The sequence below is a fragment of the Rothia sp. HMSC068F09 genome (assembly GCF_001812775.1).
Lineage (GTDB): Bacteria > Actinomycetota > Actinomycetes > Actinomycetales > Micrococcaceae > Rothia > Rothia mucilaginosa_A.
The window spans coordinates 166,235-223,905 of the sequence record NZ_KV810409.1 but is presented as its reverse complement, the minus strand read 5'-3'; the positions used below and the strand labels follow the sequence as shown (position 1 = coordinate 223,905).

Genomic DNA, 57,671 nt, shown 5'->3' with positions numbered 1-57,671 from the left:
TGCAAATTCATCGCCTAAAAAGGAGCGGGATTTTGATACAACCCGCTTCGAAGAAATTAAAGAATAAAGAATTAAAAATTAATTATAATAATCGTATACAGAAGCCCCTGGGCTGAGAGATGACCTCTCAGCCCAGGGGCTTTCTGTGCATCAGATGGTGCTCACCCGAGCGCCACCGTTAGCGGGTGATAATCGCGAAGTCGCTGCTGGACAGGTTCGTGAAATTACCAATCTGCGCGTTCAGGCGGCACTTAGACGTCACCGACAGCGCCGTCACCACCCGCTGATCCTCAGACACCAACACATGCCCCGAACAGCCATCCGAAAAACTAATCATCTGAGCATCCGGAGAAATCGCCTGAACCAGCGTCGAAAACTCACCCGTACGCGGCAAAACCATCAACGGGTTCAGCTCATCCGCGCCACTCGGCCACACCGGAACCACCGTCACCGGCAAAACACTCTGATTCACCACACGAGAAGGAACCCGCAACTCAATCGAACGCAAACGCTGAATCGGGTACGCCGTCGAACGAACCTCCCGATCAGAAATAGCCTTAGACGTCTCAGACTCGATACGGTTCAGCCATTCCTCAAAAGCACGCGAATCCTTAAACTCAGCAGACACATTCGCCCGAACCTGCACCACGCCATTAGCTGGGATACTCACCCCAGACAGATTCCACGAACATGGAACATCCACCGCAGTCACACTCGACTGATTCTTCGCTACGCCAGAAGACGCCTGGCCGGCATCCCATGTCACCGAAGCACACGAATCACCCTCAACGCCGGGAAGCACCTGCAAAATATCGCCCCGAAGAGCCGACTTCTGCGAAGAAAACTCAAACGTCAGGCGGGCACTCTTATCCCGCGGGTTATACGTACCCTCAATACGGGTGCCCAAACCACTCGGCAAAGACGCCGAACTACGGCTCGACGCAGACCACGACTCGGCCGTCTTAGGTGAACCCTTACCGCCGTTCAAACCCACGAAGACGAGCACACCCACAAGGATCAGAGAACCCAGGATAGCGCCCCACACCAGCGGGCGGCGCAAGGGCGAACGGGCAGGCTCCTCTTCCTCAACGACCTCATCAGGCACATATGCCGGTTGCTCCACCACAAAAGGAGCCCGGATAACCGTTTCATTCTGCGCCTGACCCAGCGACGGCATGCCCGCACCATACAGCTCCGTAACATTCTGCCCCGGCACCGCAGAAACAGTAGGCTCAGCACCATGAACCACCGTAGGCGTGTACCCCACAGCGCCCGAAGACACCTCAACCCACCGAGGAAGCACCACATCAGTAGCGAAACCTTCAGCCAAAAGACGCAACTTAGCGGCAGCCTCAGCCGCACCAGGACGCTGAGCCGGGTTCTCCGCCAACATCCCGTGAAGCACCTCAGCAACCTCAGCCGGAATCTGCGGCGACAACTGCACCGCACCACCACGCACCGGAAGAGGACGCGCCGCCACCAGCAGCTCATGAAGGGTCACCGCGCACGCATAAACATCAACCGCCGGAGTGGCCACACCGTGCGCAGAACGCTCCGGAGCCATATACCCCGGAGTGCCAGAAAACGAACGAGAAGCCCCCGAACCCGCAGAGCCGGTAAAAGAAGCAATACCGAAATCAGCCACACGAACCTGCTGATCCAGAGACTCCCCCAAAACACCGCTCAGCAGAACATTCTCCGGCTTAATATCCAGGTGCATCACGCCCTGACGGTGAGCAAACTCCACCGCATTCAGAACCTGCACCATCAGGCTCAACGCCAAGCGGACCGGTAGCGGGCCCTTAGAGTCCAGCTTCTGACGTAGCGAACCGCCATGCTGAAACTCCGTCACCAGAGCCAGCACGCCGCCCTCAACCACCATGTCCGTCAACGGCACAATATGAGGATGCGACAGCGCCAACAACACCGAACGCTCACGCACAAAAGACTCAAGAACCACAGGGTTCTTCGCAAGCTCCGGGCGCAGAATCTTCGCCGCGTACAGAGCCCACGAGCCGCTCATCGTAGCAGCCCACACCTCACCGACCGCACCAGAACCCACCCGGCGAAGCAAACGATACGAAGAGCCAAGGGGAGTGCCCGCAACCAAGCCCCCAGCAGGCTGACCAGCAGCCTGCGGGGCAGGATGAGCATCACGACGCTCCGAGCCGGAGTACTGCGGCGAACCAGCAGGTACAGTCACGGGCTAACTCCTTAACATCAACTTCACAACAAGCAGGAAGACTCCCCAGACGGGGTGGCTCCTACATCAAAACGGTCGGTAAAGTTACACGATACCTCACCACGCGCCAGACAAGCCCTACAGCCCGCCACGGTGCTGAGAATCCTCGGGGCTCATCAGCTGCACCAGAACTGGCGATCCAGCCAAGAACGCATAGCCACGACCAACGCTCAGCTGAACCGGGGCACGCCTCGGAATAGTGCCGAACATGTCCATATCCATATCAACATTCGGCTGAACCACGGCACCCGTACGGAACTTACGAATAGCCTTCGTCCAATGGCTATACAAAGGACGCAAATCAGTCGGCTTACCCGTCGCAATAATGTGGACATCCGGGAAGTCACCCTTCACGATGGCATCAAAAACGTTCATCGGGTCATCCACACGGTCACCGTCATCAATCAGCAACAGCACCGGGCCCGCGGCATCCTGCAAAGCCGCCTGCACCTGAGCAGAAGCATTCTTGCTCTCAAACACCCGGTCAAAAACACCCTCCGGCACATTCACCAGACCGGAACGCTGATCGAAGACAGCCCAAACCTCCGGAACCTCAGCGGCATCCAAGCGCGCGTTCTCCGCCGCGGTAGCGTCACCAGACGCCAACGCGGCAGACACCGCCCGCTCCGCCGCAGCCCTCGCCCGAGAAACCAGGCGAGCAAACGCAACCAGCAGAGAAGACTTACCCGAACGCGGATTACCCGCAACCATGGCGTGCTCACCCTCGTACAGCTCGAAAGCACACGCCTCCAACGTAGCCTCAGCAATACCCACAGGGATACGCCACAGGCTCGGAGAAAACTCAGCGGCAGGCATGCTCTCCCACGAAACCCACGTCGGCAACTGGCCAATCACGTCACGCTTAGCGGGAGCCTGCGGGAAACGCTCATGAACCATAGAGACGGCCTCCTCCACACCAACAGCGGGAGTAGCCACCTGCATCTGACGCAGATGCTTCGGATCAACACAACGGCCGGGAATGGCGGCCGGCACATTAGTGCCGCGAATACCGTACGAAGAATAATCGTGAATATCGCTCAGCTGGAAGAACCACGTCTGCAACGAAGCATCAAGAATCTGTGAGGGGATATTCTTCGCGCGGCTCGTCGACACCACGCAGTGAATACCAACAGCAGGGCCGTCCGCATACACGCGGTAGAAATTCGCCAGCAAATCCATGCTCACAGCGTCAGAGAACTCATCACGCAGCGTCGCAAAACCATCCAAAACAATGAAAAGAGGCTTACGGCGTGACGCGTCAGCACGGCGAGCATCAAGCTCCGACTTCACAAAACGCAAGAAGCGAGCCTGACGCTCCCTAGCGCCCTGGCCGGTACCCACAGCAGACACAACGTGCGGCAGGGAGTGCAGAGGCAACAAACCATCAGCGCCCATATCCACCAGAACAATATCGATGTCCTCCGGCGAATAATGCTGCGCCAAACCCAGCACCACAGACTGAATCGTCGTGGTCGTACCACTACCGGCAACACCCACCAACAGCAGGTTGCTCATCTCAATATTCCAGCCCATAGGCACCTGACGCTGCAGCTCCGGCTCATCACCCAAAGTGCACATCAGGACACCGTCCCGGACACCCCCCACAGTGGGAAGATCCGGGTCGGGGAAGCCGCGCACACCAAAATCAGCCAAATCAACATACGAACCCAACGGTTCAGGCCACACCTTACGAGGAGCGACCGCGCCACGAGCCGCATGAGCCGCCACAACAGCATCAATCAGCAGATCTAGGTCATTCGCATCACTCGACGACACCTTCGGACGTGCACGCTCCGAACGAGGAGTGCCGATACTATCGGTCGCACGAACCTCCAGAGAAGTCACCACCTCAGTGCCGCTCTGACCCGTCACCAGGGCAGTCTGCACCGGTGAAATATCATTCTGGCCCAGCTTCACATAGGCGCGACCCATCTGCGAACGCGAAATCTCCGAAGCATCCGGAACACCAATCACGTTCGAAGAATCCTCACGGCTCTGCACACGCAACGCCACACGCAAATTCGTATTCGCCAGAATGTCATCATTCACCACGCCAGCAGGACGCTGAGTCGCCAAAATCATGTGAACACCCAGGGTACGACCCACCGCGCCAATACTCACCAGCGACGACAGGACATCCGGGAAGTCCTTCGCCAGCATCGCGAACTCGTCAATCACCAGCAGCAGGCGAGGCATCGGCTCCGGGGGGTTCGTCGCCAAATAATCCTTAATGTTGTCCACGCCCTCGCCAGCGGCCGCAAACAGGCGCTGACGGCGGTCCATCTCCGCCTCCAACGACTCAATAGCGCGGTGCGCCAACTGCGCATCCAAGTTGCTCAAAGTACCAATCGTATGCGGCAGACGCTCACACGTCTTAAACGCCGCACCACCCTTAAAGTCAACCAGAATAAAGTTCAAACGGCTCGGATCGTGGTGCGCAGCCAAACCCGCCACCAACGAACGCAAAAACTCACTCTTACCCGAACCGGTAGTACCACCCACCAGACCGTGAGGGCCGTCCTTCACCAAGTCCAGCGTGAACGCGCCAGAATCGCCCACACCAATCTCGGTGCTGAAACCATTAGCTTGCGACCAAAACGCCTCAATATCCTCAGCACCCGGAGGGGTCGGCAAACCAACCAGCTCAGGCAGCTTTACCAGCTGAGGCAAACCGCCACCCAACAGCAAACGCTCAGGGTCCTCATGATGCGCCAAAGTACGCGCCACATGAAGAGCATCCTCAGCGCTCACGCCGGCGAGCACACCGTCAGTGACCGTGTAACGGCGGCGAGGCTCCGAATAGGTCATAGAAGCTTCCTCACCGATCTCCACGACAGAAGTACAAGACGCCGGAAGACGGTCAACGGAAGAAGCCAAAACAATACCGGCGACACGGCGAGCGCCCGCAGCAGCAGTCTTATTCGCCATCAGACGCACTTCATCGCCGTACGCCAAAAGGTCGCGTGCCGGCGACTCACGGCCCTCAGTGAGGGTATCCGAATCAACGACCACGCACAGGCCGCGGGTCGGGAGGGACTCAATGTCGTTGTAAAGAGAGCGCAGCATCTGGTCCGAGTGCTCCTTGCCAGAAGCAAACCAACGCATCTGCTGGTTCTGCGCCATGCGGATATGCGGAAGCCACGACGTCCACACCCAGTCCTGCGAACGCGCGGAATCAGCACAGACCGCAATCGTCATATCTGCAGGACCCGTATGGGTCGCCGCCTGCAGTACCAGGCTACGCGCCAGGGCGAGAGACTGCTCACGCGGACCCACAATACCGATAGCGCCACCCTCACGCAGGTCAGCAATCAGCGGAGCATCCCACAGGGTATTGTGGTCAAGAAGATGCTGAACCTCAGGCTCAGGGTTGCTCGGTTTTGTCAGCTCAGGAGTCCAATGAATATGCCCAGTACCTATGTGGAAAGTCAACAGGTCGGGGCTGGTGCTCCGGCGACGCCACAGCGTCATCGCGGGAAGAAGCGCCCGCAGCTGAACGGTATCCGGTGCCGGGGCAAGGTCACGAAGACGCTCAACCTCCTCACGGTTGCTCAGAGCGACACGTTCCTTAAACTTTTCCATTTCCTGCTCAAAACGCACACGCTCCTTCACCTTATCCTTGGCGTGACGACGTTTCTGCTCCACCCACATGCCGATACTCAGGACGGGGCTGAGCATCGCGAAAAGGGCGTAACGAATCTCCTGCATAATGGCGACCATTGCCGCCGCCATAATAAGCGGGCCTATCGCCATTGCAATATTGAACTTCGGCGGGTCAGAGACGTTCTTGCGGGTGGGCGCCTCTACTTTTTCCGGAGCGCTCAGCGCACCCTGACGTGGCGGACGGTTAAACGGCGCGGTGCCCGATGCGCTCACATTCGGGGCGCTACCGGGGCGAGGTGCGGCCTTCTCTTGAGGAGCAGGCCGCAGGGTCAGAACACAATCGCCAACATGGATCGTGGTGCTTTCAGAAACAGTCAGACCTTCCTCAGGAATCTTCTGACCGTCCACAAAACTGCCGTTCGTAGAACCCGGGTCAGTGATACGCACCTTCTGAGTGCTCGTCGACTCATCATGAACCACCTGCAAGTGCAGGTGCTCCCACGACGCGCTCGCCGTGGGCAGCACAATGTCGGCGTACGGGGAACGACCCGCCACCAGAGGACGCGAAGAGGGGATAGGGCGCGGCAGGGTAACCGTCGAACCACCGCTCAAGCACACGCTCCAGCCCTGCACCAGGGAAGGGTAGGAGAGCGGTGCCCTAGAGATGCGCATACCCTCCATCGGCTTGACTTCCGCTAGGGTGGAGGAGGCTGTCACCGGGCGGTTATCGCAATACAGCGGCTCGTCGGCGGGCAGGGAGGGACCACCGGTCGCCTGGACGAGATCAGCGATGGTCGTCTCAGGCTGCCAGGAGTCTAGTTCATAGCTCCCGTTATGCTCTTCAAGATCAAGGAAAAAGCGCATAAGGTGTTCTCCAAAATAGATAAATCGTGAGCCCCGCTGGTGAACGGACTAGAAGTAATACCCGAAAGCCGGGGTGTGATGGACCGGCTCTGCACGGATTAGGCTTTGCTCGGATTAGGTTTTGTGCGGAAAAGCTAGTCGCGAGATTCTGAAGTGAACGTGCGAAGCATCCACACGGGCGGGTTCACCGCATCCGTTGAGGAAGACCCGCCCTGAATCATCGAAGCTTCCGCGGTGGGGTATAGAAGACCCACCTGACCGCCAGCGGCGTAGGAAGACGAAAAATCCAACGGATACGCCACTGTGGAATCTTTAGCGTCCAGCCGGAGAGTTCCTAGAACCCGTCGAACCGCATCGGGAGTGTATTCACGAACCCGGCTCGTTGCATATGCAAAGGCTAAGAGAGCGTTATGGGAGGGAGCATCCGCCCACGCTGCCGAGTTCGAGAACGCCTGTTCGCCCGACAAATCCTTGAGCGAAGAATCGTTCTTCATCCGTTCCACCGTCGACACAAACGCCGAAGAAGCACGACCGTCATCATCAGCACTCAACGCCGCAGCACGTGCCTGCATACGCCCCACAACGCGAATATTGTCGGTCAGGGAACCACCGTTCTCCAGAAGAAGCCGCGTAAAAGGCTCCGTCAAAGCTTCCTCACCTGCAATCACGGGAGAAGTAATGCCCGCCCTCTGGAGAGAACGAAGAACCTTTGCCTGAGTCGAGGCAGAGCCCGCTAAAACAAGAATCGGAGACGAGCCCGAAGACTTATCACCCAGAAGGCGCGTCAGCTCCTTGAGAGTGTCCTTCATGCTGTCTTCATCAGCAGAAACCTGAACGCGATTCGTATAGGGAAGGTCAGGCACAGAACCCTCACCCGCATCCAGCAGGATGGTGTGCACACCATCCTGCTGCTGCGAAGAGCCCGTGCTAGATACACCGGCAAGCGAACGAATGGCAGCCGTATAGGCCTGCTTCTCCTGCTCAGGGTCCAGAGCAAAACTCCACACCCCATCGCCAGTATCTACCCGGTCATACGTTTCAATCACCGCAACATTGCGTTCCTTGGCGGCAGCCGTAGCACCCCGAAGATGTTCCCCTTGAGAAGCAAGCACAATACCCAAAGCGCCCTCAGACGAGAGCTTCTCTACCGCCTCACGGGCACCCTGCTCCGTTCCCTTATCATTCGCATAAAGAACCTTCACAGACGAATTACCCAGAGCCAGGCGGTACTGTGCAACACGAGCGCCCTGAGCGTTCAGACGCCATGCAGACCCCTCAGCATCATCACCGAAAGTAGCGACAACACCAATAACCGGCTCACGACCAGAGGCCGGAAGAGAAATAGCCTGCTGAACCGTCACCGCAGACGCAGGGTTCGTGCCCGTACCGAGCGGCAAAGGCTGAGGAGTCACAGCGCGCACGCCATACCAGATCCCCACCACCACAAGGCTAAACAGCACACACAGACTGACACACCACACCACGGTGCGCTGAGTGAGCCGCCTGCCCTCGCGGCGGTGAGGACCTGAATCAGAACCCAAATGAGGGGAAAACCCCACGGCTAATCACCAATCTGGAAGGTGTACACCGTCTTCACCTCTGCACTGCCGGCATTCGACAGATGGAAGGTAGGCAGAGAACGCAGACGTTGCAGCGAGGCCTTGAACTGCGCCTGACGCTTCTGCAGAGCAGCGATATCCTCGGAGCGGAGGTTCGTGTAACCCTGAGCATTCTGCATCGCCAAAGCAAGCTGGTAGTCAGCGGCACCCGCCTTCGCGCTATTGCTCTTGAGCGCGCCCAAGAGGCCAGCACCCTCAGCGCTGCTATCGCCCAAATCAAGCATGAGCTTCGACAGGTCGTTATTCAGCTGAGCAGAAGCACCAGCCAAATCTCGGGTAGCGTTCTCAGTGCGGGTGCTCAGAGCAACCAGAGAACGCTCGGTCACCGAGTCCAGGGACTGACGCAGACCCTCAATACGCTCATTCATATCCTTATGCTGAACCTCGATAGAATCGCCAGCCACCTGAACCACGGTATTCGCGGTATCAGTAATACCTGCAATCGATGCGGCGAATGCCTCCTGGGCAGTCGAAGCGGCGGACGAACCGTTACTCGAAACCTTACGAATCTCTTCGTTAATCATGCCCGTTAGGGTGTCGCGAGTTTCGCTGGCAGAATCCTTGAATGCTTCCTTAATAGCGCTGGAGAGATCTGCCTGCGTGTTCGTCATATCTTCCAGGTTTTTACCCAGAGCATTGACGGTATCCGAAGCCGAACGGATACGGTCACGCAACGAAACCTTCGCTTCGTCAGACAGTTCCTTCTTCTCGGCGTCCTGGTTCTGTGCGTTTACGGCATCATCCAGGGTCTTCTCAACCTCACCGAGAGCACCATCTACCGCGTTCACAGCATCGTTAAGATTCTTGGCGTCGCGAGCCAGGCCCTCCTTGGGGTCATCCATAGAGGTTGCGGCAAGGACCTCATCCCATGCTGCTACGGCCTTGGCGATACGCTGCTCCATCGGAGTACGTGTAGCAGAGGGGTTCGGGGTGATGATACGCCTGTTCGCGTTCTCCACCGTGATGGAACGCGTATTACCTTCAGTGGCGGTAGGCTCGGCAGAAGGCGCCTCGGAGGACGGGGCAGTGGAAGGCGACTCATTCTTCGACGGCTCTGCGGAAGGGGTCGCAGAAGCAGATTCAGACGGTGCGGGGCTAGGTGCTTCAGAAGAAGGAGCCGCAGACGGCGAAGCCTCACCGTTACAAGACGAAGCTGTCAGGTATCCACGCAGATGCTCCACCTGCTCAGCAGATAGAGAGCCGCCGCGCTCAGTCGACAGAGCGCAAAGTTGCTCCGCCAGTTCCTGGTTCTGGGCGCTCATGGAACCAGAACCTTCCACCAAATCTGCACGAGCGGAAGCCGCACGAGAATGAACGTTCTTGATGCTCTCAATCAGACGACTCGACGTTTCCTTCAACTGGTTCACACCCTGACGAGCCGCGCTGACCTTCTCTCGCAAAGCGCGCACAGCATCAGCGTCAAGAGAGGACGGGTCCTTCTCCATCTGCTGAACAATCTCATCCATTTGACGCTTCAACGCCGAATAGTTGGTGTTCGCACCCTTCAAATACTCCGGCTGCAGATGATCCACAATCTTTTCGCCGGTAGCAACCAGCGCAATCAAAGAGCTCTGCACCGTCACCGACGCACCAAATAGGGCACAGGTTACCGAGCCGTTAGAAGAGCAAGTCTCAGCGGTCGGGTGCTCCGGGCCCACAATCTCACGAATCGAAGCCGTAAGATCCTGCTGGCAGTCTGAGCTTGCCTCCGCATACGCGTTCAGGACCGCAGAGAGCTGGACCAAGTTACCGTATACACTACGGCTACTTGCGTCCTCCTCACGATGCACAACACAACGACCATTACTATGCGAAACAGACACATTGGGACGTGCTGTCGTATCACCCAGCATGGTGTGAAGAGCCGCGACGGTACGTTCCAGCTGGGAGATTAGCTGAGAATTATTGGTACGCGAAGCCTCAGAAAGGTCCTTCTGCAGGTTCTCAATATTCGCCTGCAGGCCCTGCATGGTCTTCGTCAATGATTCATTCTGAGTCTTCAGGTGCTCGGCAGCGTCCTTACCCAAAGTTGCAGACGTATCATCCAGGCTCTGACGCACCTGAGCAACCTGTGAACTGGCGCTATTCAACGTTGAATTAACCTCGTTGACGGTATCGATGGTGCGCTGCAGAAGCGCCACCTGAGAGGCATCCTGAGAGGTGAAACCGTTAGTAATGATTCCCGCGCCAGACAAATCGGACGCAAAACCAGGCTGCACCGAAATGTTGAAGGTGGGCGCGCTAAAATCCTTCGCCTTAACCTTCAACACAAAAGAAGAGGAACTGCCGGTTACCGGAGGCGCCGAAATAGCGCCCCACTGAACAACAGCCTTACCTTCATCATTGGTGCTTACCACGCCATTCGTCGACGAATCAGTGGCATCAGGGGTCGTAATAACCTGGGTAGGAGAACCCGAAAGAACAGTAGAAGCAGCGATGGAGAACGGAGTACCAACCGGTGCGGGGCTAGTACGGCTGGTACCGGATGCATCATAGGTGACGTCCTCAGTCTTCACCGTCAGGTTTTCGACCGTAACCTTAATGGTGATTTCGCCACTGTAACCGTTCAAATCATTCAGGTTAGTGCCGCTACCGCGCTCGCTAGAATACTGCAGGCTCACACGCACGGGAAGGTCATTGACGACGTCCTTGGGTTTGAACTGAACATTGCTCGTAGAGCTCGTGCGGTCCTTGTCGTTAACGTAAATGTTGGTCGACTCAATCGACGAGACCTCACCGTCACGGCCCATCTGAACATTCACGTTCTGCAGAACATTAGTAGCGTTCTCAACCTGATGGGGGCTCTGAGAAGTAACAGTACCCTTATCGGAAGGGGTGCTGTTATTGTTCGTGCCCGTGGAGCAAGACGAGAAAATAAGTGCCGTAGTGACACCCAAAATCAAAGGAAAGCGGAATAAGCGCTGACGCGCGGTGGTGTGGTTGGTCATGATGATCTTTTCGTTTAAGTTATGTGCCATGCAAGCAACCGATAGCGGCGCACCTGAAACGCAACCAAACGATGCCTGCAGAGGTAGACGGAGGGCCGGGCCCAGTACCACTCTATCAGCCTAATCTGAGAGGGCGGATAATATTTCGTCCTAGTCGGCGCCTCGTTAGGGGATTCCATTCAACCTTGAGGTGATAGTCAAAAGTATTTTTTATTTTGTTTTAATCTCGTGTGTTTGCCGAGTGCTGTTCGACGTAGAAATACTCTGCGGCCGAGGTTATTTCCCAACCCAGGAACTTTCTCTATGCATGGGGCTGTTGCCGTGCGGCACTACATCTTGATATCCGACAGGCCGGTGATTTTGTTGCGCCTTCTGTACAGCTTCCTGAACAGGGGCTGCGTCCACTCGAGGTTATCCCACGTATCAACCCACGCCAGATCCTGCGGGTCCCGCATATCGGGCCAGTGGTCGAACTCGAGCCTAAACCGTACGATGGCCAGCAGCCGGTGGTTCTTGCCAACGGGGTCAAGCTTGGCGATTTCCTTGCCTTTCTTGGTGTAGAAGGTGGCCTTGTCAGACCCTACCCCAGTCCATTCCAATGCTTCCTCCGCCTCACCCTGGAAGTAGAAAACCTGATCGATAGCCCTAATCGGGTAGGAGGTCACGGTGGCGAACGGTGAGAGCTTCTGCTCCACCGTGTCGGGCGTGATTTTCGTGTACACCAGGTGAACGTGCAGAAAGTGGTAGGGGAAGAAGAGCAGCATGATGAATGTCAGCAGGTTGAAGAGGATACCGAGCTCAACCTGCGTGTAGAGGTAGAGAGCGAAGAAACCTGCCGGGAATATGGGTGTGAGAAGGCTTATGAGTGCTTCACGGCGGGGCACGCGCGTAATGTAGATGCCTTCGTCGCGGAGCTTCTTGTCCTGGCGCAGGTGCCTATCATGCAGAACAATGATGGTGATGGCGCCGATGACTGATGCGAGGGTGCAGGTGCCCCAGAGCAGAAGGAAAAAGGTGTGCATGATGCGTGCTCCTCTTGCACGGTGTTGGTGGTGTTCGTGCCGGTTGTGGCTCTTTGGATGTAGGGGGTAGTCGGCGCTTATCGAGCGGGCTACATGTCGACGTCGGCAAGGCCGGTTACCTTCTCACGGCCCCTGAAATAAAGAATGGTCATACCCCTGTCGTCCAACTCATTCACCTTCGCCACATCATCCGGATTATTCATGTCAGGCCAGCGCTCGTTCTCAACCCTGAACCGCACAATCGCCATCAGACGATAATTGTTATGGATGGTCGGGCAGAACAGGGCAATCTGGGTGCCTGACTTGGCGTAGAACCCCACCATATCCTGATCTTCAATATTCAATGCCTCGTAATACACAATACGGTTGATTGCATTGAAGGGGTAGCGGGTCGGGTTGGAGAACCAAATGCGCTGCTCGATACCTTCAGGTGAGATTTTGACATAAGCGACGAGGGTATATCGAGAGAAGGCGTAGAAGAAAAGCACAAGAACAATACCTAATACGTTTAGCCAAATGCCCGTATTTCCAGTCTGACTATTAGCCATATAGCCCAAAAAAGGAAACATCGGATTAAATATGCAAATCCATACTTCAAAGCGATTTACTCGCCTAATGTAAATTCCCTGCGCTTCTTTTTTCTTATCTTGGCGTCGATTAATCTCGTGCCTAATAATAATGTAGGGGATAGAGAGAATAGACAGCGCTAAGATAATTCCCCAGAAGATACTAAAGATGGTATCTAGCATGGTTACTTCGCCTCCTGAACAGCGGCATTAGAAGAGGAATCCGCTTCTTCCTCTTCGGGAATGGTGATACCCACGGTGACGTACTTCTTCACCGACCACCCATTCATCGCCACCGACGCCGCGAAGAACAGTGCAGGCAGCAACTCCAGACGAACCAGCGAATAGCCCAGGTACCCGAGCGCAATACACGCCGCCAGGCCAGCCACGCCAATACACACGGCACGCAGGGTACGGTATCCCTCGGTTCCCTCCTCAAAGCGGGTGCCCTGCAGATAGAAGAGGCCCTCACGCACAACACGCAGGAACCCAGGAGTCAGGAAAAGCGCAACCGCCAGAGCCACCGGATCATAGCCTGCAGTCATGAAACTAGTCAGAGGAACCACAAGGCACAGAACCGTGAAAATAGCCGCCGACACAACACCCACACGGGTTGAGCGCCTATTCATCTGCTCCATGCGCTGCAGGTCAGGAATCTCATCATTAGGCTCGATGCGCTGGATGAGGAAGGCGACGATGATTAGCCCGCTAACCATGTACCAGGAAGCAAAGTTCGTCTCAGGGGTCCACGGAGCCGGGTCCCCCTGGAGTACACCGAAAGCCGTCAGAACCGTCAGTACAATCAAGCCCACCGCGTTGATGGAGTAAACGAAAATAAAGAAGCGGTGGAAGAGGCCTCCGGTCGCTTTATAGCCAATATTTTCAGCGTTAATCATATCTATGTAAGCAAGATTCAGAGGGCTTAAAACGAAGAACAGCGCACCCCAAGGCCATACCCCAATAACGGCCATCACTAGAGATGCAAGAGCTATGAAGCTAAAGCAGAACCACAGGAAGATAAGCCATAGGATTCTAAAGGTTTCAGAGATAGCGTTCATGCTATTTCCCTTTCAACTATTTGGACTCTGCCGCAGCGCGGTCGAGGATGCGCTGCAGGTGTTCCGGGATCTGTCGGTACTCCCCGGCTTCGGGGGAACCAATCTCATACTTGTGGGCATAGCAGAGGATTTTGATCAGGGTATCCATCTCCTCATAGTCACCAAACTCTACGAAGAGCTCAGGGATATACTTGGGCGGCCAAACGCCGTAGCGCTCGCGGAAGAGAATCATGTGGTAGATGTAGGTTGCGTCAAAGAAGACGGGGCTTACACCTAAACGGCGCTTACCCATCTGGCTACTGCTAATGACGAAGTAGCCACCTTTATTGTTAACCTGCATATGTATTTTGGTGATGCTGCTGTAGTCGAACTCGCGGGTCTTGAATCGCCAGTTTCGCCATTTCACGGAAGTTGCATTCTGCTGGATATAGAAAGCATGCGAATGGATAGCCAAGAACCAGAAGAACAAACCGACAATATTTGAAAATACAAACATAGAAATCAGTTCTTCCGTATCACGTGAGATTTCTAATGGCAGCCAGAAGCACACTATCAATACAAAGGAATCTGCAGCTAGTACAGCCAAAAGCGGCTTTTTCTGTCGCTGTCCCAGAGGAATATAGCCTTTGGGGCGGTTGAGTCCTATGGAGCCGTTGGTGACGGTTTCGGCAAGAAATTTTCTGAGCATGAAATGTCCTAGTGTGGTGGTTGGTTACATGTAGACGTCGGCAAGGTCGGTAACCTTCCCCAAATTCTCAAAGTAGCGCATCGTCTTCCCGGCACAATCCAAACGGTCTACCTGAGCCACGTCATCCGGGTTGTCCATGTCAGGCCAATGCTCGTTCTCAATCCTGAACCGTACAATCGCCAGAAGTCGGTAATTTTTATGAGGCAACGGGCTAAACAGGGCAATCTGGGTGCCTGACTTGGCGTAGAACCCTACCATGTCTTCGTCTTCATATTTTGCTGCTTTGTAGAACACGACGCGGTTGATCGCGGTGAAGGGATAGCGGGTCGGGTTGGAGAACCAGATGCGCTGCTCGATACCCTCGGCGGAGGTCTTCACATAGGCAACATGTACATAGCGTAGACAACCGACCATTAGCACTGATAGCAACAGGGCTGCTATTTCAACCCATATATTTACCGGTCCGGTGTCATATATTTCGGTTACATACGCAAGACCTGGAAAAACTGGGGTCAATATCGTAATGAGAGCTTCAAACCGCGTAACTCGTCGAATATAAATACCCTCACGTTGCCGTTGCTTATCTTTCCAACGCTGTACCTCGTAATTGATGAGGACATAAATCGTCGCCACTGTCGTGAGTAGAGCGAAGATACCCCAGAAGATAATCAGGAAAGTGCGCATGGTGGGTTCTCGTTTCGTGTGGTTGGTGAATAGAGTTCGGTGTTTGGGGCTATCGTATCGGTTGTCGCGGGGTGCTACATATCGACGTCGGCGAGGCCGGTGACTTTCTCTTTTCCCCTGAAGTACGGGACTGTATCGGGGCCACTATCTAGAGCATCCACCCGAGCAATATCACTCGGATTATTCATATCAGGCCAGCGGTCATTATCAATCCTGAACCGCACAATCGCCATCAGACGATAATTCTTATGAATAATCGGGCAGAAGGCGGCAATTAGTTTTCCGGATTTACTGTAGAAAGACACAAGATCCTGGTCGTCTGTAGAGGTTGCCTCGTAGTATTCAATGCCGTCAATAGCGTTGAAGGGATAGACGGTCGTGCGCGCCGACCACATGCGTTGCTCAATACCTTCAGGGGAAATCTTCACGTAGGCAACATGCACATACCAGGCATACATCATGAGTCCAATTGACCCAAGTAATGCAATCGATTCATAGAAGATACCCGCAGAACCCTCGTCAACAAGATGAAGGTAGAGAAAAAGGCACGGGAACCCAGGGGTAAATATTGTTAGAAGAGCCTCTGCCTGATTAACTCGTCGGATGTACGCGCCTTGGCGGCGGCGCGCTATATCTTTCCACCGCTGAATCTCGTAATTGGTAATGATGTAGAGTGTCCCGGTTACCGAGATGAAAGCCAGGATGCCCCAGATAATAATCAGGAAAATGCGCACGGTGGTTTCTCGTTTCGTGTGGTTGGTGAATAGGAAGAGCGCGCTCCGTCCGCGCATCCCCGGGAGCCTTTAGCCTTGCAAGCCGGGCTACATGTCAATCTCAGCCAGACCCGAGATTTTCTTACGGAACTTGAAGTACGGAATGACTTCAGCACGGTTATCCAGCTGGTTCACCTTATCCACGTCAGCCGGAATATCCAGGTAAGGCCAACGCCCGTACTCAACCCTAAATCGAGTCATAAGCAAGAGGTAGTACTCATCATAATTCGGGTTCAACGGGTTAATGCGCGCACGCGACTTAGTGAGGAACCAGGTGCGGCTTGCCGTATCTTCATCCTTGGACTCGCTATACACGACGCTATCAATTGCGCCGATAGGGCAGATCCTCGACCCGCGAACGGGGGTGTGCTGCTCAATACCTTCAGAAGAAATCTTCATGTACGTAGCGTTGACGCTCCACAGGTAGAACAAGAGGAAAGCAGTCATGAGTATGGATGCAATGTCTACAAATGAGTTAGTCCCGGGGTCATTGAGCGACAAAAAATAGCAGATAATCGGCAAACCCGGGAAAAAGACAATAATGTACGCCAGCAGCGTTTGCGTACGACTAATGTAGATTCCTTCACGCTTCTTCTTCTCGTCACGGCGCCGATTAATGATGTAGGTGGCCAGGGTGAAAAGCGTGAAAATAGTCGTGATGATGGAGCACGCACCCCAAAAGGTAATAGCAAATTCTTGAGACATCATTTAGCTATTCACTCCTTCAGCCGAGTTGGAGTCGGCGATGGTAGCGGAGTACGCTTTTCTGCTTACTTCAGTCGTGCTCATGGTATGTACGTCCTTGTGTGGTGGTGGTTGGTGAATTGTGCTCGCTACGGTGAGGTGGCGGGCACATCCTTAGCCTATCGCACTGTATCTGACCAGAAAGTTAACTGGGTGCAAGGCTCGGGTGAAGACTGGGCGACCATTCACCGGCGGATGGGATTAGGCCCTGTGCTCACCCGATTTTCTCGGCTGCTCATAGGGGAGGGGACGCGCCTTTCGTGTCTTGGTGGTGCTGGTTGAGGCGAAATAGGTTGCGCGTATTGCCTGGAAAGCCCGAACGGTACGAGATGAAGACTCGCACTGCCCGGGGCTCTAGTTTATAGAATTGTCATTCTTTGATTTCTTCGAAGCGGGTTGTATCAAAATCCCGTTCCTTTTGAACAGAGTCATTCGCTACATGAAACAGATACTTCTTCCCAACCTGAGCCGTCTGAACATAGTCGGGAACCTTCCACCCGGATGGAGCCACAGACAGGCGGAGCGTGCCGCACTCCTTCGTCTCAAAAATACCCACGGGGGCAATATTGGTCATGCCGCTAACATCTGATCCCCCTCGGTCCTTCGTGTAAGCCTTAGTGACGGTGCAGGTAGCAGTAACGTTATCGCTATCATCACGCAAAGAGTAGGGAAGATACACGATAACGAAGAGAGCAATCGCTACAATAATTGCCAGCATTATCATGCGGCTTCGATTCATGGTGCCTAATGTCTCTTTGAGGCCTTCACGAACACCTTGTGCAAATTCTGCCAGGAACATATTTATTACTTGCTTTCTCTCGTGGGCATTAGGGTCAATATTTACTCACAAGTGGTCGTCTTTGTTTTATTGATCTACGGCTTATTCTTTGATTTCTTCAAAGCGGATGACGGAGAACCCTGTTTTGTCGTTTCGGGTAGTGAAGGACTTGTACGCCCTGTATTTCTTACCTGCCTCAATACTGTTGAGGTAGGGGTAGATACGTTCCCCATCGGGAGCGTGCCACATTGTGATGGTTCCGCACTCTTTCGTCTCGAAGGCACCGGAGATTGCGTAGGGGTCCTCGTGCTCAATGATTTCAACCGACTCGATAGTGCATATTTCAGAGTCGTTATTCGGGTTGGAATGGGTCATGAAATATATAGCTCCCAATACGGCAATAAATCCTACGAAAAATATAATGACGCCGCGGTCATTCCATATATTTTCTGCTGTTCTACGAAAATACTCTTTGAAATTGGCCCCATTATTTTTCATCGCTATTCGCCTCTTCTCGCCTGAGTTCTTCGACTTCTTCAAATCATGAGTTTTTGCGGCGCGCCTCATTACGCGCCTCATTACGCGCAGCCCTACGACGGCGCTTCTGACGCTCACTCTTCGTCACACCCACCACATACTTCGTCTCACACAAATCATAAAACTGGGCATAAATATCGCGCGAAGAGCCATACATCCCCACCACGCTCATCGCATCCAGGCCGTCCTCCTCAGCCCAGCGCCCGTGATCATCACGGTAAAGCACCTGCACCATCAGAATGGTCGCATCAAACTGATACGGGTCGAAGCTGCAAGTACGCTTACCCATCTCAGTACTGCCAATGCGCAAGAAGCCGTTCTTGCCGTTGTTCTCCACGTGGGCAAATGTGATGGATGGGTAGGTGAAAGTGCGTTCTTTCCACCGCCAATTACGCCACCGCACGCAATCCTCGCGCAGCTCAAGGTAGAAGGCGTAGCAGTGGTTCAGCGGGATAGCACCCAGCAGACCAAGCCCAAAGGCACCTATAAACAGCAGAACCCATTGATTAACAATCTCTCGGTTGCCGGAAGGATGCGGATATCCCAGGCTCAGCCAAATAATAGGCCAGATGACGAACCCAAGGATTGTGGCGCTCCAAGAGAAGAGAAATCCAAAAAGGGGCCTCTTCTGCCTCTTATTCAGGGTAGGTTTGCCGAGCTTAATACGGATACCCGGTACTAGGGCGACGATGAGTCCTCCGAGGGCTCCGTCTTCAACAGCGCTCATAGTGTGTACGTCCTTGTGTGGTGGTTGGTGAATCGCGCCCGGGTGAGGCGCGGGTATATCCTTAGCCTATCGCACCCTATCCACCGAAGGGTTAACTCGGTGCAAGGCCTGGGTGAAGACCGGGCGACCATTCGTCAGAAGGGCCGGCTCAGCGGCGAACCGACCCCCATCGGTGCGCGGAATTCACCCCGCAAAACGCTAGAATCCGGGCCGTACGCGGCGTGTTTACAAACTAATATTTCAACAAAAATCCCGCCGGAAAAACGCGGACTAGCCCACATGCCCTAAGCCTCAACTAGAAGGTGCACTCTGTACGCAAAAACTTTAACGTTTAACCTCTAGAATAAGAAAAGGTTCAAGGCGCGGCCGCACGCCGTACCAACACCGCTCACTCTGCAGAAACACCAACCTTGAAAGGTACAATCATGACCTCCAAGAAGTCCGCACGGCTTACCCGCCGCGCAGCCCTGGCCGCCGCCGGTGCTGGCGCAGCAACCGCCCTCGGTGCGCTGCTCACCCCCGCGCAGGCCTACTACAACCGACCCACCGTCCGTTACCGCCCGGCCTTCCGCTACACCTACCGTTACAACCGCTACGGCCGTCGCGAGCGCGTCATCATTGTTGATAACGGCGGTAACTAAACCAAACACCCGACCGGGTTATCCTCGCGTTCGGAACATATACTAGGAGGCGGTGCCACACACTCGTGGCGCCGCCTTCGGCGTATCGTGCCGTACCCGCCGCGCGGTCCGCCCATCACCACGGATAGAGAGAACCCATGAATAAGATCAAGCCCCTCACCCGCCGATCCGCCCTCGGCCTGCTCGCAGCAACCGGCGGCGCAACCCTCCTCGCAGCCTGCGGTGCTCAGCCCCAGGCAATCAGCGGCTCTGCGTCTGCATCCGGTAGCGCATCTGCTTCCGCGTCGGCATCTAAGACCGCACGCACCGACTACTCCGGCGTTGCAACCCTCGACGGCTACACCTCCAAACCTGCTGACTACCAGCCCGGAACCCGCACCGAGCCCTCTAAGAACGCGCCCGTGCCCGTGAAGCCCGCCGTTGCCAACGAGAACAGCGTGGAAGGTCTGTACCAGTCCATCGCGTTCTTCGGTGCCGCCATTGAGTACTACATGCGTACCGGTAAGACCGAGCCCCTGCGTGAATGTGCGGTTGACAACTCCGAGCTGAAGAACATGCTCGAACCCGAAGAAGGCACCCTGGGTGCTGGTCTGCAGCAGGGCAAGATTTGGATGCAGGACCCGTCCGCCACCATCACCATGCTTACCGCACAGCCCGAGCGTGATGGCGACGCCTACGACTGGGATATCCGCCTGACCATGGACACCGGCGAGTTCATCGCAAGCAAGGACCGTGTGGAGGACGCTTCCTCCGATTCGGACCGTAAGAACGATGTGGAGCGCACCCTGCACGGTGTGTACGAGAACGGTGCGTGGAAGCTGACCGGTATGCGTGCTTCTTCCTCTTCGCCCTCGGCTTCCGCTTCGGCTTCTGACTCCTAAAACTCAAGAGCCTAGAAACGCATAGTTTCTGAAATAGAAAGGCGCCCGCCTCGTGGTTTTCAAGCCACGAGGCGGGCGCCTCACCTATATACGCAATAAAGCATATACCCTTATCGGGAAGCTACCAGATGCGCACGCGCTCCTCCGGAGCCAGGTACAGTGCATCGCCCTCAGAGACACCAAACGCCTCATAGAACTCATCAATATTGCGCATTACACCGTTCACACGGAACTCATCCGGCGAATGCGGATCCACCGAAATCATCACCTCGGCGTGCTGCGGGCGGGACTTCGTGCACCAGCCGCGAGCATTCGAGAAGAAGAAACGCTGAATACCGGTCATGCCGTCAATCACCGGCGCGTCAGCCAGCGACTCAATGCCCTGCTTCTTCAAAGCCAGACGGTACGCCTTCAACGCAATCGACATGCCAGCCAGGTCGCCAATGTTCTCGCCCAGAGTCAGCTCACCGTTCACGTGGAACTTCGGGTCCAGACCCACCGGAACATACGCGTTGTACTGCTCCACCAGCGCGGAGGTGCGCTCCTTGAACTTCGCGTAATCCTCCTCAGTCCACCAGCTCTCCAGCTTGCCGTCACCGTCATAGCGGGAACCCTGATCGTCAAAGCCGTGGCCAATCTCGTGGCCAATAATCATGCCGATATTGCCGTAGTTCGCCGCATCGTCAGCATCCGGGTTGAAGTACGGGGGCTGCAGAATTGCTGCCGGGAACACAATCTCATTCGCCGGCGGCATGTAGTACGCGTTCACGGTCTGCGGAGTCATCAGCCACTCCGACTTATCCACCGGCTGACCCTTACGGGCAATCAGCCAGTCAGCATCAAACGCACCGGTACGGCGCAGGTTCTCAAACAGGTCACCGGGCACCAGCTCCAGGGCGGAGAAGTCACGCCACTTATCGGGGTAACCGATCTTGGTGACGAACTTCGACAGCTTCTCCAGCGCCTTCTGACGGGTTGCCTCAGTCATCCAGTCCAGCGACTCAATGGACTCGCGGTACGCCTCCAGGAGGTTGCCGACCAGAACCAGCATCTTCTCCTTGTGCGAAGGCGGGAAGTGCACAGCCACGTACTCCTGGCCAATTTCCTCACCCAGAGCCTTCTCGACAGCGCCCACGCCGCGCTTCCAGCGCTCACGAATCTGCTGAGTACCGGAAAGGGTCTTGCCGTAGAAGTTGAAGCTTTCCTGAACTAGCTCGTCGTACATGAACGGCGCACGCGAACGCAGAACGGTCCACACAGCCCACAGCTTCCAGCTCATCAGCGGGATGGAGGTGAACAGCTTCGCCGCACCCTCAAAGAAGGACGGCTGACCCACAATAACCTGACCCAGGGTCTCCGGGTCGGCACCCAGAGCCAGCAGCCACTGCGAGAACGGGAAGCCGGGGAACTTCTCGTCCAGCTCAGTCGCCTGGTACGGGTTGTAGGTCGCCTCAGCGTCGCGGTTCTCCACGACGTTCCAGTGCAGGCGAGCCAGCTCCGACTCGTGAGTGAACACCAGCTGAGCCGCCTGCTCCGGAGTCAGACCGAAGCCCTCAGCCAGACCGGTCAGCTGGAACATGCGGGCAATATGCTCAACATACGCCGCGCACGCCTGCTCGTGCTTCTCTTCACGGTAGTAGGATTCATCCGGCAGACCCAGACCCGACTGGTACAGGAAGAACGTGTAATTCTTCGGGTCCTTCGGGTCGTTGCTGGTGTACCAGGCGAACAGCTGCGGCAGACCCGCACGAGACAGCAGCGCCAAGGTCACAGCCAGGTGGGAAGGGGTTGCCGAGTTCAGAATCGGGGCGATTTCCTTCAGCAGCGGCTCCAGGCCGTCCGCCTCAATCTTCTCAACATCCATGAAGGAGTTGTAGAGCGCACCAATACGGGACTCCGGCTGCTCCTTCGCAATCTTCTCCACCAGCTCACGCACGTGCTTCTCTGCGTTATCGCGGAGGGTGTACAGGCCGCCATCCTTGGGGCGATCCGCCGGGATTTCGTGGGTAGCCAGCCACTTACCGTTGACGTGGCGGAAGAAATCGTCGCCCGGCTTGACGGTTTCATCCACCCATTCTTTAGTGATTCCAGAGTTAGTAGTCATGGTTCCATTCTATGTTCTTACGCCCCCAAGCCACAGGATGCCCGGCATGCCGCCAGATGCTGGCTCACCGGTACAGGTGCTTCTCAGAGGCGTTTTAGGCGGCATAAAGGGGCGGGGTAGCCCTCCCAGGATGCAGAAAACCCGCCCGCACGGTCACACAACCGTACAGGCGGGTTAACATCTACCCCCGAACTGTTAAGTAGTTCAGGAAAGAAGAAGCACTATTCGCTTAAGCCTGAGCCGCCAGCTTCTCCGCGCGCTCAGCCATCATGCGCTTCTCAGCACCGTTGACCAGCCAGAGGAACAAAACCGCCAGACCGGAGCACACAATCATGAAGACGAACGCGGTGCTCCAACCCCAGTGGTCAACAATAATGCCGATACCGGCAGACGCCAGGGTCGCACCCAGCGCGTAACCGAACAGGCCGGTGAAGCCCGCAGCGGTACCCGCAACGTGCGAGGGGGACAGGTCAATAGCCTGCAGACCAATCAGCATGACCGGGCCGTAAATCAGGCCACCAATCAGAGCCAACGCAACGTACGCAATCCACAGCGGCGCATCCGAAGAAGGCAGCCAGTACAGCAGAATCGCGCCAACGGTCGCAAGCAGGAACAGGATACCCGCGGGGGAGCGGCGACCCTTGAACATGCGGTCAGAAACGTAACCGCACAGCACGGTGCCACCAATGCCGGCAAGCTCCAGAATCGAGAAGCCCGCGATACCGCCCTCAAGGGAGGTGTGGCGCACATCGTGCAGGTACTTCGGCGCCCACACCAGCACGCCGTAACGCAGGGTGTACACGAACACGTTTGCCAGAGCCAGGTACACCATGGTCGAGTTGGTCAGCACGTGCTTACGGATGGTGGTCCAAGTGGACTCCGCACGATCCTCAGCGGTGGACTCAACCTTGTGCGGGTCGTTGCGGTACACGTCAACGGTGGGCAGACCCTCAGCCTCGGGGTTGTCACGAATCAGCAGCCACGCCACGAACGCCAGAACGAAGCTGATGACGGCCGGGAACCAGAATGCAACCTCCCAGGTCTTACCGAACAGGGAGAAGCCCCAGGCCACCAGCAGGCCGGACAGCGCACCACCGACGTTGTGGGCGGTGTTCCACCACGAAACCTTCGCGCCGCGCTCGCTGGTGGAGAACCAGTTCACGAGCACGCGGCCCGAGGGCGGCCAGCCCATGCCCTGGAAGATGCCGTTGAAGACCATGATGGTCGCCATGATGGAGGCGATAGCGGCACCGTAGCCGGCCGCACCCGCGCCTTCACCCATGTAGCCGGTCAGCGCCAGCAGAATGTTGGCAACACCCGAGAGCACCAGACCGATGGGCAGGAACAGACGCGCATTCGAGCGGTCGGAAATCATCGCGGTGAGGAACTTGCTGAAGCCGTAGGCGAGCAGCAGTGCCGTGGACAGTGCGCCGATGGCCGCATTGCTGAAGCCGAGTTCCTTGGTCAGAATCGGGGTGACCAGCGGGACGTTGTTACGAATCAGGTAGAAGGTCGCGTAACCGATGAAAATACCCATGAAAACCTGCAGACGCATGCGCGGGTACTTTGCATTAACTTCTGCCTCACTCAGTTGAGGCTTGGGTGCCGGAATAGCGAGCCAGCGGGGTACAGAACCCTTCTTCTTCTTTGATGAAGCGGTAGTAGTCATGCTGGAATTCTAAAAACGAATTCTTATAAAAATGCTAATTTGATGGGCATATGTGCATAGTATTCTTGCAATGGTGAACAGATATTCAGAACGTAAATTCTCTAAAAGTCGTTTCTCCCTTGAAATTTCGGTGAATCTGAAAATACCTGTGATGCGCATCTATCTATCGGGGGACGGGGCTACGTGGCGCGCGATGAATATAAATGCTTTCAATAAACGGCAAGAGAATGTTATGGTCAGACCACACATAAATTTAGGGTAATTTATACCCTAAATCCGCCTCGAAAACCACGTGGAAAACCACGTGGACGCCGCGAAACGAACCCGGGACAAATCCGGAACGAATTCGCGACGGGCACCCCCGAGCACGCAAAAGTCCGCCCGCACGGTGCAGAAGAAGCCGTGCGGGCGGGCCCGTTATCTATCCCCAAAAGTTCGGCGTGCAGTCGGTACGCATACCGGCGGGAAGCCGAACAGCCGCTACCTACCGCGAATCACCGCGAGCAAACCATCATCCGGTCAACCCGCAGCAGGTAGCGGAACCTAAAGCTCTCCGGGTGGGAAACCTAGAGAGAAGCGCGAATCGCCTTGGTGGCGTCCACCAGGTGACGCAGAGACTGCTTGGTCTCCTCGTAATCACGAGTCTTCAGACCGCAGTCGGGGTTCACCCACAGGTCGGCAATCGTGCCGTAGCCAATCGCAGCCTTCAGCAGGGACTCAATCTCCTCCTGCGAAGGAACACGCGGGGAGTGGATGTCCCACACGCCCGGGCCCAGACCGGAAACGAAGGTCTCCGGAATGTCTGCCAGCAGCTCCATGTGCGAGCGGGCGGCCTCGATGCTGGTCACGTCGGCGTTCAGAGCGTTAATCGAGTCGATAATCTCGTTGAACTCCGAGTAGCACAGGTGGGTGTGAATCTGGGTGGAGTCCTTCACGCCGCTGGTTGCCAGGCGGAAGGAGTTCACCGACCAATCCAGGTACTGCGGCTGCTCATCGCGGCGCAGGGGCAGCAGCTCACGCAGAGCCGGCTCGTCCACCTGAATGATGCGGATGCCTGCCTCTTCCAGGTCGGCAATCTCGTCGGCAAGAGCCAGAGCCACCTGGTTAGCGGTCTCGCGGCGCGGCTGGTCGTCACGCACGAAGGACCACGCCAGAATCGTCACGGGGCCGGTGAGCATGCCCTTGACGGGCTTCTCGCTCAGCGACTGTGCGTGGGAGCTCCACGGCACGGTGAACGCCTCACCGCGCAGGCCCTCGCCGTGACGCTTCACGTCACCGAACAGGATCGAGGGGCGGGTGCAACGCGAACCGTAGGACTGAACCCAGCCGTGGCGGGTGGTTGCGAAGCCGTCGAAGTTCTCGGCGAAGTACTGAACCATGTCGTTACGCTCAGCCTCACCGTGAACCAGCACGTCCAGGCCCAGCTCCTCCTGCAGCTTGATGACCGAGGCGATCTCGTCACGCAGGAAGCCGTTCAGCTCCTCAGCGGAAATCTTGCCCGCACGAGCCTCCGCGCGGCGGCGGCGAATCTCAGCGGTCTGCGGGAAGGAGCCGATGGTGGTGGTCGGCAGCTTCGGCAGGTTCAGGTCGGCCTGAGCCGCATGGCGAACGTCAATGGTCGGGCGGTCGAAGTCCTCGGCGGTTACAGCTGCGGCGCGGGCACGAATCTCGTCGTTGTGCTTGCGCGGGTCGGCGGCGAAGCGAGCCAGCGCCTCATCAGCAGCCTTCAGCTCGGGCTCAACAGCGGCCTCACCCTCGGCCAGGCCACGAGCCAGCAGTGCAATCTCAGCGACCTTCTGGTCGGCGAAGGCCAGGCCGTCCACGGGAACCTCGGCGGGGTCTTCCAGAGCCAGGTCGTGCGGCACGTGCTGCAGGGAGGTCGAGGAGGATACAGACACGGCACCCTCGGATGCGCCCGGCAGCGCCTCCAGAGTCTTCAGAGCCGCGCGAACATCAGCACGCCACACGTTACGGCCGTTCACGATGCCTGCCACCAGGTGCACGCCAGCGGCAGAAACAGACTCAAGCTCAGCCTTCGAGTACACGCCGTGCACCAGGTCAAGATGCAGAGCCTCAACACCGGTACCCAGCAGCGCCGGCAGGTTCTCACGCAGGGAACCGTAAGGGCTGGTCACCAGAATCTGCGGGCGCTTCTCGGCGGCGGCCAGGGCGCGGTAGGTGCGCTCGGCCAGCTCGGCAACCTTCGCGTTGTCGGCACGGTCCACGGTCAGGCCCGGCTCGTCCAACTGAACCCACTCAACACCGCGCTCAGCCAGCTGCTCCAGCACCTGAGCGTACGCGGCAACGAACTCGTCCAAGCGGTCGATGGGTGCGAAGTCCTCGGCGGAACCCTGCTCAGCCTTAGCGCCCAGCAGCAGGGTCAGCGGGCCAACAATCTGCGGGCGAACCTTCACGCCAGCCTGCTTAGCGACCTCGAGCTGCTCGTCAATAGCCTCAAGGTTCAGCTTAATCTCGGTGCCGGCACCAATCTCGGGCACCAGGTAGTGGTAGTTGGTGTCGAACCACTTGGTCATCTCCAGCGGAGGCAGGGTCTCGGTACCACGCGCCAGGGCGAAGTAGCCGGGCAGATCCAGCAGGCCGCGTGCATCCTTAGCCTCGGCCAGACGCTCGGGAACCAGGGTGAACAGGCGAACAACGTCGAGCACCTGGTCGTAGTAGGAGAAGGTCGCCGGAATCGAGTAGTCGTCAGCCTTCAGGCCCGCGGCGGTCACGCGCTCAAAATAGGTGCGCTGCACGTCAGCGGCGGTATCCTGCAGCTCCTGCAGGGTGACCTTGCCCTTCCAGAAAGCCTCCTGAGCCTTCTTCAGCTCACGGAAGCGGCCCACGCGGGGGTAACCAACAATAGTTGCGGCGGGGAAAGCAACGTTAGACATAGTGCATATTCCTTTACTGGGGATAGAAATGGGAGAATCAGCGGGCCCTGCCGGCCCCGTCGATGGGGCCGAGATCCGCGGGACGCTCCCGGGGTACTTTGGGGGAAACTTGGGTGGCGCATCCGCGCCGGGTGGAGCGGGTCGCGTTTAGGCGAATTCCAGCTCGCTCAGGGGCTGGGAGAAACGGTTGCTGTATCGGGGCAGGTCCAGCTGATCCAGAACGTCCAGCACCGCGGCATGCTCGTTGAAGGTGAAGAAGTGCAGGCCCGGTGCGCCCGCATCCATCACGGCGCGGCACTGGTTCAGTGCGTAGTCCACGCCGATGCGGTGCAGCTCTGCGCTGCTGGTTGCCGTCTCCAGGGCGTACGCAAGATCCGCCGGAACCGACATGCCCGCCATCTGGCAGAGGTTCTGCAGGCGCTTCAGGGAGGTCACCGGCATGATGCCCGGAATAATCGGGATGTCCACACCCGCCAGGCGAGCCGAATCGACCAGGGCACTGTAACGCTCATCCTCGAAGAACACCTGGGTGATAGCGAAATCCGCGCCGGCACGCTGTTTCGACAACAGAATCTCAATATCCTGCAGCAGGGATGCGGACTCGGGGTGCTTCTGCGGGTACGCCGCCACACCGATGGACACCTTACCCGCCGCCAGGTGGGCGAAATCTTCACGTTCCACGCGGCGAATCAGCTCGACCAGGTAGCGGGCGAAGGGAAGCTCCGAAACCTGACCTTCCTGCACGTCACCGCGCAGCGCCAGGAAACCGCGCACGCCCAGACCCAGAATCAGGCGGACCGCACGCTCCAGCTCGTGCACCGAGTGGCCTGCACAAATCAGGTGTGCCAGGGGGGTGAGGGAGGTTTCGTGCACCAGATAATCGAGCAGCGCCAGCGTCTTCTGACGGCGCTTCGCGTCACCGGAGTAGGTGACCGAAACGTAGTCGGGGTTGGTACCCTCAAGCTCCGCAATGGTGCGAATCAGCGACTCACAGCTTGCGTGTGAGCGCGGAGGGAACAGCTCAAAAGAAAGAGCCGGGTGAACTGTCGTCATAACCATCCTTCGTGTTCACCCGATAGATACGCACCGTAAGGGTGCGCGAATTCTTCTGCAGGATGCGCGCCACCGGTTTGCGGGTGCACATCATCAAGGGGTGCCGAAGGGTATTCTTCTCTATCGGTTCTGGCGGGAGCACCTTGTCCGCACCCTGCACCGTGACGGTGGGGGATACTGGCGAGGTTGCTGCGACGTCGACGAGCCAGATCTCTCGGTCGCTCTTGATAGATAACGCCTTCACTGTACCGGGCGTTTTGGAGGGTGCGCAAGAACTTCGGGGGATGATGACCCAATATGTCGAGAGATGACGAGTCACCGAAATATGAACTTAATATGACCGACTATGACGAAGGGTGGCTGGGGGTGTTGCGGGTAGGGCTGTCGGCTGACCCCTGAATGCCCGAAAATATCACAGATATATCTGCTTAATATTCTTGGACACGCACGAATATGTGTGTTTTATATTTCATTGAAGAGTAGAGTTAGTTAGTGAGGCACGGGTAGTGTTTCAATGTCCGCTCATCGAGGAGTTTCAGGGCTCAAAGATGAGTTCAATATGACTTTATGAGCGTGGTGAGAATGAAAAAGCTATTTTCTTCTATACTCTGGTCCTTCCGCCTAGCATGGAAAACCTGTCCCACAACCCTGGTGAGCGTCGCCCTATCGCTAGCCGTCATTGCCTGCATTCCCTTGAGTCAGTCCCTGCTGATTGGTAATACAGTATCAGCCTTGAGCGGTTCAAATGGTGGCGCGGCCTGGATTTATATCGTTGCTCTTGCCCTTGTTGTCGGAATTAATATCATTGCTAAACGCTGGGTCATAAGTAACATGCTCATCCTCAAATCAAAGGTGAACTATCGGGTTCACTGCATGTTAAATAACAGGTTATCTACATTTCCGTTATCTGATATAGGTAGCACAAAATCACAGGAAGATATACGTGCTGCTAGAGAGGCAATATCGAAACAGGAATTGCAGGTTCACACCATGTCAGTTATGACACTGGTGAGTGCCTTCGCAATGGTGTTACTTCTCTGTCTTAATATCGCGAACGTCAGCATTGTGGCAGCAATTTTTGCGGCACTGTGTTCACTACCCCTATCTATTGCAATGGTGATTCTCGCTAAACGTGATTACGCTATCTACACCCTAATGTACGAGGACTATCGGGCAGAGAACTACTATCTAGACAATCTGATGGCTCAGAGTCGAGCCCAAGAACTTCACCTCATGAGAGCCTCCCGATTTTTCTCGCAACGCGTAGCGTCCTGGCGACGCCGGGCAACCGGTAGGGAATTGAGCCTTGAAAGTGTTAGAGGAATCATCTCCGTAGTTGCAGGGCTACTCTGCTCTGTCTTACTTTTTGCGTCCCTGTACTTCCTTGTGGATTCAGGCGCCAATATATCGTATGTGGCCGGATCGCTGATTGGAATCATTGCCTGTGTTGACGCGACCCAAGAGGTGGGATATTCATTCGGCCAGATTATTAATGGAGCATTATCTGTTCAGCAATTCCGAAGGGTATGCGACTCTGATACTTACGACCATGCTTCTGAGATAAAAACTTCTAACCCTAACCGTGAAAATATTTCAAAAATTATATGCAAAGATGTATCCGTTCAGTATGAGGGCGCGTCGTCTTTTGCGCTTAAAGATATTAATCTTGAGCTGATGAATAATCAAATGATTGCAGTAGTTGGTGCCTCGGGCGCGGGAAAAACAACGCTAATAAATGCAATTCTTGGAATTACACCAATTGCCCAGGGGAGCATAACGTATAAGGGTGCTTCTTCTGAGAGTAAATACAACATGTTGGCAAATGTGGGTTTGGTGAGTCAAGACTACGGCCGTTATGAACTGACTGTGCGTGAAAACCTCCTGCTGGGTTTGCCGCAGGAGGCTGTTGAGCGTCTTGGTGATGCTGATTTGTGGTCGGCTTTGTCGGTGGCTTGTGCTGATGATTTTGTGCGTGGTCTTGAGGGTGGTTTGGACGCTCAGTTGGGTGAGTCGTTTGGTGGTGTTGGTCTTTCGGGTGGTCAGTGGCAGCGTTTGGCGTTGGCGCGTGTGGTTCTTCGGGATGCGCCGGTGTGGGTGTTGGATGAGCCGACCAGTGCTGTGGATGCTGAGACTGAGGAGGAGATTTTTGCTCGGTTGAAGGTGGCTGCTGTTGGGCGTTTGGTGGTGTTGGTGTCTCATCGTGCGTGGACGTTGCGTGGTGTTGATTCTGTGGTGGTGTTGGATGGTGGGTGTGTGGTGGAGCAAGGAACCTACCGGGACCTAACGACCGACCCCACATCACGCTTCAGGAAGCTCTTCGCCTCCCAACTGGAGGGGAAATAACCACGCAACATACCCGCACAACGTAGAGTTAAAAGCATGGAACGTATTGAATCTCCCGTCTACCGCAGGCTCGGCAACTCCGGTCTCGTCGTACCCAGCGTCGGCATCGGCTGCAACAACCTCGGCCGCCCCGGCACCCCCACCCGCACCCAAGAAGGCACCAACGAAGTCATCGCCGCCGCAGTCGACGCCGGCATCAGCTTCTTCGACATCGCCGACCTCTACGGCGCCGAACCCGGCCTCTCAGAAACCATGTTCGGAACCGCCCTCACCCAGCTCGGCCTCGACCGCGACGAACTGACCATCGTCACCAAATTCGGTCTGCCCGTCGGCGACCTCAATGGCAACGACCGCAACGCTCGCGGATCCCGCCGCTACATCATGCGCGCCGTCGAAGGTTCCCTCCGCCGCCTCGGCACCGACTACATCGATCTGTACTTCTACCACAGCCCCGACCCCAACACCCCCATCGAAGAAACCCTCAGCGTCCTCGACCAGCTCGTACGCGACGGTAAGGTCCGCTACCTGGGCCACTCCAACTTCTCCGGCTGGCAGCTCGCCCACGCCGAACACTGCGCCCGTGAACTCGGCACCGAACGGTTCATCGTCGCTGAAAACCACTACAACCTGCTCGACCGCCGCGCAGAACTCGAAATCCTGCCCGCCGCACGGCACTTCGGCATGGGTGTGCTGCCGTACTTCCCGCTCGCTAACGGCCTGCTGACCGGCAAGTACCGCCGCGACAACATTCCCGCCGGTTCGCGCCTGTCCCACTCCAAGAAGAACGTGCTCGACGCCGCCAACTGGGACCAGCTCGAAGCTTTCCACAGCTTCTGCACCGAACGCGGCATTACCGAGGTGCAGGCGGCGTTCTCCTGGCTCGCACAGCAGTCGCCGGTCACCTCCGTCATTGCCGGTGCGACCAGCGCCGAGCAGGTGCGCGCCAACGCACAGGCGGCATGCCTGCGCTTCGACGCTGAGGATCTCGCCGCCCTGGACGCCATCTTCCCGGCACCCGAGAAGATCGCGCTGTTCTAAACTCCGGCTCCCTCTCAAAGGGGCACTCAGGCAGATGCACGAGTCGGCCGTAATATACGCTGAAAAATGTCCGTGGTGAGAAATAAATATCACCCGCCGAACGTTTTCGCTAGGATTAGGTGAGGTGTGTCTAACCTGATGCACCTCACCTAACCTATGTACCCACCCCTGCCGCCTGGAAGCAGCCCCGGCAGGACCACCCGCCACCGGCACATCAAAGGACACCATGAGCGCACAGAGCACCGCCTCCACCCTGCCCCCTCTGGGCACCGGGAAGCACAGTCGATACCTCGGCATCATTGCACTCATCGCCACCTTCGGCGGTCTGCTCTTCGGCTACGACACCGGAGTGATCAACGGCGCGCTCGAACCCATGAGCCGCGAACTCGGCATGGACTCCACCGCCCAAGGCTGGGTCACCGGATCGCTCGCCTTCGCCGCCGCTATCGGCGCACTCGGATGCGGCCGCATCTCTGACCGGTTCGGCCGCCGAACCACCATCATTGGGCTCTCTACCATCTTCTTCATTGGTGCCCTGACCTGCGTGTTTGCACCCAACGTCGCCGTACTCATCACCGGACGCACCCTGCTCGGCCTGGCGGTCGGCGGCGCCTCCGCCGTGGTGCCCGTGTTCCTCGCAGAGCTCGCACCCTACGAAATTCGAGGCTCCCTCTCCGGCCGCAATGAGCTCATGGTCGTGGGCGGTCAGCTTGCCGCGTTCATCGTGAACGCCCTCATCGGCAACGTATGGGGCGAGCACGACGGCGTGTGGCGCTGGATGTTCGCCATCTGCACCCTACCCGCCATCGGCCTGTTCGTCGGAATGCTGCGTGTACCCGAGTCGCCGCGCTGGCTGCTGCGCGCCGGTAGGCGTGAGCAGGCGCTTGAGGTGATGAAGCGCATCCGCTCCGCCGAGCGTGCCGAGGCTGAGATCGCCGACATTGAACGCACCCTGCAGGCGGAGGCGGCAACCCAGAACGACGCGGCAGGTAAGGAAAGCGTGGGCGTGCGCGGCTGGTTCGTGCGCATCCTGCTCGTCGGTATTCTGGTCGGCGCGGGCCAGCAGCTGACCGGCATCAACTCGATCATGTACTACGGCATTAAGGTGCTCAAGGAAGCCGGTTTCAGCGAGTCTGCGGCGCTCATTGCGAATATTGCGCCGGGTACGATTGCGGTGCTCGGCTCGATCCTGTCGCTGCGCCTGATGGAGCGTGTACCGCGCCGCGTCATGGCGATTACCGGTTACGCGTCGACCGCGTTTTTCCACGTACTCATTGCGGGTGCATCCCTGCTGCTGCCCGCCGATAACCCGGCACGCCCCTGGATTCTGCTGGTGCTCATCGTCTGCTTTGTGGGTGCGATGCAGACCTGCCTGAACGTGTCCACCTGGGTGATTATGAGCGAGCTGTTCCCGCTGCGCGTGCGTGCGGCGGGCATGGGTATTTCGGCGTTTAGCGGCTGGATGATGAACGGCACCCTGTCGCTCGTGTTCCCCGTGATTCTGGGTGCGGTCGGTCTGACCGGCTCGTTCATCGGCTTTGCCGTGGTGAACGTGATTATTGCGCTGCTGATGTTCCGCAACCTGCCGGAAACCCGCGGCGTGAGTCTGGAGCAGGTGGAGCGCGGCGTGATGGACGGCAGCGCCTACCCCTTCGCGCGCGGGCGCTAAACCCTGCGGTTTTAGGCACGAACGAGGCGGGCGGCCCCTCCCCGGTGGAGGTGCCGCCCGCCTCGCAATATGCGTTAGGAGATTAGTCTGCGGGGTTCTCTTTGAGGAACTCGTCGAGGCCGATGCGGTAGCCGTCATCTTCGGCGCGTGCCTTACGAAGAGCCTCAATGTCGAGGAGCTCTTCGTACTCTTCAAGTAGCTTCAAATCTTCGTAGGAGATGAGCGCGGCAACGGTCTTTCCGTTGCGGCTGATGAGCGGACGTTCGCCGGAGAACACGGCTTCGTTGACTTTGGTTCCGAGGTTGTCGCGGAGTTCTTTAAGAGTCGTGACATTGGAACGAGTCCGGTGAGTGGTGACAGTCATGACCGGTTCCTTTCTGGGGTTTCTGTGGCGGCTCCGAGGATAGTTCCTGCGTAGGTTCCATCCAGGGGAGTTACTTACATGGTACAACAATGTAAAGTGTGTAAAAAGTGTACACTTTTTCTGCTAAGGTTGAGGGTAAGATTTAAAGCTCTGCCTGAAGGGTGCAGATGACTGCAAACCATGTCTCAAACCCCGTGTACCGGGTTGAATTGACGCGTAAAGCAGCGAAAGAACTGAAAAAAATCCAACGAGAAGACCGGGCAGTCTTCGAGAAAATTATCGTCTGCCTCCAAGCCCTTGGTGACGACCCATATATGGCGGGAGTCAAGAAGCTACAGGGTGAAGAAGGGTACAGGGCGCGAGTAGGAAATTACCGCATCCTGTACACCGTTGATAACGGTGCGGTTGTTGTTGAGGTTTTCCGAGTCGGGCATCGGCGAGAGGTTTACCGCGGGCTGTAGGGTATAAGGTTCTGGGGCTACCCTCGGCACCTGGCCGTGGCGGCTATCCGAGGCGACCCGGGGAGGCTCATCCCTCGGACGCGTCACAAAAAATTTTTATATTTTTAGCGGATAATCCATCAACGCGCCCCACAAGGGGACCTGCCGATAATACTCGGCTCAACGCACCGTAGATGTCGTTGTGTAAACCCAAAACAAGAGACTTAATCCACAGAAACCACGCTACACAAGTGAAGGGGCTGTTCGTTGAGCGAAAAGCAAGGAGCCCCTACCCTGAAACCCCGCCCGTAAGGTGCTACCGTCAAGAGGGTACTATTGACTTCAAAGTGCCGAAATATATGCTTGACCTGTGCGAGCACACACCGCGCAGCCACCGGAACGATTCGTCACCCGGTGCAATACACATGACTCTAACGAAATATAGGTGAACCATGACTGAGAACGTACACAACGATTGGGATCTGCGTAGCGAAGAGGTCCAGAAGGATCAGGTAGCAGCATACGACGCGATGCGCCGCCGCTGCCCCGTCGCCCACGACGAATTCATGGGCTACTCCGTCTTCAAGAACGCCGACGTGCAGCACGTTCTCGACCACCCCGAAATCTACTCCAACGTGGTCTCCAACCGCCACATCGCCGTCCCCAACGGCATGGACGCCCCCGAACACACCGCGTTCCGCGCAATCAACGACAAGTACTTCACCCCCGAGCGCCTCGAAAAGTTCGCACCCGTCATCCGCGAAGCCGTGCAGGGCCTCATCGCTGACCTTCCTCGCGGCGAAGAGGTAGACGTCATGCAGGGCTTCGGTCAGGCATACGCAATGCGTGTGCAGAACGCCTTCATGGGCTGGCCCGCATGCCTCGAGCAGCCCCTCACCGAGTGGATCGAGAAGAACCGTGTGGCCACCCTGCGCCGTGACCGCGCAGAAATCGCCAAGGTCGCCCTCGAATTCGACGGCTACATCCGCCAGCTGCTCGACGAGCGCCGCGAGGATGCCGCAGCCGGCAAGCCCAAGGACGTCACCGCCGAACTGCTCACCGACATCGTGGACCTGCCCGGCGAAGAGCCCCGCACCATGACCGACGAAGAGATCGTCAGCCTCATCCGCAACTGGACCGTGGGCGAGCTGTCCACCGTCTCCGCAACCGTGGGTGTGTTCGTGAACTTCCTGGCACGCAACCGCGCCGAGCAGGACCGCCTGCGCGCATCCCTCGCCGACGGCAACGCCCTGGAAGACTCCAGCGAAATCGCCCTCGCCGTCGAGGAAATCATGCGACTCGAGGACACCCTCGTCACCAACCGCCGCATCACCACTCGGGACACCGAACTTGGCGGCCGCACCCTGCCCGCCGGCTCCCGCGTGACCATCAACTGGGCCAGCGCAAACCGCGACGAGGACGCCTTCGAGGACGCCCTCACCTACAACCCGCACCGCGATCAGTCCCGCAACCTCGTGTACGGCGACGGCATCCACGTTTGCCCCGGTGCGCCCCTGGCACGCCTGGAGCTGCGCATCCTGCTCGAGGAGCTGCTGCGCGGCACCAAGTCGATTGAGATTGCAGACGAGAGCGAGAAGCCCGCAACCGTGAACGCCGTGTACCCGGTCTCCGGCTACTCGGTCGTGCGCGCCATCTTCAACTAAGGAGTTATCGGCATCGGCGGTGCCGCCCGAGCGGAATGAACCGGATGCCGTAGCATAACGCGAGAGGCGCCGAACCCCTTTGATAGGGGTTCGGCGCCTCGCGCTGTTAAGAGTGAATAGGGGCTAGAATACACCGCCCGCTATAGACGGAGCAGAATATTCTTTAATGGCTATATACACTGGTCGGTTATCTCAGTGAGCTGAGTTTAGCGGCCGGTAGCCGAGGGCTTCGCGGAAGAACGAGACGAGGCGCTCGCAGACGGACGAGCCGAAGCACTCGCAGAAGCCGAGGCGGAAACCTCCGCCGCCGCGCTCGCCGACTCCTCAGCCGATAGCGGCGTACCGTCTGCATGCACACCAGCCATTGCCGGGGTCACGCCATTCACGAAGCTCAGCTTCGCCTGCTTGAAGTGATAATCCGGGGAGCAGGTCAGCTTGTACTTGGTATCCGCCAGCTCGCGAATCGTCTTCACATAATTCTGAGTCTCGGGGAAGGGCGGAACGCCGCCGTACTTCTCCACGGGACCGGGGCCCGCGTTATAGCCGGCGAGCACCACATCCTGCAGCTCATCCTCATTAGAAGCGTACTTCGCCAAACGGGTGCGAAGCTCGGACAGGTAGCGGGCCTGCGCCGCAATCGCATCGTGCGGGTTCAGCACGTTGCCGCCGTTGCCGAAGCTGTAATGCTCGGCGTTCCACGCCTCATCGGTAAACTGCGCGATACCCTTAGCGCCCTGATGGGACTCAACGCCCACGCGCCAGTGGCTCTCGGTCTCAATCTGCGCGGCCATCACGCCGGGGCGGAAACCCGACACCTTAGAGCCCTCCTCAAAATCGGATCGGAGGGCCGCCGGAGCATACGAAAGCTCGGTCATGCCGCAATAATCATCGTAGGTGGCCGCCAAACCGGCGACGCCGCCACCCAGCAGGACCGCAGAGGCGATAATCTGCCAGTGCGCAAGCACCCCGGCGATAAAGCGCAGCGGGAAAGCTTTACGCGGCCGAGGGGAAGTCTGTGCGTCCGCCGAGGCGGAAGTGTGGTTGGAGGCGCTCGTAGCGTTACGCTCGGAAGGGGCGCCCGAAGTGCTATGTGCCATCCATCCAGACTAGCGCACCCGAGCCGCGGATGCCGACAAAATGCCCACGGATGAGGCTAAAAGCATAGTCAGCGCGGGATGCGCACCCCGCCCCAATCCGGGCAAACCGCCCTGCCGCCCGCCTGCGAGAAAGGAAGAGCCCGCCCGGAAAGGCCCCCGGGTAGCGGAGGGCCCCGCCGCACACATCCGAGGATGCACCCGACGGGGCCTCACAAATCCCGCTGCCGCGAGGGCTCGGCTCACGGGGTCGCCTAGCGGTCGGTCACCACAATCTTGCCGGCGGCGCCGCGCTCCATCTCCGCGAAGGAATGGTTCACGAACGTGTAAGTGCCGGACTCCAGGAACTGCATCTCCACGAAGCCGCCCTGGGCGGGGGCCAGATCCAGGGCCTGACTGTGGCCGTCACGGCTGCCGTACGCATCCGCGCCGCGGCGCAACAGGTAGCCGCCCTCCTTATAGACCGTGTCGAACTGCGAACCGACCACGTGGAAACTCGTGCCGTGGTTCGGGCCCGCCGCCATCACCCAAATACGGATACGCTCGCCCTTCTTCACCTGCAGCGGCTTTGCCTTGTACTGGGTTGCGTGGCCGTTGAACATGGTCAGCGTGGGGGTGCCCGCCGCAATCAGGTCGGGAGAGTTCTCCGCCAGCTTGTTGCCGTCGGAGGCGGTCTTGCCGGTGTCGTGCAGGTACGCCTCGCCCTGAACCATCACGTACTCGTGATCCACCTGATCCATGTCAGCCGGGTCAATGATGACCGAGCCATACATGCCCTGGGTCATGTGCAGGCTCAGCGGGGCGGTACCGCAGTGGTACAGCCAGATACCGGCGGCCTTCGCCTCGAAACGGTAGACGAGACGCTCACCGGGGGCGATGGTCTTCATCGTGTTATCGGGGGAAACCATGCCCGCGTGGAAGTCCAGCGAGTGGCCCATCGTGCCGTTATTGACGAGTGTAATTTCAAAAATATCGCCGACCTTGCCATGCAGAACCGGGGCCATGTTTTGCCCGTTGAAGGTCCACATGTGGACGGTTACGCCGGGGGCTACCTCGCGGTCGACCTCCTGCACCTCCAGGGTGACCTTGCGGACGGTCTTGCCGTTCACCTGCGTGGCGGTGTTCGGTGCCGGGATGTTCGGGTCGCGGTACTGGTAGCCGCTGCCGGGCGCCGCAGACATGTCAATCTTGCCGTTCGCAACCGTCATGAGGGTCGGGACGTTACCCGTCGCGGCGTGGTTGTGGTTGGTGTGGTCGCCGGAAGCCACCTGCTGCGAGGAAGCACCGGTCACCTTCACCTTGAGGACCATGCCCAGGGAGCGGTGGCCCGCCACGGAGCAGTACGCCTCGGTATCGGCGGTCATGACGCCGGCGTCCACGGTCTTCGTCTCGCCGGGGTTGATGCTGCCGGTGGTTGCGCCGTTGTCGAAGGTCAGGTCGTGGGCCATGCCCTGGTCGTCGTTGGTGACCTCGACGACCAGGCGGTTACCGGCGGGCACCTCCACCTCGGCGGGGGTGAAGCGGTAGTTGCTGGTTGCCTTCACCTTGACGGTGGTGGTCTGTCCGGTCGGCGTGACCGCCTGCGAGCCGGCGTTCAGGGTGGGCAGGGCCGAGAGGTTCAGCGCGGAGGGGTTCACCGCGAAGCCCAGCAGGAAGGCCATGGCCACGGCCAGGGCCGCCTGGAAGCTCTGCTTGGCGTGCGGGACGGGCTCGGGGGTGAGCGCCTCCTGGTTGAAGGCGGGCTTCTCACCGCGGGCGCGGGCCGCCATCATCTCCTTGCGGGCGCTCACCGAGGCCTTCACACCGCGAATCATGAGCGGAATGAACGCGGCCAGGGCCAGGGCACCCACGACGGCGACGGCAATCTTAATAGACTGGCCCACCGCCGCGCCGGGCATCATGAAGACGAGCAGAGCCAGGTTCACGGCGGTCACGCGGGCCGCCGCGAAACGGTTAAATTCTTTATTGGATGCGCGCACCACGGCCGGGCCGCCACCCATGCGCTGCGGAAGCAGGTAGCTCATTGCGCCGAGCAACACCTGAAGCAGGAAGCCAACCACGAAGATGGGGGTCACGGCGCGCATATCCAGCTGCGCGAAGGGGGTGGTCGCCACCATGACGATGGTCGCCACAACGCCCACCAGGAACCAGCAGAAGCCCATACCCACGCTCATGGGCGGGTACTCGTTCGGGCGCTTGGTGCGCAGGGTGCGAACCATCACCCCGGCCACGAGCAGCAGGCCCAGCAGGTACACCACGAGGCCGGCCACGGCCACCGGGCGCAACCCGAAGAGCGCACCGACCAGGGTCAACGCAACGCCACCGCACATGAGGTACAGGGCGCGCACGCTGTGGGCAAGCGCCTTATCCACCATCTTGGTGCGCAGCATGGTCGGCCAGAAGGTTACCAGCGTGCCAACCACCGTGATACCAACGAATCCGAGCACGTTCACGGCCTCGTGGGCGAGCAAAAACTGCGAGTGCAGGGTGCCGTTCAGGCTCGGGTAGGCCACCATCGCGCCGAGCAGGGCGCCCAGGGGCAGCAGCAGGGCCGCAACGATGTAGAAACGAATCGTCACGCCAAAGCGGGAGGGCAGGGCGCGGCGTACCTGGCCCATCAGATAGATGCCGTGCCAGGCCACCATCGCACCGATGACGAGGGCACCAATCACCGTGCAGGCGTACAGGCCCGGCACGCTCAGCTGGCCAACCATGCCTACCATGAGAAGCACGATGCCCGCGTTCAGGGTGAAGATGCGGCCCACCTGGACCTTGCGCTGCTCGTCGGGGATCTTGATCTTCATGAGCGCTTCGGTGAAGTGCTGCGACCAAATCAGAATCGAGTTCGTAATCAGGCCGAGGGTCACCATGTGCACCATCAGCCAGCCGCTATTGGGGATGACGCGATGCAGCAGAAGCGCGGCGATGAGGGCAAACATCCAGTAGGAGACAGGCTTGGAAGCGCGACGATGCCACGTGCCGCGGCCGGATGCGCGGCGCGCAATCTCTTCGGTGGTGAGGGAAGCGCCGGGGACGCCGGCCGAGCGCATGCCGATGCTCAGTCCGGAGGAGCCGCCTCCGGAGACGGCCGCACCGTCTGCCGCACCGCTTGCTGAACTGCCGGGCGCGCCGATGCTCAGGCCGCCGAGGCTTCGGGGACGCTGGCCGTCGGGCTTGCCGCCGCCGGTTGCGCCGGGGCGCTCGCCGCCGTTGGGCTTCTCGCCGTCAGATGGGGTGCCGAGATGTTCGCTCACGCAATCACTGCTTTCACTGCTGGTTGTTCACGTCGGTACGTCGGTGTGTTGACGTCGGTGTGTTCGGGGGCGCTCCGCATCCGCTAGACTCCGCGAAGGGCGCGTCGAGTGCCATATAAATCCATTATATTGCCCCATTTGTACCAATTTTGAAGACAGTACGTGCGTATAAATACGCTCTGCGGCCCGCTTCCTGAAGCCTGTGAATATGCGCCCTGATGCATCGGATACACCCGCTTCGCGATACACTGTTATGGCTTGAAAACACCGATGCCCCGCACTCTCACGGGGCATCCGAGACACCCCGCGCCGGGATCCGCAGCCAACCCCACAGTAAGGACATCTCGTGGCCAGGACTAAACCATCCACACCCACCCTGGGAAAGCTCGCCATTGCGGCACTCATCCTCATGGTGGTGTGCGGTTACCTCTTTGAAATCCTTATTAACCCCTTCGGCGGTTTGGACTTTTCCATCTACCGCATGGGTGCCATGACCATCTTCGACAATGAAGGGTTTACCAAGGACCTATACGCGCCAGCATTTGTTGAAATTGGTGTGTTGAAGCTCCCCTTCACCTATCCGCCGTTTGCGGCTCTCGTCTTCCTGCCCTTTGCGTTCCTGCCGCTTGAGGTGGGCAAAGCCATTATGGTGCTGGGAACTGCCGCTGCCGCGTGGTGGCTTTCGACGATTATCTACAACTACACCCAGGCTTCCGGTCGTGCGTTGCCCCTGCAGAATCGCCTTGGCCGCACCGGAACTATCGCTGCTTTGACCATCCTGGTGATGCTGTGCGGCCCGTGGCGACGTACTTTTGACCTCATGCAGATTAACCCGCTTATTATGGCGCTCGTGCTGGCGGATTTTGTGCGTCCGGCGACCCGCGTGCCGCGCGGTGTGCTGATCGGCATTGCGGGTGGCTTGAAGCTTACTCCGCTGGTCTTCGGCCTGATTCTGCTGGTGCGCCGCGATTGGAAGGGTATCGCAACCCTGGGTGTTACTTTCCTCGCCACGATTGCGGTTGGCTTTATTCTTTTGCCGAATGAAGCACCCCAGTTCTGGTTCTCCGCCATTTCCGATCCCTCCCGCGTGGGCGATATTAACTTTGTGGATAATATTTCCATTCAGGGTTGGCTGCTGCACTTCGGCCTGTCCGAGGGTGCCGCGAAGCCCGTCTACTATGCTCTGGCGCTCGTGAGCATCGTGCTCACCGCCGGCCTGCTGTACCAGCTGGAACGCCGCGGTAAGACCCTCGCACAGGTGGCTGTGACTGGCACTCTCATGGTGGCGCTGTCGCCGATTAGCTGGTCGCACCACAACGTCCTCTTGCCGCTGTTGCTGGCAGCTCTCCTCCTGGATGCATTCCCCACCTTTATGGTGCACTTGCCTTCCGCGGCGCGAAAGGTTGCGTGCGTGCTGGCGTGGGTGGCCGGCGTGGGCTTGTACATTTCGCCTCGTATTATTGGCGGCATCACCCAGCTGGACATGAACGGTCTGGAGTTCCTGTGGGCACCCGGCGTGGCTATTGGTGGTTTTCCCTCCTTCGCCCTGTGGGCTACGGTTATGCTCTGGTCGGTTGCCGCGCTGACCGCCCCGGTGCGCGGCGCGCAGGTTGAGCCCGTGAGGTACGGCTCCGTACGTGGCGATGCGCCGCTGGGCTGGTGGGGTGCCCGCGCCCTGGTCACCGGGCGCACCGAATCTGTATGTACCGATGCTTCTCGGGAAGCAACCGCGTGAGCCGTGAGAAGGAACTAGAAAAGACTCCCGTGAAGAGTACTGAAAAGAGCATAGAGAAGAATACCGGGGCGGTAGCGCCCGCCATCCCGTGGGCCTCGGCCTCCGCACCTTCCGCCGAGGCTACCGCGGCTACCGGGTCCGAGCCCGCTGCCTCCACCCCGGCCGCGAAGCCGAAGGACCGCCCCGAGGCACCCGGTCGCTCCGAGGCACCCGAACGCGTTCTCAGCCTGCGCGAACGCTTCTTCCGCGGCGGCGATATCTGGGCGCACCTGGTGTTCATCCTGGTGGCCGCCTACGCCCTCAACTACGTCACGCACGCCGCGGCCGACGACATCTACGTCTACCGCCTGGGCGCGGTCTCCCTGGCCGACGGCCCCGACGGGCTACAGCTCTATAGCTTCCGCACGCGCGGCCTGCCCTTCACCTACCCGCCGTTTGCGGCCCTGCTCTTCTACCCGCTCGCGTTCCTCACCGAACCGCAGAGCATGATGCTGATTACCGTCATCATCGGCGTGCTCAGCTACGTGTGCGCCTATGCCCTGTACTCCTACGCGCGTAGCCGCGCCTGGCGTCTGCCCCTGCAGAAGTACCTAAGCTCCTGGGGCATGGTCTCGCTCATGGCGGCCCTCATTTGGGCCTGCGGCCCGTGGCGCCTCACCACGCACTTCGGGCAGATTAACGCGATTATCCTCGCCCTAATCTTGGCCGACTTCATGCGCCCGGCCACCCGCGTGCCACGCGGCGTGTTGCTGGGCATTGCCGCCGGCATTAAGCTCACTCCGCTCGCCTTCGGCCTGCTGCTGCTCATGCGTAAAGACTGGAAGGGGCTTATCACCACGGCCCTGAGCTTCGCGGCAACCGTGGGTATCGCGTACCTCGTCGTGCCCCAAGAATCGATGATTTACTGGTTCCAGGCGCTGCGCGACACCTCCCGCGTGGGTTGGTTCAGCTACTTCGATAACGTGTCTATTATGGGCACCCTCACCCACGCGGGCCTGCAGCATCAGCTGACCGCAACCGCCCTGTCGACCGTGCAGGTGGCCCTGACCCTGCTCATCGTTCTGGTGACGGCCGTTCTGCTCATCCCGCTGATTCGCGCCCGCGCGGTCGTGTCGCAGCTGGCGCTGACGGCCTTCATGATGCTGCAAATCTCGCCGATTAGCTGGTCGCATCACAACACCTGGTACCCGCTGATGCTGGCCGCCGTCGTCGTGGAAATCTTCCCGCTGTTTTACCGGTGGGCAAGCTCGTTCATTGCGACCCTCGGCGCTATCACGGCGAGCGTGGCGCTGGTGGGCATGTACATTTCTCCGTACTGGATCGTGCTGGCCTTCGCCCCGCACTTCAGCTCGGACAACATCCTCATGGTGCCCGAGGGTTCGCTGGGCCTCATGGCGGGCACGTCCCCGTACCAGTTCATGTACGTGTTCACGGTGGTGACCTTCTTCGTGTACCTGGTGCACCGCCAGCAGATTAATCGCGCCGCAGCCCGCGAGGGGGAACGCGTGACCGCCCTGGGCGCCGCATACTAGAAACCGCCGCACGACCCGCGGCCGCGGAAGACCGCAGACGCAGAAGAGCCCCCGCATCCGATAGGGATGCGGGGGCTCTTCCGGTGTGCCGCCACGGGCTACGGGCGGCTAGTGGGTGCCGATGCTCCAGTCAGCCGAGGAGGTGCTACGCACCTGCAGGAGGTTCTTGCCGGTGCTCTTCCACTCCATGCTGCTCTTCATGTTCGCCACGCTGGTGCCGAACATAACGTCGCTACGGCTGGCGCTCAGCAGCGCGAAGCCGCGCTTGCTGTCCAGGCCCTTCGCCTCGAACTCCATGGTGGACTCGCCACCGTCGTAGGTGAAGGCGTAGTAGTTCATGTTCGTGTGGAACTTCTCGCCCTTGGCGTAGTTCGGTGCGGAGGATTCGTCGTACACGCGAATCAGCCACTCGCCCTTACCGTTGAGCTCCAGCTTGCGGGTGGGGCTGGAGGGGTTGGTGGTATCCAGCCACGCGGTGCCGCGGATGGGGGTGCGGTCGACGGTCATATCGATGACGCTCAGGCCGGTGGAAATCTCACCCTTCTCGGTGAGGCTGGTGATGTAGGCGCGGCTGCTCAGGTCGTCCGAGGGCTTGAACTCGTAGTAGACGATGCCCTTGGAGGCGTCGCCCTTCACCTTTTCGATGTCGATGTTCTTCTTATCCTCGGTGACGGTCTCCTTGTACTCCTTGTACTCGCCCTCGGGTAGCTTCGCCTCGGACGCGGTGGTCGAGGACGAGCCATCCGAAGACTGGGCGCTCGCCGAGGTGGAGGTGCCGTCCGCCTGGTTCGAGCGGTCGGAGGAGCCCGAGCCGCCGCGCGGCAGGAGCATCACGATGACCAGGATAAGGACGATCAGCAGGGCCAGTGCGGCGCCGATGATGCCCAGAAGCTTGCCGCCGAATGGGCCCTTCTTCTTGGTCTCGGTCTCGGAGGGCTGGGAGTTCTGCGGCTCGTGCTGAGACGCGGAATCAGCCTGGGTGACGTAGGGGTTGAACGCTGCGGTGGGCTGAGCCTGCTGACCTGCCTGCTGACCTGCCTGGTCGGACTGGTCTGCCTGACCTGCCCGACCGGTCTGGCCGGCGGGCTGGTAGGGGTTGTAGGGCTGGCCGCCGTGCTGCGGGGCGAACTGCTCACCCTGGAACTGGCCGGGCTGACCGCCGAAGGAATCGGCGGCACCCTGGTGCGGGTTCTGCTGGCTGGAGAAGTCCTGACCCGCGAAGTCCTGACCGGTAAATTCCTGGCCCGCGGGAGCCTGCGGAGCAAACTCCTGGGCGGCGAAGGCCTGGGGAGCCGCGACGTCGGCGGGGGCCGGGGCGCTTGCCTCGGGGGCCTGCGCGGGCTGCTCGGGCGAGGAGTGGAACTCAATCAGCGGGGAGTTCTCGACGGAGCGGGGCTGGGAAGCCTCGGAGGGGGCGGGCTCCTCAACCGGCTCGGCGGGTGCTACTGCCTCGGCAACGGGCTCCGCGGGAACGTCTGCGGAGACGGGGGCCACGGGAATCGTCGGGGCGGCGGGGGCCACCTCGGCAACAACCTGCTCGACCACAATCTGCTCGGATACGACGGGTTCTGCGGGGGCCTCTTCGACCGGTGCCGCTGCCTCGGAAATAGGCTCAGCGGGGGCCTCCTGAACGGGCTCCGCGGGAGCCTCTGCGGCGGGGGCTTCGCCGGCGGGGTTCAGCACCTCTCGGGGTAGAGCGGTCTCCTGAATCGGCACCGGGGTCAGGTAGCGCATGGGCTTCGGCTCTGCCTCGGTCCGCTCTGCCTCGGTCTGCTCGGCTTCAGCCGACTCTGCGCCGGACTGCTCGGTCGCGATGGGCTCGGCCGCGACGGGCTCCGCGGGAGCCTCTCCGACCGGAACCTCTGCGGAAATCTCGGTCGTCTCAACAGCAGGCTCCGCAACGGGTTCTGCGGGTGCCTCGGCGGCGGGCTCGGAGGCGCCCAGCGCCTCGGCGGACTCTTCCGAAATGAGCGGCTCCAGGGGAGCGTCATCGACATCGATGGGCTCGGGGTCGGGCTCTTCGACCCACAGCTGCCAGCCATCGGGAACGGGACCCCAGGCCGGGTCGGGGCGCCAGGTGGGGGTAGGGGTCCAGCCTGCGGGCGGGGCGGGCCAATTGGGCGGCGGGTTGAAGACGAGTGCCATAAGAAAGCAGCCTTTCTGGTGCTGAAAACACCCCGGAAGAGCGGTCATCAGCGACTATGTATATGACGTGTATTATCGCTTCAAATTATGGCACAGCTTTATGGGTCAAAAGCCTTGCCTGGTCGTTTTTGAGAGGATTCACGGCAGACTCTTCACTTTCGTAACATTCTGCGTTAATCCGCGGTTCAAGATTGGGGTTTGAGCTTAGGTTGAGGGTTTTGCGTGTGGTGCGCGATGCAACCGGGGCGGCAGGAGTCCCCGCTCCCGTGACACCTCGTGCCGGTATTCGCCCGAGCTGCCCGGCTAGGATTAAGGTATGAACACAACGCCGCCCCCCGCATCCCCGCAAGCACCGTTCGGCCCCGCCGCATCGGGCCGCTCCTCCCGTACCGACGGCCTGGCCTACCATCGTCTTTCGCACGCCGACCCGGAGACCCGCTGGTACTCGCCCCTGCTGGAGGGCCTGCTCGGCGTCGTCGTCTTCATTGGCCTGTCCCTCATGCTGTCGCTCCTCATGGCCGCGGCTGCTATGGGTTCGGGTCTTTCCCTGCGCGAGATTACCGAGAACCGCTCCCTCGTTATGGAGCACCCGGCGCTGTTCGCCCTGACCTTCCTCTCGCTCATCGCCATCGTGCCTTCGCTCTTTCTGGCGCGCCTGGTGGTGGGCCCGAAGCCCTGGGGCCTGATTCACTCTGTGGCGGGCCGCCTGCGCCGCTCGCTCCTGTTGCCGTACCTGGGCCTGGGCTTCGTGATCTACGGTATCTACTACGCAGTGATGGTGGCGGTGAGCGGTGCGTCCCTGCCCGATTATCGTTATTCGCAACCTTCACAGGTTGAATTTTGGGTTATTGTGGTGCTGATCCTGCTTCTGGTGCCCGTGCAGTGCTACGCGGAGGAGCTCGCCTACCGCGGGTTCATGATGCAGACGCTGGGCCGCTGGATTCGCACTCCCTGGCTGCCGATTGTGCTGCCGGCGGCGCTCTTCATGTTCTCCCACACTTACGATGCTTGGGGCCTGGGCTTCGTGTTTGCGATGGGCGTGTACGCCGGGTTCCTATGCTGGTACACCGGCGGCTTGGAGGCCTCCGTCAGCCTGCACGTGGCCAATAACGTGACCCTGCTGCTGCTCTCTCTTGTGGCGGGTCTGGACCCCTTCGCCTCCGAGGGGGTGGCCCCCATGGATGCGTTGCAGGGCATCGCGCTGGAGGGCCTGTACGTGGTGCTCGCCTGCCTGATCTTCAACGCACGCGCTCGCCGCGGCGAGGTTTCACGTGAAACGCAACCGCTCAAGGTTGATAACTAGGGTCTGCGAGGGCCGGGGCCCGCGATACCTAGCGCATGCGGCGGGTAGCCCTCGCCCGACTATCTGCCCGCCGCCGCCCCATCCGGGCCCCATCTGGACTTTCACCCCGACTCACCCCGTCAACACCCAAGAAAAGGTAGGGTTAAACCATGACTGTTGATGCTGTAAAAAATATTGAAGACCTCGCCGCATTCGTGGCGGAGTCGCCGGTCTCCTACCTCGCCGCGCGCACGGTGGCGCGTCGCCTGCAGGCCGCCGGGTTCACCGAACTGGTCGAAACCGAGGCCTGGGAGCCGCAGGTCGCAACCGGCCGCCACTTTGTCGTCCGCGACGGTGCGATTATCGCCTGGGCCGGTGGCGCGAAGGCGCAGAAGGCAAGCGGCTACCGCGTGCTGGGCGCGCACACCGACTCGCCCTCCCTGAAGATTAAGCCCTCCTCCTCCATCACCACGAAGGGCTGGCACCAGATCGCCGTGGAGAACTACGGCGGCGCCCTGCTGAACTCCTTCCTGGACCGCGAGCTGTGCGTGGCGGGTCGCATCACCGTCATGGAGGACGGCAAGCTGAAGGACCGCCTGGTGCGTACCGGTCCGATTGCGCGCATCCCGCAGCTGGCGCCGCACCTGGACCACAAGCGCAACGAACTGGTGCTGGACAAGCAGTTCAACATGTACCCCGTGTGGGGTGTGGACCCCGCGGAGAACGACGTGCTCGGCTACATGGCGAAGCACGTGATTGACGGCGAGCCGGTCGACCCGCAGAACATCGTGGGTTACGACCTGTTGTTCGCTGACTCGCAGCCACCGCGCCGCTTCGGTGCGGATCAGGAGCTGTTTGCTTCCGGTCGCCTGGATAACCTGTCTTCGGTGCACGCGGGTTTGACCGCCCTGGAGCGTTACGTTGCCGATAACGCGGATGAGCACGCCACCGAGACCGTGATGCTTGCGGCGTTCGACCACGAGGAGCTCGGCTCGGAGTCGCGTAGTGGTGCGGCTGGCCCGTTCCTGGAGGATATTTTGGTGCGCCTGTCCGCCGCGCGCGGTGAGAGCACGGAGGAGTACCGCCGTTCGGTGGCGGCGTCGTTCTGCCTGTCGGCTGATGCCGGTCACCTGGTGCACCCGAACTATCAGGGTCACCACGACCCGACCGTTCAGCCGCTGCCCGGTGGTGGTCCGCTGCTGAAGATTAACGCAAACCAGCGTTATGCGACGGATTCGGTGGGTGCCGGCGTATTCGCTGCGGCGTGTGCGAAGGCCGGTGTGCCGTATCAGGAGTTCGTGTCGAATAACAATATGCCGTGCGGCTCGACGATTGGCCCGATTACGGCGACTCGCCTGGGCATGCGCACCGTGGATGTGGGTATTGGCCTGCTGTCGATGCATTCGATGCGCGAGATGTGCCATGTGGACGACATGGCGTACATGACGCGCGCGGTGGAAGGCTTCTTCCGCCTCTAAATTCAACCCTGCTGAGGTATGAACAGCTGGGGTGCGGGCGCCGGGAACGTATGGTTCCCGGCGCCCTTATTTTTTAAGGATTTTTTCGGGGTATCTACCCCTTGAATAGGGTCTAGTTGTGCTGTAAAGTAACCCACAATACGTTATACACGTGTTGCACACTACTTGTTTTTGAGAAGTTTTCACCAATGATGGTGCACCATCAGCTCGTCACCGGCGTAGCGAGCGAACCCCACCATGAAAGGCGGTTCCCATGTTCTTCGATATTTCTCTGATCCCGCTGGCGGTTTTGATTATTGTGGGTCAGCTGAAAAAAGCACCACCAAGGTTGCTAAACAACCCCAGCTATCAGAAGGAGAGGGAGCAGGTGCGAAAGCACCTGCGCATCCTGGATGTGCTCGGCGTGGGTTTTGCTCTTGCCCTGATGATTATTCAGTGGGGTAACCCCGCGTTATCGCTTGCCTTTCAGGCGTTCGTTATTTGGGTGGTTCCCCGGCAGTTGTACGAGCTCTGGCAGAAGTTCAACGTGTCGCGTGGGATGCTCTTCGCGTGTGCTGTAGCCCTGATCGTTATTGAGTTTGGGTTGGTGTTCCTGCCCTAACTTGCACCCTATAACAGTTGTGGCGGTGACCGAATGAAACGGTCACCGCCACAACTATTTTTAAGATGAGACAGACTCAGATTAGACGGGGTTCGATTAGACAGGGTTGTCGGGGCTGGGCAGGGTTACCACCTCAGACCAGCGAGTATCTTTAGCGGCCGTACGGTTCGCGTCGCTCTTCTGCTTCACATCGGCTGGCGCCTGCCGCGCCCACGCCTCAAAAGCAACAATGTAGTTCTCGGGGTAGTTTGCCGCGAGCAGCTCCTGGCGGGTCGGGAAGTACTCCTTACCCTCTCGAATATCGACGTAGTTGCTTGCCTTGTAGGGGTCTGCGCTCTGGATGTCAGCGCGCGGGCCGGAGGCTACCTTTCCGCTTGCCACGTTATTGTCATCGATAGCGCGAACCCATGCCGCAGCGTAGGTGTGATCGGCCTTGTTCTTCTCGTACAGTGCCAGGCACTTGGATCCTGCTGATTCAGCTTCGGCGCGAGTGGGGAAGTTCGCCTGGTTGCGCACAACATGCCGCGCGGAGACGTAGGAGGGCAGTGCCGTACCGCGGTCGGCGCTGATGGCTTCCTGCTGCTTGAGGGTTTGAGCTTTCGCGGCTTCGTCAGGTTCAAGGCAGGGGGTGGAGCTCTTCTTCGCCGCGGAAGAGGAAGCGGACCCGGTGGCGCTTGAAGCTGACGGGGAGGAAGTCACGGTCGTGTTCGAGGGTACGGGAGTGCTGGATGCCGTGTTGGTGGAGCTACCGCAGGAGGCAAGAAGCAGGGGAAGAATCGCCAGCGCGGCACCGCGTCGTAGACCGCTGGAACGGAACGAAAGAAGAACAGGGGTGTGGGTCATGAGACCACCTCACAAGAGGGATGGAACGATATATTGCGCCTCAGTATATGTTGGACGGTGTAGCGTGTGGGGTGTTTTGCAAATACCCACACGGAATGGCAAAAATTTCAGTGAATTATCTGGAGTATTTAATCACTGTTAGTAGATTACGGCTTGTCAGAAGTATTTAAAGGGGGAGGAAAAGGCAATATTGGTTTTACTGAAAAAGACACATATTTTCATTGACCATATATCAAATTTGTAGGTATAGTGGGGCACAATACCTTACTACACCCACGTTATGAGGTGGCCCCATGGCTCTAACCCCGAAGACCTTCTCCGACCGCAGCAGCATTGTACGATGCGGTACCGTTGCGGTTGTCCTGCCCCTGTTTCTTGCCGCCTGCGGTAGCGCGAACACCGCGGCAAGCAGCACCTCCTCACCCTCCACGGCGAGCGCCTCAGCAACGGCAAGCACCACGCCGCCCATCAGTTGCTCCTCATACTCTGCCGAAGATCTCGCATCAGCAGAAGCCGCCAAGCCCGTCCCGCGCACCGATGAACAATACCCCGCGTACATCCAGTACCGGCACATCCTCGCAGATGGCGCCCACATCATTGAGCCCAGCGAAATCGACAGCAAGTGCCACGCCGCACTCAAAGCAGGGCGGAGCACCCTCCCCGAATACGTTCAAAACATCGATACCTACAACGCTCAGCCCAGCGTCGGAGTCACCGACCCCTTCGCCGGTAGCGAGTACCGAGACATCAAGAACCGCAACGAATTCATCCCCCACCGCGCAGACCTGGAAGAAGCTGCCTACCCCGAGACGATTATCCGTCTCTACGAAAAGTGGTACGAGGCAGCCCCCGCAGACATCAAGACGCTCAGCGACGCGAACCGTGCACGATTCCTCGCCACGAGCGCCTACCAGCAGTGGAAGGCCCAGCCCCAAACCCCCAGCAGCTCCCGCGCATAAACCCACTCACGCATAAGCCCACTCAAAAACAGTTGTGGCGGTGACCGAATAACGGTCACCGCCACAACTCTTTAAATGATTCTCCAGGGAGGGGCTACTTGCCCTTCACCTCGCGTGCCAGAGCCAGCAGCTCCTCATGCACGGTCGTATCGCCCGTAACCTCCGGGTGGAAAGAAATACCGATCAGGTTGCCCGAACGCACACCCACAATCTTCCCCTCATGACGAGCTGTCACCTGCACACCCTCACCAGTGCCGGTCACAATCGGCGCACGAATAAACGCCGTATCAATAACCACCTCATCACCGGCAGGGGTCAGCCACGGCAGGCGCACCTCCGCAGAATCAACCTGCGAACCAAAAGCGTTACGACCCACCGAAACATCCAAAACACCCAGCGACTGCTGACCCGGTGCCGGATCATCAATACGCTCCGACAACATAATCAGGCCAGCGCACGTGCCCAGGGTCGGCATGCCCGAAGAAATCGCCTCAATCAGCGGTTCACGCACACCAAAAATACGGGTCAGACGGTCAATCGTTGACGACTCACCACCCGGCAGAACCAGCGCATCCAGACCCTCAAGCTGCTCACCGGTACGCACCCAGCGCACCTGCGCACCCAGGGACTCCAGCATCAGCGCATGCTCACTCACGCCGCCCTGCAACGCCAAAACACCAACCGTCAAACCCTCACCCGGCAAAACACCGGTAGGCTGAACCTTCTCAACCATCACCGCTCCCTTCACAAAACAACAAACACAACAAACGCAAGGAGGGTGGGACCCGCCTCAGCGAACCCCACCCCCTCATCAAACACTCACCCCGAATACGGGGTGCGCGCACGAATTACCAGCCGCGCTCCGCCAGGCGGTGCGGTGCCGGAATGTCAGCAACGTTAATGCCGACCATAGCCTCACCCAGGCCGCGAGAAGCCTCAGCAACCTTCTCCGGGTCATTGTAGAAAGCAGTAGCCTTCACAATAGCCTTCGCACGAGCAACCGGGTCGCCCGACTTGAAGATACCGGAACCAACGAACACGCCGTCAGCGCCCAGCTGCATCATCATCGCGGCGTCAGCGGGGGTAGCCACGCCACCAGCAGTGAACATCACGACGGGCAGCTTGCCGGTCTGAGCAACCTCAAGAACCAGCTCGTACGGTGCAGCCAGTTCCTTAGCCTTCACGTACAGCTCGTCGGGCATGGTGTTGTACAGGCCCTGCAGCTCAGCAATCTGACGCTTAATGGTGCGGATGTGCTTGGTCGCCTCAGAGACGTCACCGGTGCCAGCCTCGCCCTTAGAACGGATCATAGCGGCACCCTCGGTGATGCGGCGCAGAGCCTCACCCAGGTTGGTAGCACCACACACGAAAGGAACCTTGAACTGGTGCTTATCAATGTGGTTCACGTAGTCAGCGGGGGAAAGAACCTCAGACTCGTCAATGTAGTCGACCTTCAGGGTCTCCAGGATCTGAGCCTCAACGAAGTGGCCGATGCGTGCCTTCGCCATGACCGGGATCGAAACAGCATCAATGATGCCCTCAATCATGTCCGGGTCAGACATACGAGCCACGCCGCCCTGCGCACGAATATCCGCGGGAACGCGCTCGAGAGCCATGACGGCAACAGCGCCAGCATCTTCAGCGATCTTAGCCTGTTCGGGGGTGACGACGTCCATGATGACGCCGCCCTTGAGCATGTCGGCCAGGCCGCGCTTAACAAGCGGGCTGCCGGTTACGGTGTTGTTATCAGTCATGACCTTATCTTCTCACGTTCTGAGTGTTCGCGCGCACTCACGGGGTCGGATTTTCTGTTCTCTGACACAGTACGACCCCAAGTTCACGTCAGAATGACACAAAACGTCATGAAAAGCGGTCAGGGTAGGGCGGTTCATGGGCTGAGCAGGCCCGGCTGAGCAGACCCGCCGGATGCACGCAGGTCGCCTCCCATAAACTCACACCCCGAGCGGCCATAAGGCAAGATTTTGCTCACGGTGAGCATCTACTCACCCGCACAGAACATCGGTAAAATACAGAAGCTACGCCCGCACTCGTCCTCATGCGGAAGCCTCACGGCCCAGGGAACGAGCAAAACATTTTGGGCACCCTGGCACCCGCACACTCGCGGACATCAGCCGTCTATCAGACGCACACCATGAACCAGCCGCCACATCCAAAAGGAACACACCAAATTGCTTGAAGTCATCATTGCCCTATCGCTGGCAATTCTTCTGGGTAATATCCTCGCCCATAAAATACGGATAACCCCCGCCATTCTGCTCATTTTCCTGGGGCTTGTGCTGGCGCTCATCCCCATTCACGCCATGCACGAGGTGCGCGAGGTCGGGCTGCCACCGCACGTGATTCTCGAAATCTTCCTGCCCGTGATGCTGTTCTGGGAGACCCGAAACACCTCCTGGCGTGAGGCGCGCGCTCGTCTGCGCGGCATTCTGCTCTCGGGCACGGTGCTCGTAATTTTCACGGCGTTCGTTATCGCCTGGGTGCTTCACACATTTATGGGCGTCTACCTGTGGCCTGTGGCGCTGATTATCGGTGTGGCGCTCGCCCCCACCGATGCTGTGGCCGTGGCAACGCTCAACGGCAAACTCCCCAAATCTTCCATCACCACCCTTAAAGCGGAAGCACTCATTAACGACGGCACCACCCTAGTTCTTTTCGCACTCGCCCTGCAGCTTGCGGGTGGTCATGAACTTACCCTGGGGACTGCATCCGGAATGTTCTTCTTCTCGTTCCTGATTGGAACTCTCGTTGGCCTGGCCGTCGGATGGGGTGTAGATAAGCTGCGTGCGCACATCGGCAACCCCATGAACTTCAGCGTGTTCATGTTTACCGTGCCGTTTATTGCTTTCTTCCTGGCTGAAGAGATCGAGCCTTTTGAGGGCATGAAAGGTTCCGGAGTGGTGGCTGTGGTGGTCGCCGCTTTCTACCTGACCTATCGCGGACCGGATACCATCAAACCCCAAAACCGTTTCTACGGTCTGCCCATCTGGTCGTTTGTCTCCTATGTCATGAACGGTGCGCTCTTCGTGCTCGTGGGTGTTCAGCTGCCCAGCGCCACAGCGCCTGTGGATGATGTTCTTCGTGAATACAACTATGCGTGGGCTTTGACGTTCGCCGTGATTGTGGTGGCATGGCTTGTTTCCATTGCGGCGCGTTTTATTTTCCTGCACGTCTCGATCGGTATTATTCGTGCCCTTGACCGTTCAGAAAAGCAGAAGCAGCTGCGCACAACTTTCCGTGGCCGTGTAGTGAGTACCTTTGCGGGACTGCGCGGCGGTGTTTCCCTCGCGGTGGCTCTCTCCGTGCCGACTGATGTTCCCGCGCGTGACTTTATTATCTTTGTTGTTGCGGGCGTGGTTCTGCTGTCGATGGTGGTTCAGGGGATGCTCCTGCCGCTCGTTATTAGGTGGGCGAAAATTCCGGTTGATACCACCGAAGAAGATGAGATTAATGAAGCAATCCGCACGATCATTGCCGAGTCCTTCGACTCTGTGGCTGAGATCGGCCAGGAAATTGGTGCACCACAGTGGATTATCGACCGCATTGCCGACGAACAGATGTACAACGCGAGTATACACCGCAACCTGCACGCCGTTCGTAAAGACGGTGCGAATGCGCCGGAAGAAGCCCGCCGCATTATTGAAGCGGGCGACCTTGAGAAAGAGCTGCGCCTGCGGCATTTGGAGAAGCAACGCAGCGTGCTCAAGCGCCTGCGTAATGAGCGCATAATCGACACGAATGTGCTCCACGCGATTCAGGAAATCCTGGATATTGAGGAGGTTCGCGTGCTTGGTCCGGTTGAACTCGAATAGCTCACACTCCTACATGCGATACGTATGAGGCGAGGCGCCCCACCCCTAAACGGGGAGGGGCGCCTCGTTACTTTTTTGTCTAAACCCCTAGCCCAACCACTACGTGGAAACGGTACAATACACTAGCCCGTTTTTTGTGCGGACCACGCTTCTTACCGCGCACCGGACACAACACAGACTAGAACCACAGGAACCTATGACGTCCCACCAGACTGAAAACAACGCGCCCAAAAACGGCGCACCCGCAGGACACGGCCCGCACGGTCCCCACGGCGCAAGCGAAGATCCGCAGAACATCTACCTGCTCAAAGACGCCCCCATCCTCAAAGCGCTCCTCTCCCTCGGCGTGCCCATGGCACTCGGCCTCGCCATCACCAGCATCTACAACGTGGTGAACTCCTACTTCGTCGGCCACTACGGCGGCACCGAAGACCTCGCCGCCACCAGCTACGGCGTGCCCGTCTTCGGCGTCATCATGGCAATCGCAGGCCTGTTCGGCCTGGGCTCCTCAACCCTCGCCTCCCGCAAGCTCGGTGAAGGCCAGCCCGCCCACGAAATTCACCGCGTCACCTCCTTCGCCCTCTACTCGGCGCTCGGTGCCGGTATCGTCGCGGCGGCTATCGGCTTCATCCTCGCCGACCCGATCACCGGCATCATGGGTGCATCCGGCGGCTCCTACGAACCGACCCGCATCTACGTGCACCTCATGTTCCTCGGCGCGCCCCTCGCTATCGGCATGTTCACCCTCGAACAGCTCGTCCGATCCGAAGGCTACGCCAAGCAGTCCATGTACGGCATCATCGTCGGCACCGTCGTCACCTGCATCTTCGACGTGCTGTTCATCGCCATCATGGGCATGGGCGTCGCCGGTGCCGGTTGGGCGATGCTGCTGGCGAACGGCGCATCCATGCTGTACTACCTGCTGTTCCTGATGCGCAAGAGCGAGAACTTCTCCGCGAACATCCGCGACTTCTCCCTCGACCCCGCCATCATCAAGCCCGTGGTTGCGGTCGGTGCTGCTGAGCTCATTCAGAGCCTCAACCTGATCTTCGCCGCCCTGCTGCTGAACAACCTCGCCGCCTCCTACGGTGACGACACCGTCGCGGCGTTCGGCCTGGCAATGCGCCTGAACATGGTGCCCGAAATGCTGTGCATGGGCCTGTGCATGGGCGGTATCCCGCTGTACGCCTACGCGTACGGTGCCCGCAACGGCGCTCGCGTGAAGGAGGCGTTGCGCACCGCAACGATCCTGTCCGTGGCGACCTCCGCGATCATCACCATTCCGGTGCTGATTTTCCGCCGTGAACTGCTCGCCGTGGTTGGCGATGCAAGCCTCATCGACACCGGCGAGGAGATTATGGTTGCGCTGATGCTCGCCGCCGTGTTCAACGCGGTCAGTATCGTGTTTGTGTCTTGGTTCCAGGCGGCCGGTAAGGGCGGCCCGGCAATGCTGATGACCCTCGGCATTGCGTTGCTGTTCTTCCCCGCCGTGTACTTCGGCAACATGTGGTTCGGATTTAAGGGCCTGACCTGGGCGTTCCCCTTCACCCAGGTGCTCGCCTGCGCGCTGGGTCTGGTGCTGTTCCTCGCCACGGGTGGCGCGAAGGTACCGTCCGCTGAAGCTGAGGTTGAGACTGAAGGTTCTGAGGACTCGGACGTTCAGGCTGCCGCCGCATCGAAGGCATAAACGCCTCTGAACGCGAGCGCTCGCCAGCACCTACGCGGCGAGCACCTACGCAGTCAGCGTTTACACGAAAGCTCCGGACTCCCGCATAGGAGCCCGGAGCTTTTACGTTAGTTTTACGGCGGTAAAGCGCTAGTTCTTCCACCAGGAATCAAAAATCGTCACCGGAGTGGTGCGCTTATGGCGGCTACGCAGGTAAATCTGCTCCAGCTTCGCAGCGGCCGCCTCGTCGATTTCCTTACCCTCCAGGTAGTCATCAATCTGCGGGTACGTCAGACCCAGCTCATCCTCATCGGTACGGCCGGGCACGCCATCCAGCAGGTCAGCCGTCGGCGGCTTAGCCCACAGACGCTCAGACGCACCCAAAACACGCAGCAGCAGCTGGTTCTGGCGCTTATTCAGGCCGTACAGCGGCAGCAGGTCCGCGCCGCCGTCACCGAACTTCGTGAAGAAACCCGTAATGGACTCCGCCGCATGGTCGGTACCAACCACCAGGTAGCCGGGACCGCCAGCGACCGCGTACTGGGCAATCATGCGGGCGCGCGCCTTCACATTACCCTTGTTGAAGTCGCTCATCTGCTCGCCGGTCGCGGCAACGTAGGCGCTGTCGAAACCGTCGACAGCCTCCGCAATGTTGAAGGTCAGGGAGCGGGTGGGCTGGATGAAACGCAGCGCCTCCTGCGCGTCCTCTTCGTCGTGCTGCACACGGTAGGGCAGGCGCACCGCCACGAACTCGGTGGTGCGGCCACGCTCGTTGAGGCGGTCGACCGCCAGCTGGCAGAGACGACCCGCCAGAGTGGAGTCGATACCGCCGCTGATGCCCAGTACCAGGCCGCGGCTTCCGGTGGCTTCCAGGTAGTCGCAGATGAACTGGATGCGGCGCTCCACTTCTTCGCGTGCCTGCTCTTCGGTCATGTTGGGCTTGACGCCCATTTCACGGATGATCTGTGCCTGTAATTCACGCATGACTTAAGTGTACGCTCCACCTTATAGCCCGCGCGGTGAACCGCCGAGGGAGGCGAGGTAGTGTTCCACACGGTGCGTTCAGCGCGGCGCACGCGGCGGGTTCAGTGGTGCCCCAGCCTCCCGCCAGGCCCGCAAATACACAGCATACTCACCGGTAAAAACCCTGTGCGGCAACCCGTGCGGCTGTTAGCATGAACATACGGTTCAAATACCGTTCAAAACAGCCGGTGATGAGGGAAAACGCCCCCACACCCGCTACGCCACAGAACACGTCAACCAAGGACGGCAGCACCATGGCAAAAACAAAAACTGAACTCTACGACGAGCTCGTAGACATCGAAACCAGCCTCGAAAACCACCCGCTCACCTCCGGGAAAATAGCGGAGGCGGGCATCATCATCGAGCAGATGAAGGAACAGGGCGTTACCCAGGAAGAAATCAATGAGGCGCTCATCCGGCAGGGGCTGCCTTCCCTCGTGGAGATAGGCAAGAGTACCTTGACGCAATCTTTCAGCCTCTGGAAGCTCAATCACCGCAAGTCCAAGGTGGAAGCCGCCATTGAGAAGCTCAACCGTAAAGAAGCCCGGCACCACTAACTAGCCCGCCTCGGGCAGCGTGAGGCAAACAAATACCCCCGGCAGATGCGTACGGCATC

43 protein-coding genes and 1 riboswitch (1 of these 44 cut by a window edge) are annotated in these 57,671 nt (G+C 58.8%); of the genes, 17 read left to right on the top strand and 26 right to left on the bottom strand.

Annotation, left to right across the window (positions count from 1 at the left end; all coding sequences use genetic code 11):
- A protein-coding gene (locus HMPREF2874_RS09105) for a hypothetical protein (protein ID WP_141754184.1) crosses the window boundary here: on the top strand, positions 1-67 show its end. Its footprint begins 314 nt before the window's first position; only the last 67 of its 381 coding nucleotides appear in the window; its start codon lies off the left edge, out of view; it ends in the stop codon at positions 65-67.
- A 111-nt stretch (positions 68-178) separates the two neighbouring features.
- Here the strand turns inward: HMPREF2874_RS09105 and HMPREF2874_RS00850 are convergent, their stop codons facing one another.
- From HMPREF2874_RS00850 to HMPREF2874_RS00785, 14 genes are all read right to left on the bottom strand, one after another.
- Entirely contained in the window at positions 179-2,203 is a 2,025-nt protein-coding gene (locus HMPREF2874_RS00850; RefSeq protein ID WP_070648501.1) for a serine/threonine-protein kinase, read from the bottom strand.
- Between the two features lie 117 nt (positions 2,204-2,320).
- Complete coding sequence (locus tag HMPREF2874_RS00845) at positions 2,321-6,709, bottom strand: FtsK/SpoIIIE domain-containing protein (RefSeq protein WP_070648499.1); 4,389 nt, start codon at positions 6,707-6,709, stop codon at positions 2,321-2,323.
- 134 nt (positions 6,710-6,843) lie between these two features.
- Positions 6,844-8,121, bottom strand: coding sequence for a type 1 periplasmic-binding domain-containing protein (locus HMPREF2874_RS00840; RefSeq protein WP_246823734.1), 1,278 nt, complete (start codon positions 8,119-8,121; stop codon positions 6,844-6,846).
- A gap of 149 nt (positions 8,122-8,270) precedes the next feature.
- Positions 8,271-11,276 (bottom strand): prolipoprotein diacylglyceryl transferase, encoded by a 3,006-nt coding sequence (locus HMPREF2874_RS00835; protein WP_070648495.1) that lies wholly within the window; start codon positions 11,274-11,276, stop codon positions 8,271-8,273.
- 329 nt (positions 11,277-11,605) lie between these two features.
- Entirely contained in the window at positions 11,606-12,298 is a 693-nt protein-coding gene (locus tag HMPREF2874_RS00830) for a hypothetical protein (protein ID WP_070648493.1), read from the bottom strand.
- An 89-nt stretch (positions 12,299-12,387) separates the two neighbouring features.
- Positions 12,388-13,047 (bottom strand): hypothetical protein, encoded by a 660-nt coding sequence (locus tag HMPREF2874_RS00825; protein ID WP_070648491.1) that lies wholly within the window; start codon positions 13,045-13,047, stop codon positions 12,388-12,390.
- A gap of 2 nt (positions 13,048-13,049) precedes the next feature.
- Positions 13,050-13,760 carry a hypothetical protein gene (locus HMPREF2874_RS00820; RefSeq protein ID WP_070648489.1) on the bottom strand — a complete coding sequence of 237 codons (711 nt, stop codon included), beginning with the start codon at positions 13,758-13,760 and terminating at the stop codon, positions 13,050-13,052.
- Positions 13,761-13,938: 178 nt separating this feature from the next.
- A complete protein-coding gene (locus tag HMPREF2874_RS00815; RefSeq protein ID WP_070648488.1) occupies positions 13,939-14,610 on the bottom strand; it encodes a hypothetical protein in 672 nt (223 codons plus the stop codon).
- A 24-nt stretch (positions 14,611-14,634) separates the two neighbouring features.
- Complete coding sequence (locus HMPREF2874_RS00810) at positions 14,635-15,294, bottom strand: hypothetical protein (protein ID WP_070648486.1); 660 nt, start codon at positions 15,292-15,294, stop codon at positions 14,635-14,637.
- A gap of 74 nt (positions 15,295-15,368) precedes the next feature.
- Complete coding sequence (locus HMPREF2874_RS00805) at positions 15,369-16,028, bottom strand: hypothetical protein (RefSeq protein ID WP_070648484.1); 660 nt, start codon at positions 16,026-16,028, stop codon at positions 15,369-15,371.
- Positions 16,029-16,115: 87 nt separating this feature from the next.
- Positions 16,116-16,775, bottom strand: a complete 660-nt coding sequence (locus tag HMPREF2874_RS09290; RefSeq protein WP_070648482.1) for a G protein-coupled receptor family protein — start codon at positions 16,773-16,775, stop codon at positions 16,116-16,118.
- A gap of 406 nt (positions 16,776-17,181) precedes the next feature.
- Positions 17,182-17,610 (bottom strand): hypothetical protein, encoded by a 429-nt coding sequence (locus tag HMPREF2874_RS00795; protein WP_070648480.1) that lies wholly within the window; start codon positions 17,608-17,610, stop codon positions 17,182-17,184.
- Between the two features lie 81 nt (positions 17,611-17,691).
- Positions 17,692-18,129: a hypothetical protein gene (locus HMPREF2874_RS00790; RefSeq protein ID WP_246823733.1), complete on the bottom strand. Its 438-nt coding sequence runs from the start codon at positions 18,127-18,129 to the stop codon at positions 17,692-17,694.
- A 1-nt stretch (position 18,130) separates the two neighbouring features.
- A complete protein-coding gene (locus HMPREF2874_RS00785; protein WP_070648476.1) occupies positions 18,131-18,853 on the bottom strand; it encodes an ECF transporter S component in 723 nt (240 codons plus the stop codon).
- 425 nt (positions 18,854-19,278) lie between these two features.
- Between HMPREF2874_RS00785 and HMPREF2874_RS00780 the strand changes: the two genes are divergently transcribed.
- Complete coding sequence (locus HMPREF2874_RS00780; protein WP_049333812.1) at positions 19,279-19,494, top strand: hypothetical protein; 216 nt, start codon at positions 19,279-19,281, stop codon at positions 19,492-19,494.
- A 137-nt stretch (positions 19,495-19,631) separates the two neighbouring features.
- A complete protein-coding gene (locus tag HMPREF2874_RS00775) occupies positions 19,632-20,375 on the top strand; it encodes a DUF6318 family protein (RefSeq protein WP_246823732.1) in 744 nt (247 codons plus the stop codon).
- 121 nt (positions 20,376-20,496) lie between these two features.
- On the opposite strand, the gene HMPREF2874_RS00770 is transcribed toward HMPREF2874_RS00775, so the two are convergent.
- The 4 genes from HMPREF2874_RS00770 to HMPREF2874_RS00755 all read right to left on the bottom strand — a co-directional run bounded on the left by HMPREF2874_RS00770 (position 20,497) and on the right by HMPREF2874_RS00755 (position 28,095).
- Positions 20,497-22,479: a M13 family metallopeptidase gene (locus HMPREF2874_RS00770; protein ID WP_070648474.1), complete on the bottom strand. Its 1,983-nt coding sequence runs from the start codon at positions 22,477-22,479 to the stop codon at positions 20,497-20,499.
- A gap of 229 nt (positions 22,480-22,708) precedes the next feature.
- Positions 22,709-24,148 (bottom strand): MFS transporter, encoded by a 1,440-nt coding sequence (locus tag HMPREF2874_RS00765; protein WP_070648473.1) that lies wholly within the window; start codon positions 24,146-24,148, stop codon positions 22,709-22,711.
- 566 nt (positions 24,149-24,714) lie between these two features.
- The gene (metE, locus tag HMPREF2874_RS00760) at positions 24,715-27,042 is read right to left on the bottom strand and encodes a 5-methyltetrahydropteroyltriglutamate--homocysteine S-methyltransferase (RefSeq protein ID WP_070648471.1); all 2,328 of its coding nucleotides are present in this window, start codon (positions 27,040-27,042) and stop codon (positions 24,715-24,717) included.
- A 147-nt stretch (positions 27,043-27,189) separates the two neighbouring features.
- The gene (locus HMPREF2874_RS00755) at positions 27,190-28,095 is read right to left on the bottom strand and encodes a methylenetetrahydrofolate reductase (RefSeq protein ID WP_049333826.1); all 906 of its coding nucleotides are present in this window, start codon (positions 28,093-28,095) and stop codon (positions 27,190-27,192) included.
- Positions 28,096-28,212: 117 nt separating this feature from the next.
- Positions 28,213-28,329, bottom strand: a riboswitch (SAM riboswitch).
- Positions 28,330-28,788: 459 nt separating this feature from the next.
- Between HMPREF2874_RS00755 and HMPREF2874_RS00745 the strand changes: the two genes are divergently transcribed.
- The 3 genes from HMPREF2874_RS00745 to HMPREF2874_RS00735 all read left to right on the top strand — a co-directional run bounded on the left by HMPREF2874_RS00745 (position 28,789) and on the right by HMPREF2874_RS00735 (position 33,145).
- Positions 28,789-30,438, top strand: a complete 1,650-nt coding sequence (locus HMPREF2874_RS00745) for an ATP-binding cassette domain-containing protein (protein ID WP_246823731.1) — start codon at positions 28,789-28,791, stop codon at positions 30,436-30,438.
- A gap of 36 nt (positions 30,439-30,474) precedes the next feature.
- A complete protein-coding gene (locus HMPREF2874_RS00740; RefSeq protein WP_070648465.1) occupies positions 30,475-31,476 on the top strand; it encodes an aldo/keto reductase in 1,002 nt (333 codons plus the stop codon).
- A gap of 226 nt (positions 31,477-31,702) precedes the next feature.
- Complete coding sequence (locus HMPREF2874_RS00735; RefSeq protein WP_070648463.1) at positions 31,703-33,145, top strand: sugar porter family MFS transporter; 1,443 nt, start codon at positions 31,703-31,705, stop codon at positions 33,143-33,145.
- A gap of 82 nt (positions 33,146-33,227) precedes the next feature.
- On the opposite strand, the gene HMPREF2874_RS00730 is transcribed toward HMPREF2874_RS00735, so the two are convergent.
- Entirely contained in the window at positions 33,228-33,509 is a 282-nt protein-coding gene (locus HMPREF2874_RS00730; protein WP_070648462.1) for a type II toxin-antitoxin system prevent-host-death family antitoxin, read from the bottom strand.
- Between the two features lie 167 nt (positions 33,510-33,676).
- Here HMPREF2874_RS00730 and HMPREF2874_RS08940 point away from each other — a divergent pair, with 167 nt between their 5' ends.
- On the top strand, positions 33,677-33,970 hold the full coding sequence (locus HMPREF2874_RS08940) for a type II toxin-antitoxin system RelE family toxin (protein ID WP_083309801.1): 294 nt from the start codon (positions 33,677-33,679) through the stop codon (positions 33,968-33,970).
- A 431-nt stretch (positions 33,971-34,401) separates the two neighbouring features.
- Positions 34,402-35,613: a cytochrome P450 gene (locus tag HMPREF2874_RS00725; RefSeq protein WP_070648460.1), complete on the top strand. Its 1,212-nt coding sequence runs from the start codon at positions 34,402-34,404 to the stop codon at positions 35,611-35,613.
- Between the two features lie 206 nt (positions 35,614-35,819).
- Here HMPREF2874_RS00725 and HMPREF2874_RS09565 read toward each other — a convergent pair whose 3' ends face one another.
- Positions 35,820-36,710: a lytic transglycosylase domain-containing protein gene (locus HMPREF2874_RS09565; protein WP_070648458.1), complete on the bottom strand. Its 891-nt coding sequence runs from the start codon at positions 36,708-36,710 to the stop codon at positions 35,820-35,822.
- Positions 36,711-36,961: 251 nt separating this feature from the next.
- Complete coding sequence (locus HMPREF2874_RS00715) at positions 36,962-39,961, bottom strand: multicopper oxidase domain-containing protein (protein ID WP_371440534.1); 3,000 nt, start codon at positions 39,959-39,961, stop codon at positions 36,962-36,964.
- A gap of 346 nt (positions 39,962-40,307) precedes the next feature.
- On the opposite strand from HMPREF2874_RS00715, the gene HMPREF2874_RS00710 reads away from it, so the two are divergent.
- The gene (locus HMPREF2874_RS00710; protein ID WP_070648455.1) at positions 40,308-41,696 is read left to right on the top strand and encodes a glycosyltransferase 87 family protein; all 1,389 of its coding nucleotides are present in this window, start codon (positions 40,308-40,310) and stop codon (positions 41,694-41,696) included.
- A gap of 29 nt (positions 41,697-41,725) precedes the next feature.
- Entirely contained in the window at positions 41,726-43,228 is a 1,503-nt protein-coding gene (locus tag HMPREF2874_RS00705; protein ID WP_246823730.1) for a glycosyltransferase 87 family protein, read from the top strand.
- A 108-nt stretch (positions 43,229-43,336) separates the two neighbouring features.
- Here HMPREF2874_RS00705 and HMPREF2874_RS00700 read toward each other — a convergent pair whose 3' ends face one another.
- Positions 43,337-45,373, bottom strand: a complete 2,037-nt coding sequence (locus tag HMPREF2874_RS00700) for a hypothetical protein (protein ID WP_070648451.1) — start codon at positions 45,371-45,373, stop codon at positions 43,337-43,339.
- 316 nt (positions 45,374-45,689) lie between these two features.
- Here HMPREF2874_RS00700 and HMPREF2874_RS00695 point away from each other — a divergent pair, with 316 nt between their 5' ends.
- From HMPREF2874_RS00695 to HMPREF2874_RS00685, 3 genes are all read left to right on the top strand, one after another.
- Positions 45,690-46,676: a CPBP family intramembrane glutamic endopeptidase gene (locus HMPREF2874_RS00695; protein ID WP_070648449.1), complete on the top strand. Its 987-nt coding sequence runs from the start codon at positions 45,690-45,692 to the stop codon at positions 46,674-46,676.
- A 149-nt stretch (positions 46,677-46,825) separates the two neighbouring features.
- Positions 46,826-48,133 (top strand): M18 family aminopeptidase, encoded by a 1,308-nt coding sequence (locus tag HMPREF2874_RS00690; RefSeq protein ID WP_070648446.1) that lies wholly within the window; start codon positions 46,826-46,828, stop codon positions 48,131-48,133.
- Between the two features lie 253 nt (positions 48,134-48,386).
- Positions 48,387-48,734 carry a hypothetical protein gene (locus HMPREF2874_RS00685; RefSeq protein WP_049343518.1) on the top strand — a complete coding sequence of 116 codons (348 nt, stop codon included), beginning with the start codon at positions 48,387-48,389 and terminating at the stop codon, positions 48,732-48,734.
- A gap of 96 nt (positions 48,735-48,830) precedes the next feature.
- Here the strand turns inward: HMPREF2874_RS00685 and HMPREF2874_RS00680 are convergent, their stop codons facing one another.
- Positions 48,831-49,577 (bottom strand): hypothetical protein, encoded by a 747-nt coding sequence (locus HMPREF2874_RS00680; RefSeq protein ID WP_070648444.1) that lies wholly within the window; start codon positions 49,575-49,577, stop codon positions 48,831-48,833.
- A 293-nt stretch (positions 49,578-49,870) separates the two neighbouring features.
- On the opposite strand from HMPREF2874_RS00680, the gene HMPREF2874_RS00675 reads away from it, so the two are divergent.
- Positions 49,871-50,536: a hypothetical protein gene (locus HMPREF2874_RS00675; protein ID WP_070648442.1), complete on the top strand. Its 666-nt coding sequence runs from the start codon at positions 49,871-49,873 to the stop codon at positions 50,534-50,536.
- 94 nt (positions 50,537-50,630) lie between these two features.
- Here HMPREF2874_RS00675 and pdxT read toward each other — a convergent pair whose 3' ends face one another.
- Both pdxT and pdxS read right to left on the bottom strand, forming a co-directional pair.
- Positions 50,631-51,269, bottom strand: a complete 639-nt coding sequence (pdxT, locus tag HMPREF2874_RS00670; protein WP_049333863.1) for a pyridoxal 5'-phosphate synthase glutaminase subunit PdxT — start codon at positions 51,267-51,269, stop codon at positions 50,631-50,633.
- A gap of 115 nt (positions 51,270-51,384) precedes the next feature.
- On the bottom strand, positions 51,385-52,290 hold the full coding sequence (gene pdxS, locus HMPREF2874_RS00665) for a pyridoxal 5'-phosphate synthase lyase subunit PdxS (protein ID WP_049333865.1): 906 nt from the start codon (positions 52,288-52,290) through the stop codon (positions 51,385-51,387).
- Positions 52,291-52,725: 435 nt separating this feature from the next.
- Between pdxS and HMPREF2874_RS00660 the strand changes: the two genes are divergently transcribed.
- Positions 52,726-54,366, top strand: a complete 1,641-nt coding sequence (locus tag HMPREF2874_RS00660) for a Na+/H+ antiporter (RefSeq protein WP_070648440.1) — start codon at positions 52,726-52,728, stop codon at positions 54,364-54,366.
- Positions 54,367-54,562: 196 nt separating this feature from the next.
- Entirely contained in the window at positions 54,563-56,053 is a 1,491-nt protein-coding gene (locus HMPREF2874_RS00655) for an MATE family efflux transporter (protein ID WP_070648438.1), read from the top strand.
- 129 nt (positions 56,054-56,182) lie between these two features.
- Here HMPREF2874_RS00655 and nadE read toward each other — a convergent pair whose 3' ends face one another.
- Positions 56,183-57,016 carry an ammonia-dependent NAD(+) synthetase gene (gene nadE, locus HMPREF2874_RS00650; protein WP_070648436.1) on the bottom strand — a complete coding sequence of 278 codons (834 nt, stop codon included), beginning with the start codon at positions 57,014-57,016 and terminating at the stop codon, positions 56,183-56,185.
- 293 nt (positions 57,017-57,309) lie between these two features.
- On the opposite strand from nadE, the gene HMPREF2874_RS00645 reads away from it, so the two are divergent.
- The gene (locus HMPREF2874_RS00645; protein WP_070648434.1) at positions 57,310-57,612 is read left to right on the top strand and encodes a recombinase; all 303 of its coding nucleotides are present in this window, start codon (positions 57,310-57,312) and stop codon (positions 57,610-57,612) included.
- Positions 57,613-57,671 lie beyond the last annotated feature (59 nt).

What these genes read in the sequence shown, in the direction of transcription:
- HMPREF2874_RS00845 (WP_070648499.1), bottom strand. Translation starts at nt 6,709, where the DNA reads ATGCGCTTTTTCCTTGATCTTGAAGAGCATAACGGGAGCTATGAACTA.
- HMPREF2874_RS00835 (WP_070648495.1), bottom strand. Translation starts at nt 11,276, where the DNA reads ATGACCAACCACACCACCGCGCGTCAGCGCTTATTCCGCTTTCCTTTG.
- HMPREF2874_RS00830 (WP_070648493.1), bottom strand. Translation starts at nt 12,298, where the DNA reads ATGCACACCTTTTTCCTTCTGCTCTGGGGCACCTGCACCCTCGCATCA.
- HMPREF2874_RS00825 (WP_070648491.1), bottom strand. Translation starts at nt 13,047, where the DNA reads ATGCTAGATACCATCTTTAGTATCTTCTGGGGAATTATCTTAGCGCTG.
- HMPREF2874_RS00820 (WP_070648489.1), bottom strand. Translation starts at nt 13,760, where the DNA reads ATGATTAACGCTGAAAATATTGGCTATAAAGCGACCGGAGGCCTCTTC.
- HMPREF2874_RS00815 (WP_070648488.1), bottom strand. Translation starts at nt 14,610, where the DNA reads ATGCTCAGAAAATTTCTTGCCGAAACCGTCACCAACGGCTCCATAGGA.
- HMPREF2874_RS00810 (WP_070648486.1), bottom strand. Translation starts at nt 15,294, where the DNA reads ATGCGCACTTTCCTGATTATCTTCTGGGGTATCTTCGCTCTACTCACG.
- HMPREF2874_RS09290 (WP_070648482.1), bottom strand. Translation starts at nt 16,775, where the DNA reads ATGATGTCTCAAGAATTTGCTATTACCTTTTGGGGTGCGTGCTCCATC.
- HMPREF2874_RS00795 (WP_070648480.1), bottom strand. Translation starts at nt 17,610, where the DNA reads ATGTTCCTGGCAGAATTTGCACAAGGTGTTCGTGAAGGCCTCAAAGAG.
- HMPREF2874_RS00785 (WP_070648476.1), bottom strand. Translation starts at nt 18,853, where the DNA reads ATGAGCGCTGTTGAAGACGGAGCCCTCGGAGGACTCATCGTCGCCCTA.
- HMPREF2874_RS00780 (WP_049333812.1), top strand. Translation starts at nt 19,279, where the DNA reads ATGACCTCCAAGAAGTCCGCACGGCTTACCCGCCGCGCAGCCCTGGCC.
- HMPREF2874_RS00775 (WP_246823732.1), top strand. Translation starts at nt 19,632, where the DNA reads ATGAATAAGATCAAGCCCCTCACCCGCCGATCCGCCCTCGGCCTGCTC.
- HMPREF2874_RS00770 (WP_070648474.1), bottom strand. Translation starts at nt 22,479, where the DNA reads ATGACTACTAACTCTGGAATCACTAAAGAATGGGTGGATGAAACCGTC.
- HMPREF2874_RS00765 (WP_070648473.1), bottom strand. Translation starts at nt 24,148, where the DNA reads ATGACTACTACCGCTTCATCAAAGAAGAAGAAGGGTTCTGTACCCCGC.
- metE (WP_070648471.1), bottom strand. Translation starts at nt 27,042, where the DNA reads ATGTCTAACGTTGCTTTCCCCGCCGCAACTATTGTTGGTTACCCCCGC.
- HMPREF2874_RS00755 (WP_049333826.1), bottom strand. Translation starts at nt 28,095, where the DNA reads ATGACGACAGTTCACCCGGCTCTTTCTTTTGAGCTGTTCCCTCCGCGC.
- HMPREF2874_RS00740 (WP_070648465.1), top strand. Translation starts at nt 30,475, where the DNA reads ATGGAACGTATTGAATCTCCCGTCTACCGCAGGCTCGGCAACTCCGGT.
- HMPREF2874_RS00735 (WP_070648463.1), top strand. Translation starts at nt 31,703, where the DNA reads ATGAGCGCACAGAGCACCGCCTCCACCCTGCCCCCTCTGGGCACCGGG.
- HMPREF2874_RS00730 (WP_070648462.1), bottom strand. Translation starts at nt 33,509, where the DNA reads ATGACTGTCACCACTCACCGGACTCGTTCCAATGTCACGACTCTTAAA.
- HMPREF2874_RS08940 (WP_083309801.1), top strand. Translation starts at nt 33,677, where the DNA reads ATGACTGCAAACCATGTCTCAAACCCCGTGTACCGGGTTGAATTGACG.
- HMPREF2874_RS00725 (WP_070648460.1), top strand. Translation starts at nt 34,402, where the DNA reads ATGACTGAGAACGTACACAACGATTGGGATCTGCGTAGCGAAGAGGTC.
- HMPREF2874_RS09565 (WP_070648458.1), bottom strand. Translation starts at nt 36,710, where the DNA reads ATGGCACATAGCACTTCGGGCGCCCCTTCCGAGCGTAACGCTACGAGC.
- HMPREF2874_RS00700 (WP_070648451.1), bottom strand. Translation starts at nt 45,373, where the DNA reads ATGGCACTCGTCTTCAACCCGCCGCCCAATTGGCCCGCCCCGCCCGCA.
- HMPREF2874_RS00695 (WP_070648449.1), top strand. Translation starts at nt 45,690, where the DNA reads ATGAACACAACGCCGCCCCCCGCATCCCCGCAAGCACCGTTCGGCCCC.
- HMPREF2874_RS00690 (WP_070648446.1), top strand. Translation starts at nt 46,826, where the DNA reads ATGACTGTTGATGCTGTAAAAAATATTGAAGACCTCGCCGCATTCGTG.
- HMPREF2874_RS00685 (WP_049343518.1), top strand. Translation starts at nt 48,387, where the DNA reads ATGTTCTTCGATATTTCTCTGATCCCGCTGGCGGTTTTGATTATTGTG.
- HMPREF2874_RS00680 (WP_070648444.1), bottom strand. Translation starts at nt 49,577, where the DNA reads ATGACCCACACCCCTGTTCTTCTTTCGTTCCGTTCCAGCGGTCTACGA.
- HMPREF2874_RS00675 (WP_070648442.1), top strand. Translation starts at nt 49,871, where the DNA reads ATGGCTCTAACCCCGAAGACCTTCTCCGACCGCAGCAGCATTGTACGA.
- pdxT (WP_049333863.1), bottom strand. Translation starts at nt 51,269, where the DNA reads ATGGTTGAGAAGGTTCAGCCTACCGGTGTTTTGCCGGGTGAGGGTTTG.
- pdxS (WP_049333865.1), bottom strand. Translation starts at nt 52,290, where the DNA reads ATGACTGATAACAACACCGTAACCGGCAGCCCGCTTGTTAAGCGCGGC.
- HMPREF2874_RS00655 (WP_070648438.1), top strand. Translation starts at nt 54,563, where the DNA reads ATGACGTCCCACCAGACTGAAAACAACGCGCCCAAAAACGGCGCACCC.
- nadE (WP_070648436.1), bottom strand. Translation starts at nt 57,016, where the DNA reads ATGCGTGAATTACAGGCACAGATCATCCGTGAAATGGGCGTCAAGCCC.
- HMPREF2874_RS00645 (WP_070648434.1), top strand. Translation starts at nt 57,310, where the DNA reads ATGGCAAAAACAAAAACTGAACTCTACGACGAGCTCGTAGACATCGAA.